General features: G+C 39.2%; 36 protein-coding genes and 1 tRNA gene (1 of these 37 only partly in view). 21 read left to right on the top strand and 16 right to left on the bottom strand.

Annotation, left to right across the window (positions count from 1 at the left end):
* Window positions 1-28 precede the first annotated feature (28 nt).
* The gene (locus tag ACPF7B_RS00865) at window positions 29-1,369 is read left to right on the top strand and encodes a c-type cytochrome (RefSeq protein WP_490505755.1); all 1,341 of its coding nucleotides are present in this window, start codon (window positions 29-31) and stop codon (window positions 1,367-1,369) included.
* A 78-nt stretch (window positions 1,370-1,447) separates the two neighbouring features.
* Entirely contained in the window at window positions 1,448-2,314 is an 867-nt protein-coding gene (locus ACPF7B_RS00870; protein ID WP_490506475.1) for a c-type cytochrome, read from the top strand.
* A 404-nt stretch (window positions 2,315-2,718) separates the two neighbouring features.
* Here the strand turns inward: ACPF7B_RS00870 and ACPF7B_RS00875 are convergent, their stop codons facing one another.
* Both ACPF7B_RS00875 and ACPF7B_RS00880 read right to left on the bottom strand, forming a co-directional pair.
* Complete coding sequence (locus tag ACPF7B_RS00875; protein WP_490505756.1) at window positions 2,719-4,434, bottom strand: Na+/H+ antiporter; 1,716 nt, start codon at window positions 4,432-4,434, stop codon at window positions 2,719-2,721.
* A 97-nt stretch (window positions 4,435-4,531) separates the two neighbouring features.
* Window positions 4,532-4,804: a rhodanese-like domain-containing protein gene (locus ACPF7B_RS00880; protein ID WP_490505757.1), complete on the bottom strand. Its 273-nt coding sequence runs from the start codon at window positions 4,802-4,804 to the stop codon at window positions 4,532-4,534.
* Window positions 4,805-4,997: 193 nt separating this feature from the next.
* On the opposite strand from ACPF7B_RS00880, the gene msrB reads away from it, so the two are divergent.
* The 7 genes from msrB (at window position 4,998) to ACPF7B_RS00915 (ending at window position 32,922) form a co-directional block, all read left to right on the top strand.
* Window positions 4,998-5,435: a peptide-methionine (R)-S-oxide reductase MsrB gene (gene msrB / locus ACPF7B_RS00885; protein WP_490505758.1), complete on the top strand. Its 438-nt coding sequence runs from the start codon at window positions 4,998-5,000 to the stop codon at window positions 5,433-5,435.
* Between the two features lie 251 nt (window positions 5,436-5,686).
* Window positions 5,687-6,001 (top strand): ArsR/SmtB family transcription factor, encoded by a 315-nt coding sequence (locus ACPF7B_RS00890; protein ID WP_490505759.1) that lies wholly within the window; start codon window positions 5,687-5,689, stop codon window positions 5,999-6,001.
* Window positions 5,998-6,423 (top strand): YeeE/YedE family protein, encoded by a 426-nt coding sequence (locus tag ACPF7B_RS00895; protein WP_490505760.1) that lies wholly within the window; start codon window positions 5,998-6,000, stop codon window positions 6,421-6,423. The genes ACPF7B_RS00890 and ACPF7B_RS00895 overlap by 4 nt, the downstream gene beginning before the upstream one ends.
* A gap of 4 nt (window positions 6,424-6,427) precedes the next feature.
* On the top strand, window positions 6,428-6,841 hold the full coding sequence (locus ACPF7B_RS00900; protein ID WP_490505761.1) for a DUF6691 family protein: 414 nt from the start codon (window positions 6,428-6,430) through the stop codon (window positions 6,839-6,841).
* 66 nt (window positions 6,842-6,907) lie between these two features.
* On the top strand, window positions 6,908-7,777 hold the full coding sequence (locus ACPF7B_RS00905) for a peptidylprolyl isomerase (protein ID WP_490505762.1): 870 nt from the start codon (window positions 6,908-6,910) through the stop codon (window positions 7,775-7,777).
* Window positions 7,778-8,154: 377 nt separating this feature from the next.
* Entirely contained in the window at window positions 8,155-29,247 is a 21,093-nt protein-coding gene (locus ACPF7B_RS00910; protein ID WP_490505763.1) for an invasin domain 3-containing protein, read from the top strand.
* Window positions 29,248-32,922 carry a TonB-dependent receptor gene (locus ACPF7B_RS00915; RefSeq protein ID WP_490505764.1) on the top strand — a complete coding sequence of 1,225 codons (3,675 nt, stop codon included), beginning with the start codon at window positions 29,248-29,250 and terminating at the stop codon, window positions 32,920-32,922.
* Window positions 32,923-33,278: 356 nt separating this feature from the next.
* Here the strand turns inward: ACPF7B_RS00915 and ACPF7B_RS00920 are convergent, their stop codons facing one another.
* Together ACPF7B_RS00920 and ACPF7B_RS00925 are read right to left on the bottom strand one after the other, a co-directional pair.
* A complete protein-coding gene (locus ACPF7B_RS00920; protein ID WP_490505765.1) occupies window positions 33,279-34,223 on the bottom strand; it encodes an AEC family transporter in 945 nt (314 codons plus the stop codon).
* A gap of 14 nt (window positions 34,224-34,237) precedes the next feature.
* Window positions 34,238-34,804 carry a hypothetical protein gene (locus tag ACPF7B_RS00925; protein WP_490505766.1) on the bottom strand — a complete coding sequence of 189 codons (567 nt, stop codon included), beginning with the start codon at window positions 34,802-34,804 and terminating at the stop codon, window positions 34,238-34,240.
* 218 nt (window positions 34,805-35,022) lie between these two features.
* Between ACPF7B_RS00925 and dcuC the strand changes: the two genes are divergently transcribed.
* Together dcuC and ACPF7B_RS00935 are read left to right on the top strand one after the other, a co-directional pair.
* The gene (gene dcuC, locus ACPF7B_RS00930; protein ID WP_490505767.1) at window positions 35,023-36,411 is read left to right on the top strand and encodes a C4-dicarboxylate transporter DcuC; all 1,389 of its coding nucleotides are present in this window, start codon (window positions 35,023-35,025) and stop codon (window positions 36,409-36,411) included.
* Between the two features lie 260 nt (window positions 36,412-36,671).
* Window positions 36,672-37,691, top strand: a complete 1,020-nt coding sequence (locus ACPF7B_RS00935) for an MBL fold metallo-hydrolase (RefSeq protein ID WP_490505768.1) — start codon at window positions 36,672-36,674, stop codon at window positions 37,689-37,691.
* Window positions 37,692-37,763: 72 nt separating this feature from the next.
* Here the strand turns inward: ACPF7B_RS00935 and ACPF7B_RS00940 are convergent, their stop codons facing one another.
* Complete coding sequence (locus ACPF7B_RS00940) at window positions 37,764-38,858, bottom strand: adenosine deaminase family protein (RefSeq protein WP_490505769.1); 1,095 nt, start codon at window positions 38,856-38,858, stop codon at window positions 37,764-37,766.
* 36 nt (window positions 38,859-38,894) lie between these two features.
* Window positions 38,895-39,215, bottom strand: coding sequence for a Dabb family protein (locus ACPF7B_RS00945; RefSeq protein WP_490505770.1), 321 nt, complete (start codon window positions 39,213-39,215; stop codon window positions 38,895-38,897).
* A gap of 274 nt (window positions 39,216-39,489) precedes the next feature.
* Between ACPF7B_RS00945 and ACPF7B_RS00950 the strand changes: the two genes are divergently transcribed.
* Both ACPF7B_RS00950 and ACPF7B_RS00955 read left to right on the top strand, forming a co-directional pair.
* Window positions 39,490-39,855, top strand: a complete 366-nt coding sequence (locus ACPF7B_RS00950; RefSeq protein ID WP_490505771.1) for a YgiW/YdeI family stress tolerance OB fold protein — start codon at window positions 39,490-39,492, stop codon at window positions 39,853-39,855.
* Window positions 39,856-40,095: 240 nt separating this feature from the next.
* A complete protein-coding gene (locus tag ACPF7B_RS00955) occupies window positions 40,096-40,551 on the top strand; it encodes a hypothetical protein (protein WP_490505772.1) in 456 nt (151 codons plus the stop codon).
* Between the two features lie 99 nt (window positions 40,552-40,650).
* On the opposite strand, the gene ACPF7B_RS00960 is transcribed toward ACPF7B_RS00955, so the two are convergent.
* From ACPF7B_RS00960 to cadB, 3 genes are all read right to left on the bottom strand, one after another.
* Window positions 40,651-42,102: a basic amino acid/polyamine antiporter gene (locus ACPF7B_RS00960; RefSeq protein WP_490505773.1), complete on the bottom strand. Its 1,452-nt coding sequence runs from the start codon at window positions 42,100-42,102 to the stop codon at window positions 40,651-40,653.
* 133 nt (window positions 42,103-42,235) lie between these two features.
* Window positions 42,236-44,371, bottom strand: a complete 2,136-nt coding sequence (gene cadA, locus ACPF7B_RS00965; RefSeq protein ID WP_490505774.1) for a lysine decarboxylase — start codon at window positions 44,369-44,371, stop codon at window positions 42,236-42,238.
* Between the two features lie 47 nt (window positions 44,372-44,418).
* Complete coding sequence (gene cadB / locus ACPF7B_RS00970; protein ID WP_490505775.1) at window positions 44,419-45,738, bottom strand: cadaverine/lysine antiporter; 1,320 nt, start codon at window positions 45,736-45,738, stop codon at window positions 44,419-44,421.
* A gap of 324 nt (window positions 45,739-46,062) precedes the next feature.
* On the opposite strand from cadB, the gene ACPF7B_RS00975 reads away from it, so the two are divergent.
* Together ACPF7B_RS00975 and ACPF7B_RS00980 are read left to right on the top strand one after the other, a co-directional pair.
* Window positions 46,063-46,929, top strand: coding sequence for a YicC/YloC family endoribonuclease (locus ACPF7B_RS00975; RefSeq protein WP_490505776.1), 867 nt, complete (start codon window positions 46,063-46,065; stop codon window positions 46,927-46,929).
* 106 nt (window positions 46,930-47,035) lie between these two features.
* Window positions 47,036-47,112: transfer RNA gene (locus ACPF7B_RS00980), tRNA-Arg, on the top strand.
* A 209-nt stretch (window positions 47,113-47,321) separates the two neighbouring features.
* On the opposite strand, the gene rimO is transcribed toward ACPF7B_RS00980, so the two are convergent.
* From rimO to ACPF7B_RS01015, 7 genes are all read right to left on the bottom strand, one after another.
* A complete protein-coding gene (gene rimO / locus ACPF7B_RS00985; RefSeq protein WP_490505777.1) occupies window positions 47,322-48,635 on the bottom strand; it encodes a 30S ribosomal protein S12 methylthiotransferase RimO in 1,314 nt (437 codons plus the stop codon).
* 120 nt (window positions 48,636-48,755) lie between these two features.
* Window positions 48,756-49,451: a DNA polymerase III subunit epsilon gene (dnaQ, locus tag ACPF7B_RS00990; protein ID WP_490505778.1), complete on the bottom strand. Its 696-nt coding sequence runs from the start codon at window positions 49,449-49,451 to the stop codon at window positions 48,756-48,758.
* A gap of 2 nt (window positions 49,452-49,453) precedes the next feature.
* Window positions 49,454-49,924: a ribonuclease HI gene (gene rnhA, locus ACPF7B_RS00995; RefSeq protein WP_490505779.1), complete on the bottom strand. Its 471-nt coding sequence runs from the start codon at window positions 49,922-49,924 to the stop codon at window positions 49,454-49,456.
* Window positions 49,924-50,718, bottom strand: a complete 795-nt coding sequence (gene thyA, locus ACPF7B_RS01000; RefSeq protein WP_490505780.1) for a thymidylate synthase — start codon at window positions 50,716-50,718, stop codon at window positions 49,924-49,926. Before thyA ends, rnhA begins: the two co-directional genes overlap by 1 nt.
* Complete coding sequence (gene lgt, locus ACPF7B_RS01005; RefSeq protein ID WP_490505781.1) at window positions 50,715-51,536, bottom strand: prolipoprotein diacylglyceryl transferase; 822 nt, start codon at window positions 51,534-51,536, stop codon at window positions 50,715-50,717. The genes thyA and lgt overlap by 4 nt, the downstream gene beginning before the upstream one ends.
* Before the next feature lie 71 nt (window positions 51,537-51,607).
* Window positions 51,608-52,291, bottom strand: coding sequence for a thiol:disulfide interchange protein DsbA/DsbL (locus ACPF7B_RS01010; RefSeq protein ID WP_490505782.1), 684 nt, complete (start codon window positions 52,289-52,291; stop codon window positions 51,608-51,610).
* 106 nt (window positions 52,292-52,397) lie between these two features.
* Window positions 52,398-53,039: a c-type cytochrome gene (locus tag ACPF7B_RS01015; RefSeq protein ID WP_490505783.1), complete on the bottom strand. Its 642-nt coding sequence runs from the start codon at window positions 53,037-53,039 to the stop codon at window positions 52,398-52,400.
* A gap of 315 nt (window positions 53,040-53,354) precedes the next feature.
* Here ACPF7B_RS01015 and thrS point away from each other — a divergent pair, with 315 nt between their 5' ends.
* From thrS to pheT, 6 genes are all read left to right on the top strand, one after another.
* A complete protein-coding gene (gene thrS, locus ACPF7B_RS01020; protein ID WP_490505784.1) occupies window positions 53,355-55,274 on the top strand; it encodes a threonine--tRNA ligase in 1,920 nt (639 codons plus the stop codon).
* An 85-nt stretch (window positions 55,275-55,359) separates the two neighbouring features.
* Window positions 55,360-55,896 carry a translation initiation factor IF-3 gene (infC, locus tag ACPF7B_RS01025; protein WP_490506476.1) on the top strand — a complete coding sequence of 179 codons (537 nt, stop codon included), beginning with the start codon at window positions 55,360-55,362 and terminating at the stop codon, window positions 55,894-55,896.
* A 43-nt stretch (window positions 55,897-55,939) separates the two neighbouring features.
* A complete protein-coding gene (rpmI, locus tag ACPF7B_RS01030) occupies window positions 55,940-56,137 on the top strand; it encodes a 50S ribosomal protein L35 (RefSeq protein WP_109189729.1) in 198 nt (65 codons plus the stop codon).
* A gap of 23 nt (window positions 56,138-56,160) precedes the next feature.
* Window positions 56,161-56,517, top strand: coding sequence for a 50S ribosomal protein L20 (gene rplT, locus ACPF7B_RS01035; protein ID WP_026879638.1), 357 nt, complete (start codon window positions 56,161-56,163; stop codon window positions 56,515-56,517).
* 114 nt (window positions 56,518-56,631) lie between these two features.
* Window positions 56,632-57,645, top strand: a complete 1,014-nt coding sequence (pheS, locus tag ACPF7B_RS01040; RefSeq protein ID WP_490505785.1) for a phenylalanine--tRNA ligase subunit alpha — start codon at window positions 56,632-56,634, stop codon at window positions 57,643-57,645.
* 22 nt (window positions 57,646-57,667) lie between these two features.
* Window positions 57,668-57,671, top strand: partial view of a phenylalanine--tRNA ligase subunit beta gene (gene pheT, locus ACPF7B_RS01045; RefSeq protein WP_490505786.1) — the 5' portion only. 2,381 nt of this gene lie beyond the right edge of the window; 4 of the gene's 2,385 nt are visible here — the first part of the coding sequence; its start codon is at window positions 57,668-57,670; its stop codon lies beyond the right edge, outside the window.

The raw sequence follows: 57,671 nt of genomic DNA on the forward strand, positions 1-57,671 counted from the left end.
AGTAAGCAATCTGATAAAAGGAAAGAGTATGAAGAAAATTATTAGCTGGCTAATTGCGATAGGTGTCATCGGTGTTATAGCGGCTTATGCAGGTGCTTCCTTAATTGTGAAGTCGCGCAAAGCACCCGAACCGGAAAATGTTGCAAAAGTAGAGTACGATAATTCGTTGATTGAACGAGGTCAATACATTGCCCGTTTATCTGATTGTGCAGCTTGTCACACGGTTCCAGGAGAAGCTGAGTATAGTGGTGGTCTTGCAATGCAAACGCCTTTTGGCGCAATCTACTCTACGAATATTACACCGGATGCCGAAACCGGTATCGGTAATTACTCTTTAACAGAGTTTATTAATGCTGTAAAACATGGTGTTCGTAAAGACGATGCACCGCTTTATCCTGCAATGCCATATACTTCGTACGTTATTATGCCGGATGAAGATATGGAAGCACTTTATGCGTATTTCATGACGAAAGTAGACCCTGTTAAGAAAATGAATGGTTCAACAACATTCCCCGCTATTATCAGTATGCGTTGGCCAGTAGCTTATTGGCAGATGCTTTTTTCGCCAATTCGTGAATTTGAGCCTAATCCTAATCTCAGTGATTTAGAAAATCATGGTGCTTATCTTGTCGAGGGACCAGGGCATTGTGGTGCATGTCATACACCTCGTGGACTTGCGTATGAAGAGAAAGCGCTCTCTGATAATTCTAACCTTTTCCTATCAGGCGCAATTATTGATGGTTGGCGGGCAAAGAGCTTACGTGGTGAAGCACAAGGATTAAAAATGTGGGATGCAAGCGAGATTACTGAATTCTTAAAAACAGGCCGCACCGATAAAGTGATTGCTTTTGGTGCAATGGCGGATGTTGTAGAGCATAGTTCTCAATATTGGAGTGATCAAGACTTAGAAGCAACAGCGGCGTATCTTAAGCAATTGACGCCCGCTCCTGGGAAAATATTAGAGCTTCCTAAGAAAGAGGATACTACGACTGATATCCTTCTTTCAGGTCAATATACAGATCCTGGTGCAATTTTATATGTAGAACATTGTTATGCTTGTCATAGAGCAGATGGTGATGGTGTTCCGAGAATATTCCCTGCCTTAAATCTTAATAGTGCGGTACTTGCTAATAATGCTCAATCGGTGATTCAGGTAACTCTTGAAGGTGGAAAAATGCCTGATACGCCGGCAGATCGTATGGCATTTACGATGCCGGCATTTAATCACTTAAGTGATGATGAAGTTGCAGTAATCGTAAACTTTATCCGCAATAGTTGGAATAATACAGCGCCAGAAGTATCGGCGAAAGATGTGGCAGAAATTCGCGAGTTTCTTCGTAATAAAGCCCCTAACATTACTTTAAACTAAAATCGGGAGAACATAATGATGAAAACAACAATGGATAAACGTTCACCTAACTTTAAAAAGAAATTATTGATTTCGGTAATGAGTGGTTTCGTGATGTTGGGCGCTTTAGCAGTTGCCTCAAATTTAACACAAGCAGATCCAGAGCGATTTGCAATGGTGGATGAAGATGGTCATGATTTGGGGTGGTATACTGTCCCATCTGATCTAGAGATTCTTAATGAGCCAAACTCAGAAGAGATTATGTATGGAAAGCTACTGCTTAATGAAACAAAGCGTATGCTCCCCGATAATGTCGGTGCAACAATGAATTGTAATAGCTGTCATATCGCAGAAGGTAAAGCAAATTTTGGCGCACCTTATTTAACAACATCACATCAATATCCGAAAGTAATGCCTCGATCAGGGAAAATGGTAGATTTAGTAGGTCGTATTAATGGTTGTTTCCAACGTTCCATGAATGGTAAGCCCTTAGCACCAAATTCAAAAGAGATGAAAGCAATGATTGCTTATATGGATTGGCTTAGTCAGTCTCAACCAAAAGGTGCTAAAGTGGCGGTGACTAATGCAGGCCCCATCGATGAAAGTCTTGTGCCTGATCCCGTAAATGGACAAATTGTGTATGAACGACATTGTGCAACTTGCCATGGGGATCAAGGAGAAGGGCTTAAAGATAAACGAGGAAATCTTATTTTCCCACCATTATGGGGACCAGAATCTTTTAATATTGGTGCAGGTATGGCAAGAACTTATAAGGCGGCAAGCTTTGTGAAATACAATATGCCAATGGCTGTGCAAAAAGAGGGCGCTTGGGGGCAAGGACACGTTCTGACAGATCAAGAAGCGGTGGATGTATCTGAATATTTTACTCATTTACCACGTCCTGACTTTGAAGGTAAAGTCAATGATTGGCCAAATGGTAAAAAACCAAAAGATGCTCGTTATTAACGGATTGTAGCTTAATTAATAAGTCATATTAATTAAGTTAATATTGTAAAAGATGCTAGAGAAATTTGGCATCTTTTTTATTATTATGAATAGGGAATATTCATCTATATCATTACAGGTGCTGTATGAGTAAATTTCTAGTATTAATAGCGTCATATTATGTGATGTTCAAGTATTATATTCAATGAGGCTTACAGCGTCTCAATTAATATAATGCACTAATACAAATATATCTTTAGCGATATTGAGGATATTGTCGAAGATAGTTTTTATGAAGAATTACATTTTGAATCTATAAACACAAATTATATCTCTCAATTGAGGATAACAAAAAACCGAGGTGTTTTTTCGGCACTTCGGTTTTTAATTTACAAAAGAGATAATTACTAAATCGATTATTTTGATTAATTATTAGGATGAATCGGTGATCGTCCTAATATTAACGCTTCTGCTAAATCAAGCTCATATAATATTTTTGAGTAGAGGTCAGCACTCAACTGTTTTTTCGAGTTGAGCTCATATAATTTACGACGTTCAGCTCGAACTGCAGCAAGGCGCATATGAACTTCAATAGCATCTGTCTCTTTAGTTCGTTGAATCATATGGTTGACTTGTTGAATTTCACTAATCACGTGGCTCATAATTTGGCTAATAAATTGTTGGCTCTCATCATCTTCTTCAATGCCTAGCGCTTTATCTCGTTTTAGTTTCTCTTTTTCTAGTGATTCGGCAGTATTTTTAACAGCATCAATAGCAGCCATGGCAATTTCTGTTCTAACATCATGTTCCTCTATATTTGGCTCTATAAGCTGTGTGTCAGGAATATCGCTTTTCTTTTTACGGAGTAGAAGTGGTAAGAGTAATGAGCCACAAATAAGCGAGAGGATAATGATTCCTGCCGCTAAAAAGATAACTTGATAACGGGCGGGGAAAGGAACATCAGGATTAGTAGAGATTAAAAGTGGGATAGAGAGAGCCGCAGCTAAGGTTACGGTTCCACGTACGCCCGAAAAAGTTAAAATAGCGATCTCTTTCCATGTCATTGTTGAAAATGACATGGGTTTTTTAAATGGTGTAAATGGACTAATATATTTTAAGAGTGCAAGCCATAAAAATCGTAAGAGCATCAGCGCAATATAAATAAGAACAATATCGCCTAAAAGGGTGGTAAATGTTGTTGAAGGATCCACCAATGCATCACTATATGTATCTTGAAAAATACTTGGTATTTGAAGTCCTAACATTAAAAATACGGCACCATTTAACAGATATTCTAAAAGTCCCCAAATACTATTTGCTTTAAGTCGTGTTTGTACTGGTGTGGTTTGCAGTAATTTTGAATAACCAAGTGTCATCCCTGCAGTTACTGCTGATAAAATTCCTGAAAATTCTAATAACTCAGCAATAGCATAAGCGCCAAAAGGCAGTAGCAAAAGCATAATCATTTGTGATCCACTTTCATCATCTTGCAATCGTGCAAGGAGGAGAATAAATTTCACATAGAGCCATGCAAAAACAACCCCGATGATGATTCCTCCAATAGCCATTTTAAGAAAAGTAACACTTAAAATAACGTAATCATGAGCAGTTGAAAGTGCAGTAATACCTAATGCAACAGCAATTGCGAATTTTAAAGAAACAAGCGCAGAAGCGTCGTTCATTAGTGCTTCACCTTCTAAAACTTGCATTAGCTTGTGGGATAATCGGCCTTTCCCAACAATACTTGAAAGTGCAACAGCATCGGTAGGGGATAAAATTGCAGCAAGTGCAAAGGAGACGGGTAAAGACATTTCCGGCATAAAAAAGTAGATCACATAACCCAACCCAATAACAGTGACAAAAACTAAGACTAAGGCAAGGCTGACAATTTCTCTTCCTGCATGAATAAATTCTTTGAGAGGCATTTTCCGGCCATCCTCAAAAAGCAGCGGTGGAATAAAGAGGAGCATAAAGAGTTCAGGATCAAATGTGACATGAAAGCCATTATGTGGCCATGAAACAATTGCTCCTAAAATAATTTGGATAAAAGGCAACGGCATATTAAAGGGAAGGATCTTCTGAACCGTACTTGAAAGTGCGATTAGCATAATGATCACGAATATCGTTATAAATATACTCATAATGGCTTTTTGACTTGGCTCTGAATGATAAAAATGGAAGATACGTTATAAATTGTAAAGGAATAATTATTTTCTGGATAGATAATTATTATTACAATTAATTATTAGCATCATTTTGTTCATAAGATAAATTATCTAAAAGACTTTCATATGCCCCAAGATTAGTGGTATTTGTAAATCCATTTTGTTCTAGAATATAAGCGGCAATTCCTGAACGAGCACCCGCAGCACAATAAAGACCAATCGGAGTATTTTTATCTTCTACATATTTATATATTTCAGGAATAATATTTTGATACTCGATTAATATTGCTTCTTTAAGATGCCCTCTGGCAAATTCTTCGGGAGTGCGAACATCAATAACTAACATGATTACCTCTAGATTTTTTGCTAATAATTATTTTGTGTGTAAATTTTAACACGATTCGGAAAGTATCCGTGTGTAAATGAGAAAAACTCCTGATATTAATACTTCTAAAAGTCTTTAAAAAAAGGTAAATTATGTTTGTAGAGTATACTTCAATTATTCAATATCAATAATAATGATTAGAGGAGTGTTTGTGATGAGTGCAAATAAAGAAGACTTGAAAAATCGATTAACTGAAATGCAGTATTATGTTACGCAAGAAAATGGTACAGAACCTCCTTTTCAGAATGAGTATGATCAAAATTTTGAAGAGGGAATCTATGTTGATATTGTTTCCGGTGAGCCACTTTTTTCTTCCAAAGACAAATTCGACGCAGGTTGTGGTTGGCCAGCTTTTGCTAAGCCTCTTAAAAATGATGAGATTACTGAGCATGAAGATTATTCTTATGGTTATAACCGGACTGAAGTCCGCAGCAGCACTGCTAATTCACATTTAGGACATGTTTTTGAAGATGGGCCAGTGGAATTAGGTGGATTACGTTATTGCATTAACTCAGCAGCTTTGCGTTTTATCCCCAAAAGTCAGTTAGAGGCTGAAGGATATGGAGAATTTTGCAGCTTATTTGAGAAATAGATATATCAACATTGACGAAATTTAGAGGAGGGGTCTTTTACAAAGATCTTAACGATAAATTTCTTTGAGGGGTTAGTCAGCCACTTTAGAGAGTTTATAGCTTTCTTTACGATATTCATTTTTAGCCTGCTAAAATAGTTATGAACAAGGATTGCTATATATTTATTTTTAAATATATTGTTTTTATATATAATGATCTGGTTTCGATATTAAGAAATGGAGATCTTACATTGATTAAATAGGGATAATAAATGTTGGATATTAAAGAAATGCGAGAAGGTGCTCAAGAAGCGACCTCTTTTTTAAAAAAACTAGCAAATGAAGATCGGTTATTACTTTTGTGCCATCTGACTCAAGGGGAATTCTCGGTTTCTCAGCTAGAGAAAATTACCGGTATTCAACAACCGACACTTTCACAGCAACTTGGTGTCCTACGAAATGATAATCTTGTCAAGACACGTCGCGATGGAAAGTGGATCTATTACTCAATCGAAGATCCAAAGGTTTTGACGCTTTTACAGTGTGTATATACATTATTTTGTCCTAAGGAGCCTTCCTCATCATGACATTTTTTTCACTTTCGGCCTTTATTGGAGGTTTATTAATTGGATTATCTGCTGTTATCTTTCTCCTGGGCTTAGGCCGAATTATGGGAGTTAGTGGTATTATCAGCAATTTATTGAGTCGTAAAGGCTTTGCTGATTGGCGATTATTCTTTATTGTTGGTCTATTACTGTCTCCTTGGCTCTATTACCTAGTGAATGGCTCATTACCAATTGTAGAAGTAACAAGTTCAGTACCTATTTTAGTTGCTGGAGGACTTCTCGTTGGTGTCGGTTCTGCGATGGGTTCAGGTTGTACAAGTGGTCATAGTATCTGCGGTATTGCGCGTTTAGCTCCGGGTTCATTGGTTATTACGATCCTTTTTATGCTTGCTGGTGGAATCTCTGTATTTGTTGTGCGCCATCTTTTTATGTTCGGAGGATAATAGTATGCGTTTACTTATCGCTTTTGGTTCAGGTCTTCTCTTTGGAATTGGGTTACTCTATTCTGGTATGGCAAATCCAGAGGTTGTACAGAGTTTTTTAGATCCATTTGGTGATTGGAATCCAGCGCTTTTATGGGTTATGGTTGGCGCGCTTTTAGTCTCTTTTATCGGTGTGTTGGTCGCGCGTAAAATCCATAAAACTTGGATTGGTACTAAGCTCGAGTTTCCTCGAAATAGCAAGATAAACCGAGATCTTATTATCGGGGGACTTGTTTTTGGTGCAGGGTGGGGATTAGTCGGAATTTGTCCAGCGCCCGCGGTGATTCTTCTTGGTCGTGGTTTGTGGGAAGGTGGTATCTTTGTGATCGCAATGATTATAGGGATGAAGTTAGTCGCGATTTCTAAGTCGTTTAAATAATTTATAATTTTTTATAAATTATGTGATATTATTGCACGCATATAAAAGTCATACTAGAAAGGCGATATGATGAGAGCAAGAATACTTAGTTTAATAACTTCTATAATCCTAGCGTGTGTATCAATTGTATATGCGCAAAGTGATGATTTGTTAAAATCGGAAGAATCTCCTTTTATATTTGGGGATCCAGCTATTATATATGATGGTAAATCAATTCCTAAAGATGAATTTATGCTATATGTGGCAAATGTTTATGGTTCACCTATACATGAGTTTCCTACCAAAAAAGATGCTCAAGAAATCGCTTTAAGTTATCTATTGCAGTTAGATTTTGCGCAGAAAGCGAAAAATGCAGGGATAGATAAAACTGATCAATATATTAATTACATGAAATTAAATGAAGTTTTTGCTTTGGTAAGATTTTATCTACAAGAGGAACAGTCAAAAGCAGAGATAACAGATGAAGAAATGCAAAAAGCATTTGAAGAAGCGATCAGTAAAATTAAAATTGATACTGATCTTTTAATATCTCAAATAGTTGTTGATACTTTAGAAGATGCTAATAAAGTAATTGATGAATTAAATAATAACAAACTCACATTTGAGGAAGCGGCGCGTAAATATTCTACTGATGCATTTACCGCAGCTAAGGGTGGTGAATTAGATGGTTGGTTTTCAGAAAGTAGCCTTCAAGAAGATATTTATAAAACAATAGCAGCGTTAGCTCCAGGACAATATACAAAAGCTCCTATTAAAGAGGGTGATCAATACCAAATTTTTAAATTGCGAGAGACTAGAAAAACAAGTTTGCCTGAGTTTTCAGATGAAAGTGTGCAAAATGCGCTCAGACAAGAGATCATGCAAGAGAGATTAGGGAAACTAATTGAAAGTGAGCAAGAAAAAATCAAATATGAAATTCTTGAGTTGCAAAAATAAGATCAATAGCGACAGCAGTAGTATTTGAATTTTTGATAAAAAGAAATAAAAAAAGGGATGAAGGTAAGCTTCATCCCTTTTTTTATTTCTTTTTAGTATGTGATTAATAAAAATAAACTTTTCAATCAGTTAAAGCTTATTCGCTGATATTTTTTAATTGTATTGTCCACAATGAGAATAATCTTTTTAAGAAAAAAATCAGTAGACAATCTTTTTTTTTATATTTAACGCTTGATTTTATTATTCTTTTACACAATTTAAAATTTATTTACCTTTTTTTTGGTATATTTCCGACATAGATCCGTATAGAAGTTGTATCTGGATGAAAGTTAACAAATCAAATTAAATAAAATCAACCAATTAAAGAGCTAATTAATATGTGTCTTAATGGAAATTCTCTTCAAAGTAAATATCTTAACTTAATTAAGTTATTTTTAGTAATCCTTGGAATGATGGTGGCCCCCTTGTTTGCGCAAGAGGTGAGTCGGCCATCAAGCTTTTTTGGGATGCAATGGTATAATGGCTACACTAAAGCTGAATTTAGCTGTGATACTCTGTATGGTTCCGAGGATGGCTGGGGTGCAGGTAGTGGGTCTAGAGGGCGTGTTGGTACGCTTGATCCTAATACGGCAGAATTCAGACCAATGTATAAGTTTGGTGGTGCGGTAAATCAGCATCCGAATATGACGAATCCTTGGGGGAATTCCTTTACTACGATTGCTCTAGGTAAACATCCTTTAACAAAAGAACTCACAATGTATCATTGGGATTGGGATACCGATGGTGCTAGAAATATATTTGTAATTCGCGAGAATACAGATTGGGGTTATGTGACTAATCCAAGACTTTTCGGTAATGCTCAAGGGGGAATTAATAGATATTCCGGTGGTGAAGTATTTCAGAAAACTGGGGAGATCTTCCTGAGTGGTGGTGAGGATTATACGCTGGTCAATGGTTGGCGAGTTCGTCGTATTATGCCTGGTACTTTTAATGATGATGGTACTATGAGTTATGGTCGTGTTATTGATAGTGGGTTTATTCAGGGCGATACATATGAAGACTTTCAATTAGTGTCAGGAAAAAATGTTGTTTCTGATATGGCTTTTGATGCTAACGGAAATTTTTATATATTGATTGGTGATGGTGAAGCACAGCGTCATCTTGTTCGAATTCGTCCAACAGAGGAAAATGGTACTTCAGCTGGTAGTAGTTGGCGATATAATGTTGTACGAAAAATAGATGGTATAGGTGACAATGGTGACCTATGGGGTATGGCATTTTTAAATGGTAGTCTTTATGTATCAAGTCCGAATACCCTTTTTGAAGTTAATACCTTAACGGGTAAGGCTCGTAGAGTAGGTGGACATTACACAAACTCTCCATCAGGTGGTAAAAACAGTCTGCTTGACTTGGCAAGCTGTCAAACAGCTCCCGTTGTTGAGGGAACTGTTTATTTGGATTCAGCAGGACAGGGTAATGTTGGTACAGATGCAGATGGTGTTGCTAATGTAAATGTTGAAATTTGGAAAGTAGTAGGGGGTACACCGGTTTATCAGTCAACATTCCAGACTAGTGCCGCAGGTGACTTTTCAGTTCTTCTTGATTCAACAGCATCAGATTACTATTTAAGATTTGTTGATTTAAAAGTAGATGGTAAGCCTGCAACGCAAACATGGGCGCAGGCTGGTTCGTTTGGACCATCATCAACAACCGCAAGTTGTTACAATCCAATGAATGGATCAATGGAGGCCTCGTCTACGACCGGGCTGTGTTTGAGTAGAGATTCTGATGCGCCAGCAGGTCAAGGTGACCCTTCGACTTGGGCTTCTTATCAAAAAATCTCTTCTCGTAGTGATGAATATGTTATGCAGGCAAGTATCGCTATTACACCGCAAGCGAACTATGCCGATGCTCCAGCTTCATATAATGATGGGTCTAACGGTCCACAGCATCTATCTGCTGGTGTTACAGGTGATGTAGCAAATGATCGTCTGAACTTAATTCGACTAGGTGATAAAGTTTCAATTCAAACATCTACACAACCTTCAGCAGAAGCAAATTCGATTACGACGCATGATGGTGTTGAGATTGCAAGAAGTGGTTCTACACAATTTAAATCCTTACAAGACACAGTATTAGTTCCAGGGCAAAAATATACAATTCGCGCTAAAGTTACCGGTCCAAGAGCGACATCGTCTTATGTTAATGCGTGGTTGGATTGGTCTACATCGGGTGCGAAGTCTGGTAATTTTAATAGCGCAGAGTCTCAAATTATTAAAGATGAACAACCAGCAAATGGTTATGTTACGTATGAATATACTGCTCCAACATCAGGAGCAGCAGTTGTAACGCCTACTTATGCTCGATTTAGAGCAAGTGGTATTGCAGGAATTAATGCTACAGAATCAACTTCTGGAGACAAAATTATCGTAGGTGAGGTTGAAGACTATCGACTTTTCTACGTTCCTGGTCAAATTTCTATCTCTGCTAAAGCTGTTGGTGGTACGGGGGAGTTTGCTTATAAATTTGATAATATTTCTGCGACATATCCATCGGTACAAAACTCTACGATCAATGTAGAAACAGAAGATGAACTTTATGCGGCGGATACATATCATGTGTTTTCTGCGCTTAATTCTCCGGTAACGATTACTCAAACGTCCCCTAATCCAGATTGGAAATTATTAGGCGTTAGCTGTGTACTTAATAATCAACCTATTAATGATGTTAAGTTCACAGAAGAAGGTGTCGTTACAATCCCTGCCTCTTATATTAAAACTGGGGCTGAAATTTCTTGTGAATTTGATAATGCATATTCAGCACGTCTTCAGTTAACAAAACAGATCACTGAACGTTTTGATGCAGCGGATCAATTCACTATTCAAGTTAAAGAAGGCGATACAGTTGCGCACTCAGCGACAACTACGGGGTCAGAGTCATCTGTTCAGACGGAAGTTGTTTCTTTAGAGAGTGGTAAAACATATACGCTTACGGAAATCATGGCGGGTGATGATCAAGTTCGCTTAAATCGTTACGACGCTTCAATTAGTTGTACGAATACATCTTCGTCTAGCCAAACGGTTCTTCCTTCAGGTGAAGGTAAGTCATTTACGGTAACTCCAGCTAATGGAGATAATATTAGTTGTATTATTACAAATACCACGGTTGTGCCTGCGCCGGATCAATCAACGATTACGGCAGAGCCAGCAAGTATTGAGGCAGATGGTACGACAACTTCAACAATTACTGTTCAGGTGGTTGATGCCAATGGCCGTCCAATTCTAGCAGGTGGCGATACAGTCGAGATCTTCTTTACAAATGAAGCAGAACATAATGGTTTCTTTGTTGAGGATGAAACAGCTTCAAAAGTGACTGCAACGGATAATGGTGATGGTACCTATTCTGTAGAAGTTGCATCAAAAATAGCATTTAATGAAGAGTCATTTAGCTACACTGTAAATGGTGAAGCGGGTGCAGGTAATGCATTAGTATCTTATACATCTGGTGCAGCAACTTCTGAAACAAGTTCAATCACAGTTGAACCTCCAAGTATTACGGCGGATGGTACAGATTTTGCAACAGTCACTGTAACGTTACTAGATGCTAATGGTAACCAATTGCCAAGTTCAGCGAAAGCCGATGGAACAAAATATGAAGTTTCAATTCACTTTGTTGACGATGAAAATAAAATTGGTTCAATTACAGAATTTAAAGATAATGAAGATGGTACATTCACTGCAAAAGTGACATCTACTGATATTGGTAATGAAGAAGTAACCTTTACGTTAGATACTGTAACCTCTTCTCATAAGCAGCCGATTACATATGTAGCTGGAAAGGCGTCTGCTACAAACTCAACAATTGAAGTGGACAAAGATTCAATTGTTGCCAATGGTTCAGACAAAGCGATATTAAAAGTCACACTTTATGATGCTGAGAATAACATCATTGTAGATGGTATTAATCCAGAAACGAGTGAAGCTTATGTTGTAGAAATTCACTTTGTGGCGGCAGATGGTACTATTGGTACGCTTACAGCAACTCAAAAAAATGCAGATGGTACATTTACTGCAGAAGTAACCTCGGTAAAAGCGGGGGTTGATGAGTTTGACTTTAAACTTGATGGTGAACAGCATACAGGTCCTGTATCGGTTGCTTATACACCAGGCACTGCCAATAAAGATGCATCAACAATTGCTATTGAACCAAAATCAATCACAGCGGATGGTAATGACACAGCAACGATTACTGTGACGTTGTTCGATGAAAATAATAATCAGTTAACAAGCGGTTCTGATCTCAATGGTACGCCATATGAAGTTGAGATTTTCTCAACATCAGCTGCTGGAGAAAAAGTTGGTCAATTAGCTGATTCAGTCGTTAATAATAATGACGGTACATTTACAATTACCTTGACATCAACTGTTAAAGGTCAGGAAGTATTTGGATTTAGCCTCAATGGTGAAAACTCAAGTAAAACTGATAACGTAACCTATACACCAGGCGCTGTTGATCTTGCTCAATCAACGATTAAAGCCGAGCCTACTACGGTTGTTGCAGATGGGGTTGATCACTCAATTATTACTGTTCAATTAAAAGATGCGCAAGGTAATAACCTGAACTCTAATATTGGAACAGTTGCAATTACAGGTTTAGTATTGCCAGTTCAAGCCGGTGAGAAAGTGGCTGCGACTTATATTGAAGAAGGTCGTTATGAGCTTAGAGTAACATCCGTAAGAGCGGGCTTGAATGACAATATCAACTTTGAAGTCACGGTTGATGGTTCAGCGCAAGCAGGCCAAGGTGAAAAAGCGAGTATCGACTTTACACCAGGTCCAGTGGATCTTAATCAATCAACCATCACTGCAGATCCAACAGCGATCGTAGCGAATGATGAAGAAGTTTCAACGATTACTGTGCAGTTAAAAGATTCACAAGGTAACAACCTTCGTGAAAGTAAAGGTACCGTGACATTGATCTTCAATGATGGTGCAGGTACTCAAGGAACTGTCACAAATGTTGTCGATAACCAAGATGGTACTTACACGGCAACGATTAAGTCTAAAGTGGCGAATGTCACGGATAAAGTGAATTTTGCACTTGATGGGACAACTGCGTCTTCGACTCCTGCACATATACAATATAATCCAGGTGCTGTGGATCTTGATACAACAACAATCACCGCCAATCCATTAACAATTGAAGCAAATGGTTCTGAAGAGTCAGTAGTGACAATTCAGTTGAAAGATGCGTTTAATAATGACATCAAGACACCACTTAGCGATGGCGTAGTGACATTAACGTCCGCAACGCCTATTGGTACTATTGCTAATAATGGTCAAATGACCTATGCCGGCGATGGTAAATATACAGTTGTTGTAACATCAGAAAGTACTGGTGTAGAAGAGTTTGGTTATAACATTAGTACCGTAGGTGATGGTACGAAAAAAGTATCAATTACTTATCGTACAGGTGGCATCAGCTTAACTGAATCAACATTGGATGTTACACCGACTGAAATTGTAGCTAATGATACAGATGAAGCGGTTGTATCGGTTCAGTTATTAGATGCAAATAAAAATAAACCAGAAGAGATGCCGGGTGTTGTTTACCTCACAGGATTAGAGAAAGGTAAAACGGCAGATGGCTCACTCAAAATGACACATGTGGGTCAAGGTTTATATCAAATCACTGTTAAATCAACGGTAATAGGTGTAGATAATCTTGGTTATGAGTTCGGTGAAATTGAAGATAGCCGTGCTGCAGGTAGTGCGAAGAAAGATCTTACCTATTTAGCAGGTGAGGTGGATCTCACTAAATCGACAATTGTCATCAATCCAGCATCAATTACAGCGAATGGTAACGCTCGTGCAAATGTAACCGTCCAACTTCGTGATGCGTATGAAAACAACATCACAGCGAACAAAGGAACGGTCACATTAGTGGGTCTTGAGATTGGTGATCTGTTAAATGCAGAAAATAATGCCTTAGTATTCCAAGGGGGTACTTATACAGGGATTATTACTTCAATCACAGCAGGTACTGAAAATGTTGGCTTTACAATGGAAGGTATGAGTGAAACGAGCCCAACAGCGCCGATTACTTATACTCCAGGAAATGTAAGCAACTCAATGTCAGAAATCTCAGCAGATCCATTATCGATCGTTGCAGATGATGAAGCGTTTACAACTATTACAATTCAGTTGAAAGATGGTCAAGGTAATAATCTTGATAGTGAGATTGCAGGTGAAATTGCGTTAACAGGTGTAACGTTAGGACATATCGCTGAAGCATTGCATTATGTTGATAAAGGTATTTACCAAGCGACTGTTAAATCACAGAAAGCAGGTACTGATAATATCGGTTTCACGATTGCAGGTAATGCAGGACAAAATGGTAAAACGGTAGCGGTTGAGTATACTGCCGGTGACGCTGATTTAACAAAATCAACATTAATCGCAAATCCTGTACAAATTACTGCAAATGGTACGACAACTTCAACCTTGACTGTACAGTTGTACGACAAGTTTGATAACAAGATCACAGAAGTACGTGATAATGTTGTTGTGATCTCAATTAAAGGTACATCAGCAGCACAAGCAACATTAACAGAGACCGTAAAAGGTACAAATGGTACTTATACTGCTCGAGTAAGCTCACAAAAAGCAGGGGTTGATAACTTTGACTTCTCATTAGATGGAGCTCAAGCAGATGTTGCAGATGTGACGGTAACCTATGTAGCAGGTGCGGCAGTAGCAGCAAACTCTATTATTACAGCGAATCCAGAAAGCATTTTAGCGGATGGTTCAGTTAAATCTACGTTAACTGTTCAGTTGCGTGATGGTAATAATAACGATCTTAAAGTAAGTGCCGGTGATATTGTACGTATAATGAGCGAAACCTCGCCAGCGCTAGGTTTATTATCGACGGATGTAGTTGACAATCAAGATGGTACGTATACTGCAACGGTTACATCGAAAAAAGCAGGTACAGAAACATTTGGATTTACAGTGTCAAATGCAACGTCGCCTTCAAAAGCAAATGTAACCTACTTACCAGGTACTGCATCAGCAACGACATCGGAAATTTCAATTCAACCAAACATTATTACGGCAGACGGTAATACTGAAGCGAAAGTGACAGTGACTTTGCGTGATATTAATGGTAATAAATTGATTTCTGATGATGCGGGTGCGGCGCCTGTGGTTCTTACGGGTGTAAATATTGCAACTCAAGGAAATATTACGCTTACTTATGATGGTGGTGAAACGGGTACTTATTCAGGTGTCTTGACATCTACAAGTGAAGGGAAAGATACGGTTGGCTTTACACTAAATGGAGTGGAAGCAACAGGACCTAAAGCAAAAGCTGACTTAACGTATCGTTCAGGTGGTTTTGATTTGAGTACGTCAACGATAGAGTTGAGTAAATCAGAAATCATCGCAAATAATACGGATTCTTCAACTGTGACTATTACTATTCTTGATAAGAATGGTAATGCAGTGGCAGAAGATTTAACAATTGCGTTGGTGGGTCTTGATACTGGGTCATTAGTTGGTTCGTTAGAGAAAAATGGTAACGTTTACACGGGGACTATTACTTCAACGAAAACAGGAACTGACACAATCGGTTACACCATTGAAGGTTCGAAAGCAACGGATGAGAAATCATTGAAATATGTTGCTGGCAATTATGACTTCTCTAACTCGTCAATTAGTGTGAATCCAACATCAATCACTGCAAATGATAGAGAGGAATCAGTAGTTACTGTTCAGTTACGTGATGAATTTAATAATAATCTTGATCGTGAATTGACAGAAAAAGTCTCTTTGGTTCCATCAACATTAGAATTTGGTAAATCTGCAGAAGTGAATGGAACTTTAGATTTTACCTATGTGGGTGATGGTCGTTATGAGTTGAAAGTTAAATCAACGACGACGGGTACTGATAACTTGAATTATCAAGTAGGTACAGATGCAAATACAGGTTCTGCTGCGGCATTAACCTATACGGCAGGTCCGATCAGTCTAGAGAAAACTACGATTGTAGCTAATCCTGAATCTATCACTGCAAACGGGGAAATGAGTAGTACGATTACTGTTCAGTTTAAAGATGCATTTGGTAATAACATTGCAAGAAATATTGGCAATGTGACACTGACAGGTCTATCTGCGCCAGATGCACATCTTGTTGGTTCAATGAGATATGTTGCAGGTACAGGTTCATATACTGGTCAAGTTGTATCAACACTTGCAGGTACAGATCATATTGGTTATGTCATTGAAGGTGTTGGTAATGGTGAGCAAACTGCAGAATTAACTTATACTGCCGGTACAGTTGATATTGATAACTCAACGATTAGTGCGTCACCTAACAGTATCAATGCTGATGGTGTTCAAACCTCGACGATTACTGTTCAGCTTCGTGACTCAAAAGGCAACGTGGTTCCAACACAGAGCGGTGTTGTTGTATTGACTGGACTAGATCGTGGTGAAGCTTCAGATGGTACTGATAAGCCATTAACCTTAAGCTATGTTGATAACGGTCGTTATCAGGTGGTGGTTAAATCTACGGCAGCAGGTACCGATACATTAAGCTTTACATTAGATGGTGTGCAATCTAAATCACAGGCATCATTGACGTATAAGCCAGGTAAATATGATTTATCTAAATCAGAGATTAGTGTGAGCCCAGCTTCAATTGAGGCGAACGGTCGTGCGACATCAATCGTTACGGTTCAGTTGAAAGATAAATTCGGCAATAACACTGAAGATGGTGCGGCTGTTAATGTAGTATTGACTGGTTTGGCAATTGGTAATATTGACAATACACGATTGTCATTTGAAGGAAATGGTCGTTACATTGGTGTTATCAAGTCGACAGTGGCAGGTAGTGAAGAATTGAGCTTTACGGTCGATAATGACGCTCCATCTGCTGACAATGCGAAAGGTAAAGCGACAATTACTTATACTGCGGGTTCAGCTGATTCATCAATTTCTACGATCTCAGCGAGTCCACGTCGTATCCTTGCAGATGGAACAACGACTTCAACAATCACTGTTCAATTGAAAGATTCGCAAGGGAATAATCTTAAAGATAATTTAGATCCTACGAGTAAGCAGCCATACATAGTTGACTTGCAATATGTTGATCCACAAGTAGGGGTGATGAACCCAGTGTCAGGTGAAATGACACATATTGGTGGAGGTGCATTTACTTTAACGGTAAGTTCAGAAGATACAGGTACGGATAAGTTTACCTTTGCATTAAATGGCGTTACTCCGGAGAATAAATTTGCTTCTGTAACCTATTTTGCGGGTGTGCCAGATGCGACAACTTCAACGATTGAAGCATATCCTACAGAGATTGCTGCGGATGGTAGTACAACGTCGACATTAACAGTGACACTTCGGGATGCACAAGGCAATATTGTTGACCCAAGTACATATCAAGAAGCTGTCAAATCTACGGTTGTAATCGCTCCACAAGAAGTTACTGAAGGTGTTGAAGTGAGTGCTGTTACTCCTGTGGGAGATGGTACATACACAGCAACGGTTAAATCGACTGTTGCAAAAACAGATACCTTTGAGTTTACATTCGACGGAACGAAAGGCGCTAATACTGCGACGGTAACATATAAAACCGGTGCAGTTGACTCTACAAAATCAACAATTGTCATTGAACCAAACAGCATTCTTGCGAATGGTGTTGAAGAAGCAGTGGTAACGATTACGTTACGAGATGTGAATGGTAATGTTATTACTGAAAATGTGGGTCAAGTGAACTTGACAGGTCTTGTGATCGGTAAAGCTGCACAAGCGACTAATCTTGTTAAGCAGGAAGATGGCACTTATACAACAACAATCACATCAATTCTTCCAGGTGATGATGAGGTCGGTTTTGAGGTTGTTGGTGATACGGGTACAACAGTTGGTCCTAAAGCGACAATTAACTATAACTTAACAGATGCGAAATTTGATGATGGTAAATCTACGATTGTAGCTAATCCTGATTCAATCACAGCGGATGGTAAGGATAAGTCAATAGTTACTGTTACGCTTGTGCATGAAGGTACTGATACACCGTTATCAGGTCTTGGTGTCGATGAATTAACGCTTGTCAGCAAGAAAGATGGTGTTGATTTATTGGGTGATATTACGCCAATTGGTGAAACAGGCGAAGGTACTGGAGTCTATACATTCGAAGTAACATCTACAGTATTGGGTGATGATCTATTTGGTTTTGAACTTAATGGAGTAACTTCAACGAAGTCTGCGGGTGTTAAGTACACCACAGGTGGCGATAAGTTTGATCCAAAGCAATCAACGATAGCGATTGATAAGACAGAAATCGTCGCTGATGGTGAGGAATTTGCAACGATTACTGTAACGCTTAAGTATGAGTCAGGTGCTCCGGTTATCGGTGCGACATCTCTTAGTTTGATTCCGTTTAATGACGGAGAGGCTTTAATTGGTCAAATCGATAATGAAAATAAAGCGATAGATAATGGTGATGGTACTTACACATTTACTGTTAGATCTGAGAGTGTTATTGGTAAAGATACGTTTGGTTATAGAACTTCAGGTACTAGAGGTGAGAATAGTGTTGATTTAACATACACCACAGGTGGCGATGCGTTTGATCCTTCGCAATCAAATATTGCGATTGATAAAACAGAGATCGTGGCAGATGGTCAAGAGATCGCAACAATCACGGTGACCTTGAACTACGCAAGCGGTAAGCCATTAATTGGTGCAACAACACTTGAGTTAGTGAACAAAGCAGCTGAAGGTCAAGCGTTTATCGGTACTGTTTCAGCGGTGACAGATAATAATGATGGTACATATACTTATACTGTGTCGTCAGATAGTAAGATTGGTACAGATACATTTGGCTATAAAACTGCGGGTGCAGAAGGTCAAGATACAGTTGACTTAACGTATACCACAGGTGGTGATGTGTTTGATCCTTCGCAGTCTCAAATTGAAATTAATAAGGAATCGATTGTTGCTGATGGTCAAGATTTTGCGACAATCACGGTGACCTTGAACTACGCAAGCGGTAAGCCATTAATTGGTGCAACAACACTTGAGTTAGTGAACAAAGCAGCTGAAGGTCAAGCGTTTATCGGTACTGTTTCAGCGGTGACAGATAATAATGATGGTACATATACTTATACTGTGTCGTCAGATAGTAAGATTGGTACAGATACATTTGGCTATAAAACTGCGGGTGCAGAAGGTCAAGATACAGTTGACTTAACGTATACCACAGGTGGTGATGTGTTTGATCCTTCGCAATCAAATATTGCGATTGATAAAACAGAGATCGTGGCAGATGGTCAAGAGATGGCAACAATCACGGTGACATTGAAGTATTCTTCGGGTGAACCGCTAATTGGTGCAACAACACTTGAGTTAGTGAATGAAAGTGCTGTCAATACATCGTTTATAGGTAAAGTATCAAGTGTTACTGAAGATGCTGAAGGTAAAGGTGAATACACATTCACTGTAATTTCAGAAAGTAAAATTGGTACAGATACGTTTGGCTATAAAACTGCGGGCGCAAAAGGTCAAGATACAGTTGACTTAACATACACCACAGGTGGTGATGCGTTTGATCCTTCGCAATCAAATATTGCGATTGATAAAACAGAGATCGTTGCAGATGGTCAAGAGATCGCAACAATCACGGTGACCTTGAACTACGCAAGCGGTAAACCATTAATTGGTGCAACAACACTTGAATTAGTGAACAAAGCGGCTGAAGGTCAAGCGTTTATCGGTACTGTTTCAGCAGTGACAGATAATAATGATGGTACATATACTTATACTGTGTCGTCAGACAGTAAGATTGGTAAAGATACATTTGGCTATAAAACTGCGGGTGCAGAAGGTCAAGATACAGTTGACTTAACGTACACCACAGGTGGCGATGCGTTTGATCCTTCGCAATCAAATATTGCGATTGATAAAACAGAGATCGTTGCAGATGGTCAAGAGATCGCAACAATCACGGTGACCTTGAACTACGCAAGCGGTAAACCATTAATCGGTGCAACAACACTTGAATTAGTGAATAAAGCGGCTGAAGGTCAAGCGTTTATCGGTACTGTTTCAGCAGTGACAGATAATAATGATGGTACATATACTTATACTGTGTCGTCAGACAGTAAGATTGGTAAAGATACATTTGGCTATAAAACTGCGGGTGCAGAAGGTCAAGATACAGTTGACTTAACGTACACCACAGGTGGCGATGCGTTTGATCCTTCGCAATCAAATATTGCGATTGATAAAACAGAGATCGTTGCAGATGGTCAAGAGATCGCAACAATCACGGTGACCTTGAACTACGCAAGCGGTAAACCATTAATCGGTGCAACAACACTTGAATTAGTGAACAAAGCGGCTGAAGGTCAAGCGTTTATCGGTACTGTTTCAGCAGTGACAGATAATAATGATGGTACATATACTTATACTGTGTCGTCAGACAGTAAGATTGGTAAAGATACATTTGGCTATAAAACTGCGGGTGCAGAAGGTCAAGATACAGTTGACTTAACGTACACCACAGGTGGCGATGTGTTTGATCCTTCGCAATCAAATATTGCGATTGATAAAACAGAGATCGTTGCAGATGGTCAAGAGATCGCAACAATCACGGTGACCTTGAACTACGCAAGCGGTAAACCATTAATCGGTGCAACAACACTTGAATTAGTGAATAAAGCGGCTGAAGGTCAAGCGTTTATCGGTACTGTTTCAGCAGTGACAGATAATAATGATGGTACATATACTTATACTGTGTCGTCAGACAGTAAGATTGGTAAAGATACATTTGGCTATAAAACTGCGGGTGCAGAAGGTCAAGATACAGTTGACTTAACGTACACCACAGGTGGCGATGTGTTTGATCCTTCGCAATCAAATATTGCGATTGATAAAACAGAGATCGTTGCAGATGGTCAAGAGATCGCAACAATCACGGTGACCTTGAACTACGCAAGCGGTAAACCATTAATCGGTGCAACAACACTTGAATTAGTGAATAAAGCGGCTGAAGGTCAAGCGTTTATCGGTACTGTTTCAGCAGTGACAGATAATAATGATGGTACATATACTTATACTGTGTCGTCAGACAGTAAGATTGGTAAAGATACATTTGGCTATAAAACTGCGGGTGCAGAAGGTCAAGATACAGTTGACTTAACGTACACCACAGGTGGCGATGTGTTTGATCCTTCGCAATCAAATATTGCGATTGATAAAACAGAGATCGTTGCAGATGGTCAAGAGATCGCAACAATCACGGTGACCTTGAACTATGCAAACGGTAAACCATTAATCGGTGCAACAACACTTGAATTAGTGAATAAAGCGGCTGAAGGTCAAGCGTTTATCGGTACTGTTTCAGCAGTGACAGATAATAATGATGGTACATATACTTATACTGTGTCGTCAGACAGTAAGATTGGTAAAGATATATTTGGCTATAAAACTGCGGGTGCAGAAGGTCAAGATACAGTTGACTTAACGTACACCACAGGTGGCGATGTGTTTGATCCTTCGCAATCAAATATTGCGATTGATAAAACAGAGATCGTTGCAGATGGTCAAGAGATCGCAACAATCACGGTGACCTTGAACTACGCAAGCGGTAAGCCATTAATTGGTGCAACAACACTTGAATTAGTGAACAAAGCGGCTGAAGGTCAAGCGTTTATCGGTACTGTTTCAGCAGTGACAGATAATAATGATGGTACATATACTTATACTGTGTCGTCAGACAGTAAGATTGGTAAAGATACATTTGGCTATAAAACTGCGGGTGCAGAAGGTCAAGATACAGTTGACTTAACGTACACCACAGGTGGCGATGTGTTTGATCCTTCGCAATCAAATATTGCGATTGATAAAACAGAGATCGTTGCAGATGGTCAAGAGATCGCAACAATCACGGTGACCTTGAACTACGCAAGCGGTAAACCATTAATCGGTGCAACAACACTTGAATTAGTGAATAAAGCGGCTGAAGGTCAAGCGTTTATCGGTACTGTTTCAGCAGTGACAGATAATAATGATGGTACATATACTTATACTGTGTCGTCAGACAGTAAGATTGGTAAAGATACATTTGGCTATAAAACTGCGGGTGCAGAAGGTCAAGATACAGTTGACTTAACGTACACCACAGGTGGCGATGTGTTTGATCCTTCGCAATCAAATATTGCGATTGATAAAACAGAGATCGTTGCAGATGGTCAAGAGATCGCAACAATCACGGTGACCTTGAACTACGCAAGCGGTAAACCATTAATCGGTGCAACAACACTTGAATTAGTGAATAAAGCGGCTGAAGGTCAAGCGTTTATCGGTACTGTTTCAGCAGTGACAGATAATAATGATGGTACATATACTTATACTGTGTCGTCAGACAGTAAGATTGGTAAAGATACATTTGGCTATAAAACTGCGGGTGCAGAAGGTCAAGATACAGTTGACTTAACGTACACCACAGGTGGCGATGTGTTTGATCCTTCGCAATCAAATATTGCGATTGATAAAACAGAGATCGTTGCAGATGGTCAAGAGATCGCAACAATCACGGTGACCTTGAACTACGCAAGCGGTAAACCATTAATCGGTGCAACAACACTTGAATTAGTGAATAAAGCGGCTGAAGGTCAAGCGTTTATCGGTACTGTTTCAGCAGTGACAGATAATAATGATGGTACATATACTTATACTGTGTCGTCAGACAGTAAGATTGGTAAAGATACATTTGGCTATAAAACTGCGGGTGCAGAAGGTCAAGATACAGTTGACTTAACGTACACCACAGGTGGCGATGTGTTTGATCCTTCGCAATCAAATATTGCGATTGATAAAACAGAGATCGTTGCAGATGGTCAAGAGATCGCAACAATCACGGTGACCTTGAACTACGCAAGCGGTAAACCATTAATCGGTGCAACAACACTTGAATTAGTGAATAAAGCGGCTGAAGGTCAAGCGTTTATCGGTACTGTTTCAGCAGTGACAGATAATAATGATGGTACATATACTTATACTGTGTCGTCAGACAGTAAGATTGGTAAAGATACATTTGGCTATAAAACTGCGGGTGCAGAAGGTCAAGATACAGTTGACTTAACGTACACCACAGGTGGCGATGTGTTTGATCCTTCGCAATCAAATATTGCGATTGATAAAACAGAGATCGTTGCAGATGGTCAAGAGATCGCAACAATCACGGTGACCTTGAACTACGCAAGCGGTAAACCATTAATCGGTGCAACAACACTTGAATTAGTGAATAAAGCGGCTGAAGGTCAAGCGTTTATCGGTACTGTTTCAGCAGTGACAGATAATAATGATGGTACATATACTTATACTGTGTCGTCAGACAGTAAGATTGGTAAAGATACATTTGGCTATAAAACTGCGGGTGCAGAAGGTCAAGATACAGTTGACTTAACGTACACCACAGGTGGCGATGTGTTTGATCCTTCGCAATCAAATATTGCGATTGATAAAACAGAGATCGTTGCAGATGGTCAAGAGAGCGCAACAATCACGGTGACCTTGAACTACGCAAGCGGTAAACCATTAATCGGTGCAACAACACTTGAGTTGGTGAATAAAGCGGCTGAAGGTCAAGCGTTTATCGGTACTGTTTCAGCAGTGACAGATAATAATGATGGTACATATACTTATGTTGTAATTTCTCCGAAGCTAGTTGGTAAAGATCACTTTGGTTATAAAACAGCTGGTGCAGTAGGTACAGACAGTGTTGAGTTAGATTATGTTGCCGGTGGAATAGATCTTGGTAACTCTGATATCTCAATTGAGCCAAATCCACCAGTAGCAGGTAAAGATGCTGTGGTAACAGTGGTGCCAAAAGATGAGAATGGAAACGTTGTAAATCCAGGTCCAGGTACTGAAATTACAGTGACAATGCCAGATGGTAAGGAATCTACAATTACAGATAATGGAGATGGTACTTATACACTTCCAGATGGATCAACTCACAACAAGACACCAGAAGGCGGTTATGAAGTTCCAGTAACAGCGCCAACGGAAGCAGGAAAAGGTGATGTTGTTGTAACAGGTAAAGACCCAGACGGTGGTGATTTAGGAACCGGTACATTACCAATTGAAACAATCCCAGGTGGTGTAGATCTTGGTAACTCTGATATCTCAATTGAGCCAAATCCACCAGTAGCAGGTAAAGACTCTGTGGTAACAGTGGTGCCAAAAGATGAGAACGGAAACGTTGTAAATCCAGGCCCAGGTACTGAAATTACAGTGACAATGCCAGATGGTAAGGAATCTACAATTACAGATAATGGAGATGGTACTTATACACTTCCAGATGGATCAACTCACAACAAGACACCAGAAGGCGGTTATGAAGTTCCAGTAACAGCGCCAACGGAAGCAGGAAAAGGTGATGTTGTTGTAACAGGTAAAGACCCAGACGGTGGTGATTTAGGAACCGGTACATTACCAATTGAAACAGTCCCAGGTGGTGTAGATCTTGGTAACTCTGATATCTCAATTGAGCCAAATCCACCAGTAGCAGGTAAAGACTCTGTGGTAACAGTGGTGCCAAAAGATGAGAACGGAAACGTTGTAAATCCAGGCCCAGGTACTGAAATTACAGTGACAATGCCAGATGGTAAGGAATCTACAATTACAGATAATGGAGATGGTACTTATACGCTTCCAGATGGATCAACTCACAACAAGACACCAGAAGGCGGTTATGAAGTTCCAGTAACAGCGCCAACGGAAGCAGGAAAAGGTGATGTTGTTGTAACAGGTAAAGACCCAGACGGTGGTGATTTAGGAACCGGTACATTACCAATTGAAACAGTCCCAGGTGGTGTAGATCTTGGTAACTCTGATATCTCAATTGAGCCAAATCCACCAGTAGCAGGTAAAGACTCTGTGGTAACAGTGGTGCCAAAAGATGAGAACGGAAACGTTGTAAATCCAGGCCCAGGTACTGAAATTACAGTGACAATGCCAGATGGTAAGGAATCTACAATTACAGATAATGGAGATGGTACTTATACACTTCCAGATGGATCAACTCACAACAAGACACCAGAAGGCGGTTATGAAGTTCCAGTAACAGCGCCAACGGAAGCAGGAAAAGGTGATGTTGTTGTAACAGGTAAAGACCCAGACGGTGGTGATTTAGGAACCGGTACATTACCAATTGAAACAGTCCCAGGTGGTGTAGATCTTGGTAACTCTGATATCTCAATTGAGCCAAATCCACCAGTAGCAGGTAAAGACTCTGTGGTAACAGTGGTGCCAAAAGATGAGAACGGAAACGTTGTAAATCCAGGCCCAGGTACTGAAATTACAGTGACAATGCCAGATGGTAAGGAATCTACAATTACAGATAATGGAGATGGTACTTATACGCTTCCAGATGGATCAACTCACAACAAGACACCAGAAGGCGGTTATGAAGTTCCAGTAACAGCGCCAACGGATGCAGGAAAAGGTGATGTTGTTGTAACAGGTAAAGACCCAGACGGTGGTGATTTAGGAACCGGTACATTACCAATTGAAACAGTCCCAGGTGGTGTAGATCTTGGTAACTCTGATATCTCAATTGAGCCAAATCCACCAGTAGCAGGTAAAGACTCTGTGGTAACAGTGGTGCCAAAAGATGAGAACGGAAACGTTGTAAATCCAGGCCCAGGTACTGAAATTACAGTGACAATGCCAGATGGTAAGGAATCTACAATTACAGATAATGGAGATGGTACTTATACGCTTCCAGATGGATCAACTCACAACAAGACACCAGAAGGCGGTTATGAAGTTCCAGTAACAGCGCCAACGGATGCAGGAAAAGGTGATGTTGTTGTAACAGGTAAAGACCCAGACGGTGGTGATTTAGGAACCGGTACATTACCAATTGAAACAGTCCCAGGTGGTGTAGATCTTGGTAACTCTGATATCTCAATTGAGCCAAATCCACCAGTAGCAGGTAAAGACTCTGTGGTAACAGTGGTGCCAAAAGATGAGAACGGAAACGTTGTAAATCCAGGCCCAGGTACTGAAATTACAGTGACAATGCCAGATGGTAAGGAATCTACAATTACAGATAATGGAGATGGTACTTATACGCTTCCAGATGGATCAACTCACAACAAGACACCAGAAGGCGGTTATGAAGTTCCAGTAACAGCGCCAACGGATGCAGGAAAAGGTGATGTTGTTGTAACAGGTAAAGACCCAGACGGTGGTGATTTAGGAACCGGTACATTACCAATTGAAACAGTCCCAGGTGGTGTAGATCTTGGTAACTCTGATATCTCAATTGAGCCAAATCCACCAGTAGCAGGTAAAGACTCTGTGGTAACAGTGGTGCCAAAAGATGAGAACGGAAACGTTGTAAATCCAGGCCCAGGTACTGAAATTACAGTGACAATGCCAGATGGTAAGGAATCTACAATTACAGATAATGGAGATGGTACTTATACGCTTCCAGATGGATCAACTCACAACAAGACACCAGAAGGCGGTTATGAAGTTCCAGTAACAGCGCCAACGGATGCAGGAAAAGGTGATGTTGTTGTAACAGGTAAAGACCCAGACGGTGGTGATTTAGGAACCGGTACATTACCAATTGAAACAGTCCCAGGTGGTGTAGATCTTGGTAACTCTGATATCTCAATTGAGCCAAATCCACCAGTAGCAGGTAAAGACTCTGTGGTAACAGTGGTGCCAAAAGATGAGAACGGAAACGTTGTAAATCCAGGCCCAGGTACTGAAATTACAGTGACAATGCCAGATGGTAAGGAATCTACAATTACAGATAATGGAGATGGTACTTATACGCTTCCAGATGGATCAACTCACAACAAGACACCAGAAGGCGGTTATGAAGTTCCAGTAACAGCGCCAACGGATGCAGGAAAAGGTGATGTTGTTGTAACAGGTAAAGACCCAGACGGTGGTGATTTAGGAACCGGTACATTACCAATTGAAACAGTCCCAGGTGGTGTAGATCTTGGTAACTCTGATATCTCAATTGAGCCAAATCCACCAGTAGCAGGTAAAGACTCTGTGGTAACAGTGGTGCCAAAAGATGAGAACGGAAACGTTGTAAATCCAGGCCCAGGTACTGAAATTACAGTGACAATGCCAGATGGTAAGGAATCTACAATTACAGATAATGGAGATGGTACTTATACGCTTCCAGATGGATCAACTCACAACAAGACACCAGAAGGCGGTTATGAAGTTCCAGTAACAGCGCCAACGGAAGCAGGAAAAGGTGATGTTGTTGTAACAGGTAAAGACCCAGACGGTGGTGATTTAGGAACCGGTACATTACCAATTGAAACAGTCCCAGGTGGTGTAGATCTTGGTAACTCTGATATCTCAATTGAGCCTGAGAAACCTAAAGCAGGTAAAGATGCTGTGGTAACAGTGGTGCCAAAAGATGAGAACGGAAACGTTGTAAATCCAGGCTCAGGTGCTGAAATTACAGTGACAATGCCAGGTGATGGTAGTCAGGTAACAGTTACAGATAATGGAGATGGCACTTATACGCTTCCAGATGGATCAACTCACAACAAGACACCAGAAGGGGGTTATGAGTTCCCTGTGAAGGCACCAACGGAAGCTGGAAAAGGTGATGTTACAGTTGCTGGTAAAGGTCCAAATGATGAGGACTTAGGAACGGGTACATTACCAATTGAAACAGTTCCAGGTGGGCTAGATTTAGGTAATTCCGAAGTTGTTGTGAATCCTAAAGATCCAGAAGCAGGTGGTGATATTACTGTTACTGTCAAACCGAAGGATGAAAATGGTAATCGTGTTGATCCTGAAGACGGTACTGAAATTGTTGTTACCGTCCCTGGTGGTGAAGGTGATGTTGTAATTACTGATAATGGCGATGGTTCGTACACTGTTACTTATCCAGATGGTACCGTTGAAGGACCTAAAGATAAGGATCCCGATGGTGGATATGAAGTAGTTGTTACTGCACCTAAGACCCCTGGAAATAGTGAAGTAGTCATTACAGGTAAAGATCCTGATGGCAATCCAACAGGCGGTAGTAATACAACTCCAATCGTTGTTAAGCCAGGAGCAGTAGATGATGAACATTCAACTATTACTGTGGATAAACCAGAAATATCGGCAGATGGGGTTGAGTTTGTAACGATTACTGTTGAGTTGAAAGATAAGTTTGGAAATCTCGTAAGTGGTGACAATCTTGTAGAACTTTTACAGACGGGTGATGCAGTGGGTACTGTTGAACCAGGAATGAGTATTACAAGTTCAACGGACGGTAAATATACATTCACAGTAAGATCTACAACACCAGGTACAGATGACTTTAACTTTGCATTCAACGGAACAAATAGTACTAAACCGAATGTGACTGTTACATATGTTGAGGTTGCTGATGTTAGATTATTGATTTCTCTGACCTCATCAGAATCAACAGTAAAAGTAGGAGATGTAGTAATGATTAAGGCTACGGTTAAAAATATTGGTAGCAGCGAAGCAAAAGGCTTCAATGTAATTAATAGCCTGCCTGTTGGATTTACATATGTCGCCGAGTCGGCTGCGGTTGATAGTGGTGATGCTATTTCGATAGCTGGTAATTCTCCGATTGATTTAGGAAACCTAAATCTTGGTGTAGGTAGTCAGTTAACAGTTAATTTTGTTATCCGTGCTGGAGCAGGTATTAAGCCGGGAACAAATACACTATACAGTGAAGCATTCCAGTCTCGAGCAGTAGCAGCGCAGATGAATACACGTGCAATAGCTGAAAGAGTAGTGAATACGGTTCAAACGTCAGTTTCTAACAAAGCATCGTTAGTATTAACGGTTGATGATAGTGATCCACTGTTTGATGACAGCTTAATCATCGGTACTGTGTACCATGACCGTAATGGTAATGGAATGCAGGATCCAGGTGAGCCAGGTATTCCAGGCGTACGAATTGCAAGTGCAGAAGGTTTAATTATTACAACTGATCAATTTGGACGTTATCACTTAGTAGATATTAAAGGTGGTAAATGGGAACGTGGACGTAATTTCATCCTTAAAGTAGATAATTCATCTCTACCAGAAGGTGTGACTTACGTAACACCGAATCCATTAGTCAGAAGAATTACTCCAGGGTTACCAACACGATTTGACTTCGCGTTGCAATTACCAGAAGAGTCGGTTCTTGAAGTAAGTGAGGCATTATTTATGAATGATAAAGCCTGGATTAAACCAGAATATGAGCGGTATATCCCGCAGATGCTTGAGGTTATTGAAGAAAATGATATTCGAGAAGTAACCATTACATCTAAGGGCGAGCTAGGAGCGTTATCTGAAAAACGAGAAGCGTATTTACAGAAACTATTAAATGATGGACTAACCGATGAGAATCACATTATTGTTGGTAGCGAGTCTCAAGAAGTGGAGGGCAAATAAATGAAAACACGTATGAAACTTCTTGACTTAAGACTCCTAATGATCCTAACGGGCTTTGCAACTCCAGTAGTTGCAATGTCCCAAGGGACTGAAACAACAGGAACCAGTAACTATGCCTTAGGGTGTGAAGGATCTGTTGTTTGTACAGCAGATGGCGGTGAGATGCTTTTCAATGTGAAACGTCAACCGACAAAAGCAATTGGAAATAAGATTATTTCACTGCCGAATAATGGGATGATCTGGTTAACTGAAACACCGAACATGGGAAGCGCCGAGCTTTCCGTGTCGGCTCCAAGTTATGTTCCATTTTATGATGGACGCATCACTAAACCTGTAGAGTTTCATGTTCGTTCTAACTACTCATCATTTGTTTCTAAATATGAAATTCTTATTTATAGAGGTAATGATGTTGACTTAGTAACGCCTATTGCAACTATTCCGGTAGACGTGAAAGCAATTACGTCTGTGAATTGGAATGGTGAGTTACCTTCTAATTATAGAGCTCGCTATAATGATTCACTTCGTTATATTGTCCGTGCATATGATGATCAAGGTCACTTCGATGAAACCTACTCTAAAGAAATTCGATTAGTTACTCCAGAAGAGGATGAGCGTGGAAATGTAGAAATTCGTGATACGATTGCTCGACTTGAAGGACAGGTTCTAACGCAAGAGGAAGCACTAACTGAATCTTTAATTGATGAAGTTGTGGGATCTAATGATCTTTATCGTCAAAACATTCCTTTTGTTGGTGCTCGAGTGAGAATTCAAGGAAGTAATGTTCCTGATGGCGGTGTTTATATTAATGGGGAATCATATCCTATCGATAGAGATCGTAAGTTTGAAGCTGATTTCTTAGTACCTCTTGGCGAACAGCGGTTCAATGTTGAAGTTGCTAATACAATGGGTCGTAAAATCACTCGCACATTAGAAACAGATATCACAGGGAACTCTTTTTTCTTAGTAGGTATTGCTGATGTTACCGTTTATCAGAAAAAAGTAAGTGGTCCTGGACAAGATCTTGTGAAAGTTGATGCCGATGGAAATACTCAAACCTCAGATATTCTTTCAGATGGTCGTTTAGCTTTTTATTTGAAAAGTCGTCTAAATGGACGTTATACCATTACAGCTCATGCGGATACTAAAGAGAAAGAATTAAAGCATCTTTTTAGTGGATTTGGTAAAGCTTATCCTGAAGATGTTTTCAGAGCGTTGGATCCTGATCTTTACTATCCTACATATGGTGATGACTCATCTGTTTATCGCGATGTTGATACAATGGGGCGTTTTTATGCACGAGTGGATTGGGATAAAAACCAAGCTTTATGGGGTAATTATAATACTGGGTTAACAGGAACTGAATTCGCTACCTATTCACGATCTCTTTATGGTGGTGCGGTTGATCTAAAAACAAATGCAAATACTATTTATGGCGATACCAAAGGTAGCTTACGTTTGTTCGGCTCTCAAGCACAATCTATGCCTGGCCATAGTGAGTTTTTAGGGACGGGTGGTAGTCTTTATTATCTCCGTCATGCACGTGTTTTACCAGGGTCTGATAAGGTTCAGGTAAAGGTAGTTGACCCAACAACAGGCTTAACTCAGGCATTAATTAATTTACAGCGAGGGGTAGACTATGAGTTTGATGCGACTCAAGGTCGTATTATTCTATCTCGCCCATTGTTACAAATTGTAAGTCAATATAATCCGAGCATTATTTCTGAAGGACCGCTGAGAGGATATGAGCAGTACTTAATAGCTGACTATGAATATATTCCCACGGGATTTGATCCAAAAGATATTACACGTGGTGGACGTGGTCAGTATTGGTTGAATGACCATTTTGCAGTCGGTTTAACCTATGTTGATGAGCGTCAAGGTGGACAAAGTAACTACGAAATTCAAGGGTTCGATACAATCTTGAAAGCGGGCAATGGTACTTACTTGCGTGGAGAATATACTCATACTAGAAATCAAGGTGTTCCAACGTATCTTTCAAATGACGGTGGTTTGAGTTTTAACCAGATAGGTCAATTATCTACAACAGGTCCACAACAGGGAGAGGCATATGCTGTTGAGGGTCGTGTCAACTTCCGTGAACAAGGTATTACAGAGCGTGACATCCAGGCAGGTGCCTGGTATAAAAAGACTAACCCAGGTTATTCTAACGGTTATAGCAGTAATATTTCAGGCGTAGAAGATTATGGTTTGGAGGTTTCTGCTGAGTTAACTGAAAACTTGTTAGCCTATGTTCGTCATAGTGTTGCTACAACTAATAATAGAACAATTAACGGCACTAAAAACACCTTAACTCAAACTCAAGTCTCTCTTGAGCAACGTTTTGAAAATAATTCAACATTAACTGGTGAATTGAAGCAAGTGACAACCGAGATTGGTGATAATAAAGCCATCGGTAAATTAGCGGCTGTTCGTTATAGTTGGTTTGCAACACCTAATCTCGAGCTTTATGGTATCGGTCAATTAACTATTGATGATGATAATAAGAAATATGCCAAAAATAATATGGTGACAGCTGGTATGCGTTACTTCTATGGTGATAATTCTTCTGTAAGCTTAGAAGCAGCAACAGGTACAAGAGGTCATAGTGTACAAGCAGGTGTTGAGCACAAACTAAGTACAGATCATACTGTTTATGCAAACTATACCTTTGCAAATTCAAAGTCAGATTATGATTCCGTATTTGATAATAATCAAAATGGTTTAACAGTTGGACAGCGCTGGAGATTAACCGATCGATTAAATATTTTTAATGAAGTTCAAAGCCTTCGCGGAAATGGTGAGCGTGGTATTGCCAATACAGTTGGTGCTGACTATAACTTCAATGATGGTTGGAGTACAAATGTAACATTCCAACAAGCTCGCTTGAAGCGTCAAGCGAATGTTGAAGATAATAAAACAACGCGTAACGCTGTAAGTGCATCGATCAGTAAAACGAATGAGATTATTGAATTTAGTTCTAAGCTTGAATATCGTCGTGATAAAGATGCAGATAATACTCGTCGTAAGCAATGGTTAACGACTAACCGTATTTCTTATAAATTTGATGATAGCTTGCGTTTACAAGGAAAATTCAATTATTCGAAATCGTACGATACCTTAGATGGTAGTAAAGATACGAAGTTTATTGATAGTGCTATTGGGTTTGCATATCGTCCTTGGGATAATAATCGTTGGGCAGTTTTTGGGCGATATAATTATTTCTTGAACGATGCTAATGTTGCTCAAACACCGGGTGGAGCTGGTTATGATGTCAACTATTATGGTATGGACTATGACCAAAAATCTCATATCTTCTCACTCGAAGGGATTTATAAACTCAATGCTGAGTGGGAGTTTGGTGGTAAAGTGGCCTATCGTAGTAGTGAAACTCGCTATCATTATTTAAATAACACATGGTTCGATAGTTCTGCCTTATTTGCAGCTGCTCAAGTTCGTTATGATCTTGTGAAGAAATGGCATGTACTTGGTGAGTATCGTATGCTCAAAGTTAAAGACGGTGGGACGAAAAGTGGTTTCTTAATCGGGGTTGATAAAGATATCACTGACAATTTCCGTATTGGATTTGGTTATAACTTCACCGACTTTAGTGATGATTTAACGCAACAAGATTACAAGTTTAAAGGTTTTTACCTTAATTTTGTCGGTTATTATTAATAATACCGTTTTTGTTGATGATAATAGAAGCTCTCGGTTTTTGAACTGAGAGCTTTTTTGTTGAATTCAGTTGTGTGCTATTACAAAAGTGACACATTGATTAATGCTCAATTTATATGAGATATTCTTAAAAGCACCAATGCTTCTTACCTCACTTTAATCGGTGAACAAGCATAATTAATAATACTGATTCTTTCACCAGAGGCAGATGGTAGACGTTTGCTTATTTCATTTCGTGCGTATCTTTAAATTCTTAAAGTTTAAAATAAATATCGAGATATAGTTCTCTATTTCAAAAGCATTAATATTGTACGGGTCTATGTTGTTGAGTATGCATACTTTATACAAGATAGTTATCAGAGTAGTACTACAATTAAGGGTGTTGTAATCGCTGATAGAATTGTTGTAAGAATAATGCCTGAGGCAGTTGCATCCTCTATTACTCTAAACTTTAGTGCCATGAGATAGACATTCATGCCTGTTGCAATTGAACCTAATATCACAATAGCTTTGGTTTCAAAAGCTGGCAAATCCATCATAATCGCCATAACCCAAATCAAAAAAGGATGTAGCACGAGTTTAAATAAAGTGATATTAAAACTGACCTTCAAATTCGTACCAAATTGATATTTCGCAAGCCCCATGCCTAAAACAAGTAACGAGAGTGGTGCAACCATATTTGAGAACATAGTGATGGTTGTATCAATAAAATGAGGAATAGGAAGATTTGTAAAACTAACCATCATTCCTAATATTATTCCTATTACAATGGGGTTACGGAATACTCCTTTGAGTGTTGATAAGATTCCTTGAATTGAGAAAGAACCATGTTCTGACCATTCAATGGCAAATGAGACAAGACTCCAAAGAAGAAGGGCATTAAAGCTAATAATAAGTGCTGAGACTGCTATTGCAGATTTACCCATAAATAACATAATGATCGGAATGCCGATCATGACATTATTGGAAAATATCCCTCCAACTCCAAATACAGCACCTTCTTGAGGCGTTAATTTCAGAAACCAATGGGCATATAACTTTGCGATAAAAAAGAGGATAAATGACCCTCCAAAGTAAGCAATAATTAGGCGAGGATCCATTTTTGGTTGATCGTGGAACTTGCTCATTACACCAAATAACATAATAGGAATTGCAAGATTAAATAAGAACCGCGTGAGCCCTTCAGTAAAACTTACCGGCCAGTGAAAGCGGCGGACTAATATGTATCCCATTGCGATTAAGATAAAAAAGGGCAGCAATTGGTAAAGTTGCTGCATAAAGTTATGTAAGAATGGGATCATATTATACTCATTAATTAATAAGTGCCGCGTTGATCAATATTGATAGTGATCGTTCCGGATGCTGGAACAATAATTTCTTTAGCAAAAGCGCCCCCATCAATGAGGTTATATCCGTCTACCTCAGATATAATACTTGTGCCGATATAGTATTTACCTTTAGGTACGTTCGTAAATTTAAACTCACCGACATAATTACAGGTTGTCACCTTTGTATATTCCTTAAATCGAGGATCTTCTGGTGTAAATTTTATACGGCGTAATGTAGCATCACTAGCAAATCCTTCCTGTGAACCACCAAATAGATAAGTATACATTTCAGCTGAATAAGGAGTAACAGGTACTAAATAGACATTATTGCCGGCACAGCTAATATATTCTCCATAGGGGTTGCTAATGTGTGCGTTACCGATAATATTGGCTTTACCATTTTGGAGAATATACTGCGCTTTTTCAGGGTCAAAATTAACAGTGAGGGGAACAACCTCCGTTGTTGACTGTTTAAATTGAGCGATATCTTCTTTAAGTGTGCTACAACTTGTAAGCGTAATAGCACTAATTATGGCAATTGTTAATGACTTCAAGGGAAAACTCCTTATCATATTAAGAGGGAACGTTATTTCATTAGAACAAAAAGATATTTTTAGTCAATAGTGGAGAAGCAAGCATCTTTACTATCGTTAATATAACTGATAGATCTGTAAATTTATTTTAACTTTAGAGTGTTTTTCTTACAAAAGAATTACAGATCATCGTACAATACAATTTCATATTATTCCTGTCTTATGAGCTACTTCAAATTATGTTAGAAATTATTATCAGCATTCTCTTCTTGATTGCGGTGGGCTATTTTGTTGCTAAAAATTATGATGCCAAAATTGTTCTCTTCCTTGCCGCTTTTCTTCTTCTCTTTATCTCCGTCTTTTTAGGGCATACGATTGAGACAACAACGCCGACAGGATCTATCTGGCTCGATCCTTTTGCAAAAGCGACTGATCTCTTTAAGATGCAGATGGGCATTGTAGGGCTCACCATTATGATGCTTTTCGGTTTTGCTGCCTATATGAATCATATCGGCGCTAATGATGCGATGGTTGCCGTCTTATCAAAACCGATTCAAAAAATTCGTTCCGTCTATATTTTAGTGCCGGTGGTTTTTCTGTTAGGGAATGCACTGCAAATGGTGCTTCCAAGTGCCGCCGGACTTGCCATTTTATTGATGGCAACACTCTATCCGGCGTTAAGAACCGCTGGGATGTCTCCTTTAACTGCCGGCGCCGTAATTGCCACAACAGCAACAATTACGCCGACACCGCTCGGTTCTGATAATGTGGTTGTCGCGCAACATCTTGGAATCTCTTCTCTTGACTATGTTCTAAAGTATCATGCAAAAGTCTCTATTCCGGCACTTCTGATTATGGCGGTAGCCCATCTCTTCTGGCAGCGTCACCTCGATCGCCGCGCCGGAACCGTGCATGTACCTTATCAACCAGAGCATAGTGAAGCGGAAAAATTGGCGAAATTAAAACCGGCACCTTTATGGTATGCCATTTTCCCCATTGTGCCGATTTTGCTCCTTCTTCTCTTCAATCTTGCCTTTATCAACCCTGAAACGGGAAAGCCACTCTTAAAGATGGGGCTTCCAGAAATTACACTGATCTCTATCTTAATTCCTTTACTCATTGAATTGATCCGTAAAAGAAGCTTTCAAAAATCGATCAAAGATTTTAACCTTTTCTTTGAAGGGATGGGGCAAGGTTTCTTTCAAGTCGTTTCGCTGATTATCGCCGCAGGACTCTTTGTGGAGAGTTTAAAAGCGATCGGTATTATTACAACTTTAACCAATAGCCTTAATGATGTTGAAGGTGCTGGCCCGATTTTGATGTTCTTCTTCTCAGGAATGGCCGCATTAATCGGCTTCTTAAGTGGTAGTGGTATTGCCGTATTTCACTCCTTTATCAAGATTATTCCAGAGATTACCACACAGATGGATGTCAATACCGTTATGGTTGCATTACCGATGCAATTGACCGCAAATCTTATTCGCTCAGCATCACCTGTTGCCGCAGTGATTATTATTGTCGCCTCAGTCTTAAAGGTAAATCCGCTTGTTATTGTAAAACGGACCTCCGTACCGGTCTTTGTGGGAATCTTTACCTGCTTGGCACTCTCTTACTACTTCTATGGATAGAAGGTGTAGAATCATGCCTTTTATCTCCTTTATATCATTTATGCTTGTTATGATAAAATAGAGAATGTTCATTATATGATCGGCAGCTTCAGAGCATCTAGAGAGATCTTTAGATGCTCTTTTTGATTCGACCATTGCTCAATAAAAAAACGATCAAGCCTGATAGAATCGAACCTGAAAATCCTAGCCTGACGCAATATATAGAATCTTGCTGAGTTATAAATCGCTTCATTCAAAATGCTTCATCGTGGGAGGTGGAGATGTCAAAAAAACCGCTCTTTAAAAAGCGTATCAATCCTTATTACAATCCTGAGAAAGCTCATCATCGCCCCTATGGCTTTGAAAATATTCCACCAACCAAGGTTGATTGGAGAGATCTTCTACGATGGATGCAAGAACGCCGGCAAAAAAAATTACCTAAAGCTCCCTCTACGGGATATGAGAATTTTATTAAAAAGAATATGGTTCCGCTCCACTTTCCCGAAAAAGAGACATCGGCATTGATCTGGTTAGGCCACTCTTCGATCTATATCTCAACACCTGAAGTATCGATTGTAACCGATCCAATCTTCTCTCACCGTGCTTCGCCGCTCTCTTTCCTTGGTCCTCTTCGAAAAACGCCGGCAATCTCCGTCATTGAATCGATGCCACGATTAGATCTTATTCTGATCTCCCATAATCACTATGATCACCTCGATGAAAGAACGATTCTAGAACTCTATCAGAAATTCCCTGAAATTCTTGTGATCGTTCCCTTAGGGCTAAAACCATGGTTTTTAAAGCGGGGAATTGAACGAGTCGTTGAGCTCGATTGGTGGGATAGTGAGAAGCTCTCTACTTCGCAATCTCCTTTAGAGATCACTGCGGTTCCGGCGCAACATTGGAGTAAGCGAGGATTTTTAGATCGTAATGCCTCTTTATGGTGTGGTTATATTATTCAATTAGGGGGAAAGACGCTCTATTTTGCCGGTGATACAGGTTTTACCCCTCTTCTCCAAGAGATCGGGGAACGCTTCTCTATCGATATTGGCTTCATACCGATCGGGGCTTATGAGCCACGTTGGTTTATGGCGCCGCAACATATTAGTCCCAAGGAAGCGGTCGAAATTCATCAAATGTTAAACATTCAACAATCGATCGGCATCCATTGGGGCGTCTTTGAGTTAACAGATGAAGCGCTCGATGAGCCACCTCGTTATCTGAAACAATCACTTCAAGAAGCAAATTGTCAGGAGTCTGAATTTATTACATTGGCAATCAATGAATCTCGTCCATTTTAGGACTTTAGGACTTTAGGACTTTAGGACTTTAGGACTTTAGAGATTCTTCTCTCTGAAATTTACCTCTCTTTCCTATTTCAATTGGTAAGGAGTGTGAAATTCAGGATCAAATGTTGGCTCTTCAGTGAGCGCTGAGCGTAACTGATCAAACTCCGCAAGCCACTCTTGACGCCACTTCTCTTTCACCGATTCGGGTTGCCATGCGGCATTGATACCATTTTCAATACATTGGCGCACGCCATCGAGATCAAAACCGAAATTTTCAATCATCACCTGGTAACATTTCTGTCCATCAGTATTGTGCATATGCCAATCATCCGTTGCCGGGATAATCACCATACCTGCTTTCGCCATCTGCCGAATAGGGTGCTTCATCTGCCACTCTTCTAGATTAGGCCACTTTTTTAAGAAAAAAGTATTACTCGGCACAACGGTAAAGGGAATACGCTCATCAACACAGCGCTGCATCAGTTCGGGATTCTCAACAACCGTATAGCCATGATCGATACGCTCAAGCCCAATCAGATCGAGCCCCGTCTCCACATTTCGCCAATGAAGCCCAAACTCTGAGCAGTGTCCCGTTAAGCGAAAGTTATTCTCTTTTGCAAGACGATATGCTTTCCAGAACTTCTCAATCGGGGCATTGTCTTCTCGATAATCGATACCGATCCCTAAGACCCGAGGATGAGGATAGGCGATCATCCATTCAACCATCTCCACCGCCTCTTCAGGACTCTTCTCACGATTAATGGAGGGAATTAGATAGGCACTGATATTCCACTTTGCTTCTGCTTCCTCAAAAACTGCCGCTAAAGTATCCGTTACAACTTGATAAGGAAGCTCAGTATCATTGGGATTCCAGAAGAATTCAACATAACGAATGCCACTATTTTTAGCATCCTCTAAGATCTCATAAGCAACGCGTGCATAATCTTCCGGCTCGCGCAGTAGCGGATAGAGAAAATTGAGCGCCGCTATTCCTCCTTTCATTACCTCATTTTCATGCGCATAAGCGCGATAATAGGATTTTGCTTCTTTCTCCGTCAACGGAACACCATATTTATGGGCAAGATCGAGCATCGTTTCTAAACGAACACCACCTAATAGATGGTAGTGCAACTCTGCTTTAGGGATTTCTTTTAAAAATTGAGAGAGCGTTAAAGACATAAGATATTGTTCCGTAATAGATTAAAATAGAGACTCTTATAGTAGAGTCGTGTCATAATCAAAAGCTAGAAAAGAATCGGATCCTTCTGGATCGAGCATTGTACGTAATTCATTGCCAAGAGTAACATGAGCGGGATGAATAAGATAAGCGTCACGCTCTTCAGCACTACTAAATTCCATATGAAATGCATAATCAAAGCCTTTATATCGTTCTTGTGCGCCATTGTATCGACCGTAATTATACGATTTCATGGTAGGAAGAATCGTTTGTAAAGCGCCTATTTTTTGAAAAATAGCTTCTATATCGCTTTTAGTCACAGTTTTTTTAAACCGAATAAGAACAATATGTTTAATCATTGATAAAACCTTTTAATAAAATGATGTTTATAGACATGAATTCTAAGGGTAATCAAAAAATATTGCGTAAGGAAGTATTTTTTAGGAAATATAGAATCCTTTAAAATAAAGGGGAAGTATGATGATTTTTTTTAGAAAAGAATGCGATAAAAAATAAATATTATTTTTTACTTAAAAATTTCAGTAACTTAAGATTTTCTTAAGATTTAAATGTTTAAATATGATCATGGAAAGAGAGAAATCCATTTAATCAAACATTTGTATTGGAGGTTTTATGAAACGTAAGGGTATTTTACTTGTAGCATTAACATTGACTGCATCTGTTGCTTCGGCACAGTTTTCAGGGCCAACTGCACAGGGTGTAACAACTAATCCAAGCGGTATCACAAGCGTCAAAGAGGCTCAAGATTTACATGATGATACAAAGGTCACAATGGAAGGTAATATTATTCAATCAATGGGGCATGAGAAGTATCTATTTAGAGATGCTACTGGTGAAATTACGATTGAAATTGATGATGATGATTGGTACGGCTTAAAAGTAACTCCTGAAGATACTGTGATTATTAAAGGTGAAGTAGATCGTCATACCTTTAAGCCGACAGATATTGATGTTGACTATATTATTTTAAAAAAGTAGGTCAGGATTATTGAACAATTAGTCAATTGATAGATGCATGAAACCGTGATAGATCTTAGTGAGAGTATCACTCGGTATCTTGTGGAAAGATCCTTTAGTGAGCCCTAAAGGATCTTTTTTATCGTATCGACAAAGAAAAGATTAACTTTTTAGAACTAAAATGTGTTATTTTTGTTAATTAACTATAAATATAGTATATTAAACAGATAATTAACAAATTCCACTAAGAGTTATAAATTTATGAAAAAACTATTAAGTATTTTATGTATTCCTCTTTTAATAGCAGGTTGTGCGTCAACGCAACGAATTACTCCAATGCCCGAGAAAAACTATGAAGAAGCATCGTTACTCGAAGCGGGTCTTATTGGTTGTTATAGTAAAGGTTATCTTACTGATGATACTGTACAAAGTGCATTAGCAGATCTAGCTGCTCAAGTTAACTCATGGAGCGTAGATCGTGCGAAGTTAGGAATTTCACAAATTTCAGCTCGTCAATTTATGGAGTCTCGTATTACTCCAGAAAATTGTCAATCATTTATTCAATATGCACCACGAGTCATTGCAAGCATTGGTAGTTATCAAGTTGTGAATGCTAATGGTTCTGTACCTACGGCCACAGTATCTTCGATGACAGGGGAAGTTATTACTCTTAATTGTCATGTTTCAGAGTCGGGGCAAGTTGTTAATTGTCAATAAGAATTGATTATTAAAATAGTAGAAAGGTCATCCGTTGATGACCTTTTTTTGTTGTAATTTTACTGTATTTATCAATACTATTTTTTTAGCTCAATAGTTTTAATAAAGATAAAACCAAAGTGCAATGAGATCTAGAAGAATTAATATACCTAAATAGACCCATTCCTTTGGTGAAAAAATAATATCTACGCCATCATCTTTTTTGCGAACCCATATGTATAAAGGAATCCCGGCAGTAAGGAATAATGGCGCTAAAATGGCATATTTTATACCGCTAGCATAGATCATAAAAATACAGAAAATAGCGCCTATGACTCCTGTGATAATCGCCAGTCCTCGACCTTTTTGGTCATATTGGGTATATTCACCAGTAATGCCTATTTTTATTAAGTAGGCAGCTGAAGCAAAATATGCTGGCAATACAGTCACAGCAGAAATCGACAACATTGTAATCCACGCATTATTCGCAAAATAGACAAAAATGAGCGTCAATTGCATGATTAAGCTACTGATCCAAAGAGCAACAGACGCAGCCCCCTTATTATTGAGAGTGGTAAATATCTTTGGAAAGGTTTCATTTTTAGCGGCTATCATCGGAATCTCTGCACAGATCATTGTCCATGCAAGCCAACTGGATAAGATTGAAACTAAAACACCTATATTAATAAAAATTTCTGCCCAATCACCCGACACCTGTTGCAGTACACCAGCAGTAGAAGGTGTAGGAATAGCACTTAATTCATGTTGATTCATGACTCCAAACGGAATTACAGAGATAATAACGCAAATTCCTAAAGAGATTAGAAAACCAATAAAGGTCGCTCGACTGACATCTTTTTTATTTTTTGCGCGTCCAGAGAGCGCCACAGCACTTTCAACACCGATAAAACACCATAATGCTACATCGAGTGGTGCAATCACTTGCTTATAAACGGGGCCTAAGTCATTTTTCATCTCTGAAGCATTATGTCCCCAAAAATCATGAAAAAGCTGTGTACTATTGAGAAAGTAGAGCACGATAATAATAAAGACACATAGAGGAACAAGTTTTGCGATAGTACCGATAAAATTTAAGAAGCCTGCCACTTTGGTGCCTGAGAGGACTAAGAAATTAAATCCCCAAATAAGGATTGATGCACCAATGATTGAAGCGACGTTATTACCACCTTTAAAATCGCCGGGGATAAAATAATTGAGCACATCCATAATCATAATGGCAAATGCAACGTTACTGAACATCGTCATTAACCAATAACCCCAAGCAACGAGAAAGGCGATAAATTTTCCAAACCCTTCCTGAGCATACATATAAATACCTGATTGCAGATCAGGACGAATATTGGCAAGTACCATAAATGTTCGAGCAATAAAAAACATCCCAAAGCCTGCAACCGCCCACGCAATAATGACTGGGCCGACAGCTGAATTAGCGGCCATATTTTGAGGTAAACCATCCACGCCACTACCGATCATTGAACTGACAACAATGGCTATTAATGCCATTAAACCAAGTTTTTCGGCATTTTTATCACCGGTATTTGATTTTTTCATAATGACCTTTTTAATGATTGAATTTTTATAAGCAAATAGTTACGAAAATACGTCTTATCATAAAAATATAATAAGACGTACCTTTTTTGTGCTGAATTTAACTGCAATTGGTTAAATTGCAGTTAATATATGGTTAGTCTTGAAGTACGCGAACAACATACTCGCCATCATCATTCTGATAAACTCCATGAATATCCGTTTCAAAACCAGGATAATGTGAACCAATATCACAAAGCATTTCGAGGAATTCGAGAATGGGTAATGTTTCTTTTGTGACTTTTTCACCTGGCATAATTAATGGAACGCCGGGTGGATAAGGGAGAATCATATTGGCACTGACTTTATCGAGCATATCAGAAAGTTTGCACTCAATGGCTCTACCACGAAGTTCAGTTTGATAAGCTTTATGCGGTGTCATTTCCATTTCTGGAAGGCTATCAAATGCGTTATACATTAACTCCGGTAAACGATGTTGAACCATTAATTTATGAATTCCTTGAGCAAGTTCTTGCAATCGAATATTTGCATAGAACTCAGGATCAACAGCATATAAGCTCGGCATTGCATCTTTGACTTTAAGATTATTATCATAGGCGTGTTTAAATTTCATCAACGCACGAAGAAGTGTCATCGCCTTGATCTCGTCAATTCCCATGCTAAAGAGGAAGAGAAGGGAGTAAGGGCCTGTTTTTTCAACGATAATCCCATGCTCATCTAAAAATTGAGCAACGATTGATGCAGGAATTCCTTTCTCATCAAGGTTTCCGTGTGCATCCATTCCCGGCGTTGTAATCGTCACTTTAATAGGATCTAAGAAGAGGAAATTTTCATCGACTTCGTTAAAGCCGTGCCATTTGTCTTCGGCATTTAATGACCAACATTCAATTGTATCGATGTTTTCAGGTTGCCAAACATTGAAGAACCAGTCATCAGCTTCACGATTTAAACGAGCCACTTCTTTACGGAAATCAATGGCGCGTTCGATCGCTTGTTGCATAAGATTACGGCCAGCTTTACCACGCATCATTGCCGCAGAGATTTCACAAGATGCCACAACACTGTAAAGCGGTGATGTTGTGGTATGCATCATATAGCCTTCATTAAAGGTGCGCTCATTAATTTCTCCTTTTACGTGTACCATTGATGCTTGAGAGAATGCTGCTAAGAGTTTATGCGTAGATTGCGTTTCATAGATTACTTTGCCTTCAACACGATCACCACCCATTCCAGATTTTCCATCATAAATAGGATGAAAGTTTGTATAAGGAACCCATGCCGAATCAAAATGGATAGAGTTTACTGGGAGATTTTTCTTAATATAGTTTGTATCGTAGAAAAGCCCATCATATGTGGAGTTGGTGATAATCGCATGAACCGGCACAGAGCCATTTTTACGCTCTTTAACGATCTGCTCAATATGCGTTTTTTCAAATTCTTTTTTTGGAATGCCCCCTAAAATACCATAAGCATTGCGCGTTGGTTTGAGATAAACCGGCGTGACATTAGTCATCATCATTAAATGCGTAATAGACTTATGGCAGTTACGGTCAACAACGATGGTGCTTCCTTCAGGGCATGCATACATCCCGACAACTTTATTTGCTGTCGATGTTCCGTTAGTGATAATAAAGCTTCGATCAGCACCAAAAGTTTCAGCAATGTACTCTTCGGCATCTTTATGAGGACCCGAGTGATCAAGTAGGGAGCCTAATTCACCAATTGAGATAGAGATATCTGATTTAAAGGTATTTTCCCCATAAAAATCATAGAAAAGTGATCCAACAGGGCTTTGCTCAAAAGCAGTTCCACCCATATGACCTGGTGTGCAGAATGTATATTTTTCTTCACTCACATACTTAAATAACGCTTTGGTGAATGGAGGCAAGATTTGGCTTATATACTCATCAATACGAAGATGGATGCGTTCAGCTGTATCTGGAACATTATTCAATACATAATCATAGAAATGGATATTACTATCGAGATCTGCAACTTTCAGATCCAATGCAGTTTTATCATTTATAAATGCAAAAAGTGGCAATTTATCATTGATATCAGCGAGTTTTTGACAAAGTGATAGGTCATTATTATCCCAATCAAAGATTACCCCATTAATACGTGGATTTTTTTGTAAGAGATTCGTTAAGTCATCAGCGCTATCGGAGATCAGTAGCTCATATCCGAAATGTGCTAAATTATCTTCAAGATCAGCAAATACTGTGCATTTGAAATCTTCACGAACATCATTCAACATTGCGATTTTATACATATAAAACTCCTTATACTCAAATTGAGAAACGGATAGATTGAACTGAGTTATTGCTGTACAGCAGACTCAGTGGGATTTTTATGACCCAGTTTTTTGGCATAAAACATTAAGATAATTAAGCTGACGATAAAGGTTCCAGAAAGCTGCATCGAAGTAGAGCCTAAGAGTGCGATAAAGCAGAAGACAGATCCGAAAATTGCAGCGGTAAGACTTAAGATTCGTTTAGCACTCATACCTTCTACACGAATAAGATTTAAACAGGAGTAGAAGTAAGGAAGCATTGTTAAAAGTACAGCGATATTGATAAGATCTTTAAATATGGTGGATGCGCGTCCTGATTCTGCATTTGCGAGCGTTACTAAAATTAGCAAAACTGACATCTGAATTGCAGCAAAAATAAGTCCTTTGCGTGGAATACCATTTTTATCCATCTCACCATAAGCTTTCGGGAAGTTACCATCATGTGCTGCTCGGGCACCGGCTTGTCCAACGAGCATCATCCAAGAACCTAAAGAAGTTAAACAGGCGATAACAGTAAAGATAGAAACAATCGGGCTCGCCCATTCTCCAACCATTGTCGAAGCTGTTTTAGAGAAAGGAGCCCCCGATGCTGCCATCTCTGCTGCAGGATACATTCCAGAGATAACTTGTGTTGCCGCAATATAGACAATACCCGCTAAAAAGGCACCAATCATCGTCGCGGCGGGGATTGTTTTCTTAGGATCTTTAACTAAACCTGAATTTACTGATGCTGACTCAATGCCCACGAATGCCCACAAGCAGAGCAATGTACTACTTACGACCGCTTTATAGTCGGTATCATGAGAGACATTCCAATTATTAACGTAGGTTGTTTTATCAAACCAAAACCATCCAAATATGGCTGTACCAATAACAGGAATAAGAATAAGAATGAGCCCAAAAGTTGTTAATCGGCTAATCCATTTTCCACCTAAAAGATTAATGAATGTAAAGAGCCATATAAGCCCAAGAGAGAGTATTCCTGCCGGAACCGCATGGTTCAAAATGGGATAAAAAACAGAGAGATATGATACCGCAGTTGTGGTAATTGCAAGGTTTCCAATCCAGTTTGCATGATAATAGAGTGCGCCAGTTTGAAATCCTAATGCCGGGCTGACTTCATTTGCATAAGCAATTGGACCTCCTTCTTCGGGATCCTTGGTGGCAAGTTTAGCAAATACATACGCTAGCGAGAGAGCCCCAACGAGCGCTACAAGCCATCCTGTAATAGCGATGGATCCAATACTTGCAAGGTTTGCAGGAAGGAGTGCTATCCCACTTCCCATCATATTTCCTGCGACAATTCCGATACAGGCAATTAAGCCAATTTTTTTAGTATTATCCATAAAATCACCCAGAACTATATAATCAGATTAATAAAAATTATTCGTTAATCGAACAATCCCTCAAATCGATTATATACTCATTAAAAATAAATTTTACTTATATTTACATATATTTATAAATAAAATGATTTATCTCTAATGAATAAATATTTTAAATTTTGTGGCTGAATAATTAGCAAAATTGCTTGTTAATGCCAGAAAACAACTTATCAACGAACGAAAATAGTTATTTCCTTGTATAATACGACTAAGAGTTTTTATGTGGGGAACTGCATGAATAATGGCAATATCAATATTCAGTATGGACAGAGAAAGAGGAAAAATATGTTGCGTTCAATGACGGGATTTGCCCGAGAAGTTACTGCTACTGAGATTGGTCAATTAAGTTTAGAGATTCGCAGTGTGAATCATCGTTATCTTGATGCAACCTTTAAAATGCCTGATCTTTTACGAGCATTGGAGCCTGAATTACGCGAAAAACTACAAATATCCGTTTCACGTGGAAAAATAGAAGTTGGTATTCGAATTGATTTTGATGAAGCAGAGTCATCTCATTTGCGCTTTAATGAAGAAACAGCAAAAGAACTGATAGAGATTCATCGAAAAGCGAATGCTTTACTAGGAAAAGATGATGCGCTTCGAGCTACGGATTTAATGAAATTTCCTGGCGTTATGAAGAGTGCATCTTTAGATGCAGATTCGATTAAATTACCACTTTTTAATCTTTTTAATGCTGCTTTAAAAGTATTTGTAGAGAATCGTGATCGAGAAGGTGCGCGTCTTCAGACAATGATTGAAGAGCGGTTAACACAAATGGTAGAGCTCGTTGAAGCAGCGAAAGTACAGCGTCCAATAGCTATTGAAAAAATTGAAGCACGACTGCGTGCTCGCTTGGAAGGATTAGATATTGAACATGATCCTCAACGTTTCGAGCAGGAACTTATCTATGTCACTCAAAAACTAGATATCGATGAAGAGATCGATCGTTTAACTGCTCATATTGCCGAAATGCGCGATGTGTTTAAGCGTAAAGAGCCGGTAGGCCGTCGCTTAGATTTTCTTACGCAAGAGTTAAACCGTGAAGCAAACACGCTAAGTTCAAAATCTCAAGACGTGGTTTTAACGCAAATTGGTGTTGATTTAAAAGTGCTCATTGAACAGATTCGTGAACAAATTCAAAATATTGAATAATCGCTAAAATTAATAATAGATTATTTATTGTAGGAAAGATATGCAGTTACCTACGTGGCTTTTTCTTTCATACAAAAATATTGATGGTATAATGAGGCACTTTCAAGCGCCTATAGCTCAGTTGGATAGAGTGTTGGTTTCCGAAACCAAAGGTCAGAGGTTCAATTCCTCTTAGGCGCGCCAAATACAAAATAGCCCTGTATAGCAAAAGCTCTTAAAGCATAGTTATACAGGGCTTTTTAGTGCCTTTTCATCGCCTTGATAATAGATATGAATAGCGGAGAATAGTAGTAAGTAGTAAAAAATGGTAGTAACTTTAGTAGTAAGACTACTAAATTATAGAGATTTTACTACTAAAGAAATTAATATATTCTCTATCGAATTCAAATTCGTTAAAGCGCAACACCATATAAATCGTAAGTATCCGCGTCATCAATTTCTACTTGGATAATAGAGCCAATCATTTCTGGTGTCGCATTATCCACATAGACTAAACCATCGATTTCTGGCGCATCAGCTTTTGTACGGCCAATAGCAATCCCTTCCTCAAAATCAAAATCATCGATTAAAACATCTAGAGTTTTACCAATTTTTGCTTGTAGCTTCTCGGCTGAAATCTCTGCTTGCAGCGTCATAAAACGATTGAGTCGTTCCTCCTGAATGTCTAATGGAATGGCCTTAGCAATTTCATTAGCAGCCGCTCCCTCAACGGGAGAGTAGATAAATGCGCCAACGCGATCAAGACGTGCTTCTTGAATAAAGTCGAGAAGTTCTTGGAATTCTTCTTCTGTTTCACCGGGGAAGCCTACAATAAATGTTGAACGAATTGTTATTTCTGGACAGATTTCACGCCATTTTTGAATTCGTTTAAGCATATTTTCACTATTTGCCGGACGCTTCATCGCTTTCAAAATTCGCGGTGAAGCATGCTGCATAGGGACATCAAGATAAGGAAGAATTTTTCCTTCAGCCATCAATGGTACTAAGTGATCTACATGTGGATAAGGATAGATATAGTGTAGACGAACCCAAACGTCTAATTTAGCTAATTCTTCACAAAGATTTTGAATATGGCTTCGTACGGGCTTTCCATCCCAAAATCCTGTTTGGTATTTAATGTCAACACCGTAAGCACTTGTATCTTGAGCAACCACTAATAGTTCTTTTACACCGGCGCCGACCAGTTTTTTCGCTTGAGAAAGAACATCTCCTACGGGATATGACTGGTGTTTTCCACGCATTGAAGGAATAATACAAAATGTGCAACTATGATTACAGCCTTCTGAAATTTTAAGGTATGCAAAATGGCGCGGTGTGAGCTTAATACCACCTTGTGGCACTAAGTCCATAAATGGATCATGCGGTTTGGGAAGATGTGTATGTACGGCTGACATCACTTCTTGGAAAGCATGCGGTCCGGTAACACTTAATACATTGGGATAATGAGAGAGAATTTTATCCGCATCTGCTCCTAAACAACCTGTGACGATAACTTTGCCATTTTCATCAAGAGCTTCTCCAATGGCATCTAAACTCTCTTGAACTGCTGAGTCTATAAACCCACAAGTATTGACGACAACAAGATCCGCCTCATCATATTGCGGTACAATTTCATAACCTTCTGTGCGAAGTTGGGTTAAAATATATTCAGAATCTACCAGTGCTTTTGGGCAACCAAGCGAGACAAAACCGATTTTAGATGTCATTCAAATACCTTTGTAAAGCGTTAAATCTCAACTTTTAATTTATTAAGTTTTAACGAAAATTCGTGATCAATAAGTTCGTTATTTTAGCGTAAAAGTATGCTATTAGATGTATAAAATGTTTTAAGAACGTTTTAAAACCTCTTTTAAAAACTGCTCATGAGCGGCTATTTCAGTCTCATTGGCGTAACAAACTCGATGTTTTGTTTGATGACTTATTACGGATTTTTTCGAAATAACTTCATTATGAGTATCTTTGGAACGCTGTTTTTGAGGTGCTTGAAATGCATCAAATAATGACTCCTGTCCACCTGTCATATTGAGGTAGACTTGGGCTAATAATTCGGAGTCAAGCAGAGCTCCATGGAGTTCACGACCAGAGTTATCGACTCCTAAACGCCGGCAAAGTGCATCAAGCGTGTTACGCTGAGAAGGATACATTTCTCGCGCCATTTTTAAAGTATCGATCACTGAAGAGCGTTCTGTAACAGCGGGTAATCCCATTCGTGTGAGTTCGAAGTTTAAGAATGGAATATCAAAGCCCGCGTTGTGAATGATTAGCTCAGCACCATCAACATAATCAAGAAAACTCTGCCCAATTTCAGCAAATAATGGTTGATCTTTGAGGAAGTCATCTCCTAGGCCATGTACATTGAATGCTTCAATTGGCATAGAGCGTTCGGGGTTAATATAAACGTGATAATCATTATCGGTAATTTCACGATCTATTATTTCAATACAACCAATCTCAACAATACGATCCCCTTTGTTGAAATCAAAACCGGTTGTTTCGGTATCTAAAACAATTTGTCTGCTCATATCTATCTGTTACTCACAATATTATTTTTAATAGCGTTCGTCGCCAGTTGGTCCACAATTTCATTCTCTTCATGGCCGGCATGACCTTTTACCCAACACCAATCAATGGAAAGGTGGCGTTCACGCTCGGCAAGTAATAGTCGCCAAAGATCTTGGTTTAAAACGGGTTTGTTATTTGCTGTCTTCCAATCTCGACGAATCCAGCCATCAATCCATTGTGTAACGCCTTGTTGCACATAGCGTGAATCCGTAGTTAATATCACATCGCAAGGACGAGTTAAGGTTTGGAGTGCTTTAATCGCTGCTGTTAATTCCATGCGATTATTTGTCGTTTCTGCTTCAAAGCCTGAAAGTTCTTTGCGTTTCCCATTATAGATGAGTAAGACACCCCAACCACCGGGACCAGGATTACCACTACAAGCACCATCAGTATATGCATATACCACATTTTCTAAAACGTTTCGTTTTGTCATTAAACTGCTACAACCGCCTTTATCGCCGGATGAGATTCATAATTTTCGATTTCAAAATCTTCAAATTTAAAATCGAAAATAGATCGAGGATTATTATGAATCACTAATTTAGGTAAGGGAAGAGGCTTACGAGTTAGTTGCAGATCTGCTTGTTCAAGATGATTTGCATAAAGGTGGCAATCTCCACCTGTCCAGATAAAGTCCTTGACTCTGAGATCGCAAACATGCGCGATCATATGTGTTAAGAGTGCATAGCTCGCAATGTTAAAGGGAACGCCTAAAAAGATATCTGCCGAGCGTTGATATAACTGACACGAAATCTCACCATTGCAGATATAGAATTGGAATAGTAGATGGCAAGGTGGTAATGCCATTTTATCAAGCTCACCCACATTCCATGCACTAACAATTAGGCGTCGAGAATCAGGTGTTTTTTTGATATTTTTAATGAGCTCTGAAATTTGATCAACAACGGTTCCATCACTCTTTGGCCATGAACGCCATTGAGCTCCATATACTGGTCCAAGGTTGCCATTTTCATCAGCCCATTCATTCCATATACGAACGCCATTGTCTTGGAGATAAGCAATATTGGTATCGCCTTTTAGAAACCAGAGCAGTTCGTAAATAATCGAGCGAATATGCAGTTTTTTAGTCGTGACTAACGGGAAGCCCTCTTGCAAGTTAAAGCGCATTTGATGGCCGAAAATTGAATAAGTACCTGTGCCGGTACGATCTTCTTTAAAGTTCCCTTCGGTACGAACTTTTTTCATTAAATTGAGATATTCTTTCATTGTGCTTTCCTACGATATGCAAAAAGAAGGATCACTAGACCAATAATGATCATTGGAATACATAATATCATCCCTTGGGTTAACCAACCGCTGGCAATATAACCAAGATGTGCATCAGGTTCGCGGAAAAATTCTACAAAGAAACGGAATGTGCCATATCCAAAGAGGAATAAGCCGGAAGTTGCTGCACGAGGTCTAGGTTTTATTGTATAGATCCATAGGATGCAAAAAAGTAATAAACCTTCTGTCAATGCTTCATAAAGCTGTGATGGATGACGATAGATATAATCAATTGTTGTTGGCGCATTTTGAAATACAAACCCCCATGTTTGATCGGTAAATTTCCCCCAAAGCTCTCCATTAATAAAGTTCCCTAAGCGGCCGAAGAAAAGGCCAAGTGGGATTAGTGGTGCAATAAAATCGGTAAATTCCCAGAATGTTTTATTATAGCGTTTAGCAACGAAGTAACTTGCAACAAGTACTCCGATCAAACCACCGTGGAAGCTCATACCGGCCCATTCAATGCTTGAGCCTGTCCAGCCGATAATCGCCGCAGGATTTTGAATAAAATTTCCAAAATCGTAAAAGAGCGTATAACCAATGCGCCCGCCGAGTACAGCTCCTAAGAAGAGGTAGAATGCCATATCAGCAACCTGGGTAGGTGTCCATCCAGAATTTGGTTTTTTAGCACGATAAGAGCCAAGAAGAACAGCAAGTCCGAGCGCAATAAGATACATTAACGCATACCAACGAAGTGCAACAGGCCCAATGGAGAAGATCACAGGATCAATTTGTGGTGCAAAATATAGTGATGACATAAAGCCCTCAAAAAAGATATAAAAAAGGGCTAGAAATAGCCCTTTGGATAATCGTAAAAGGAGTAGTAATTTTACTGCTCTTGTGTAGTTTGTCCACCACTTTGTTGAGCACGCTCTTCTCTGACTAAGACCACAACATCATCGATATTTCTAATCAATTTTTCATAAGGGTTACCAGGTCCTGGTAATTTTGATGCAGAGTCAGCACTTAGTAGGTAGCGGCCATCAACGACAATTGCAGGTGTGAATGGAACGCGGTATTGATTTGCAATAAGATTTTCTGCACGGTTATACGCACTTGTTGCTGCAAATCCATTCCATGCTTTTAAGAATTTGTCTCGATCAATGCCTTGTTTTGCCATAAAATCAGCAATTTGCTCTTCATTGATAAAACGCTGACGGTCTTTATGGATTGCATCAAAAAATGCTTGGTGCCCTTTATCTAAAGCATTCATTGCCTCTAAAGTGTAGAAGGCTTTAGCATATAATGACCAAATTGCTTGTCCAGGTGCTGCTAAAGAAATCACCTCAACATCTGCAACATCTTTTTGAGATTCTTTCCAAGATGCAAAATATGGTTCAAATCGATTACAAGCGGGGCACGCGTAAGAGAAAATTTCAATAACTTCGATTTTGTTAGGGTCGTAGATCGGATCAACGTGCGGCTTTATCTCTTGATAGAGAGCTTGTGAGTTTGCTACGGTAAAGACTGTCAATATAGTGAGTGCAGCAGTTGATAATAATTTTTTAAACATAAAAGATCTCCTTATTTTTAGTGAATCCCATAAGTGCTATTTTATACGTTTTAAAAGAAAAAAGTGAGCCAATGCTCACTTTTAACTCTTTGAATAGTATACCAAATTATGGTTGTAACCCTTGGATGTATGACGATACAGCCTTAATTTCTTCTTCAGTCATACGTTGTGCAATATCACGCATAATTCTAGCAGGATCATTTTTACGTTCTTCAGTTTTAAAACGGTTTAATTGCTTTTCTGTGTAGTATGCATGTTGACCAGCTAGTGCAGGATAGTTCGCAGCCGCATTTCCTTGGCCAGTTGGGCTATGGCAAGCAGAGCATGCTGGGATATTTCGTTTGATATCACCTCCGCGATAGATCTGTTCTCCACGAATAGCGAGTTTTTCATCAGCAGTACCATAGCTTGGTTTCTGTTTTGAAAGGTAGAGTGCTACATCAGCAATATCTTGATCTGATAATTTATTTGCTTCTACGCTCATATCTTTGTCAAAACGAAGACCATTTTCTGGATCGTTATATGAACGTTTCATCTCGTAGAGTTGAGTACGAAGATATTTTTCATGTTGTCCTGCTTGTTTAGGATAGAGATCATTTGTACTTACTCCATCTTTACCATGACAAGATACACATGTTTCTGCAATCTTTTTACCAGACTCGTAGTTTGGTGTAATTTCAGTAGCGTTAACATTGGTTAACAACAAAGTAACACCCATTCCAATTAGAGCTTTATAGTTAAAACGCACAGCAGTCTACTCTCCTAAATTTTAATTTTGTACTATCGAATTTGTTGATGTGTCAGCAAGTTTGAAATACCTTATCTTCCTGATTTTATCCCCACAATCAACTCAACGCATCCTAAATATACTTTAAATATTGCACTATTCTATTCTATTTTAAAAAAAATATGTAGTAGAAGAATGAAAAGAAGTTTGCCTATGTCAACATTTACTAAGGTATTTTCATTTCTCACAGCGAATATTTTATGATATTGGCAGAAAAGATAGTCTATAATAAGCCGTTTAAGAGTTATTTTGTCGTTTTTAAGGAGTTAAAAGTCAATGCCCGTTATTACTTTGCCAGATGGCAGTAAAAGAGAGTATGAAGGTGCGGTTACAGGATTTGATATTGTAAATAGTATCGGACCTGGTTTAGCAAAAGCTGCGGTTGCAATTGTTGTCGATGGTGAAGAGAAAGATTTAAGCCATACGATTACACAAGATGTAGACTTTAAAGTTTTGACCGTTAAAGATGATGCGGGCCTTGATGTTGCAAGACACACTTTGGCGGCACAAGTATTGGCTAGAGCGGTAAAAGACCTCTATCCTGATGCAAAATTAGCAATTGGACCAACGATTGAAAATGGTTTTTATTACGACGTTGATTTTGTGGAACCGATCGATCCTGAGAAACTTCCTCAAATTGAAGCTCGCATGAAAGAAATTTTGAAGGAAGATCTTGAGGTCACCCGTGAGATGTGGCCACGCCAAAAAGCGATCGATTATTTCCTTGCAAAAGGAGAAATTTATAAAGCTGATATTATTGAAAGAGCACCGGAAGATCAGCAAGAGATTTCACTCTATCGTCAAGGTAACAATGGTGAAGATATCTTTATGGATCTTTGTCGTGGACCACATACACCAACGACGAACCGTGGTAAATTAGCTTTTACATTAACCAATGTTGCGGGTGCATATTGGCGCGGGGATTCTAATAACAAGATGCTTACTCGCATTTATGCTGTTGCTTTCCCCTCAGAGAAATTACTGAAAGAGCATTTAGAGCGTGTTGAAGAAGCTGAAAAGCGTGATCATCGACGTATTGGTAGGGCTCAAAATTTATTTCATCTGCAAGAAGAAGCGCCTGGAATGGTTTTTTGGCATCCAAAAGGTTGGACGATTTGGCAGGCAGTCGAACAATATATGCGTCGACGTCAAAAAGAAGAAGGCTATCAAGAGATTCGTACACCATTAGTAATGGATCGTACGCTTTGGGAGCGTTCAGGACATTGGGATAACTATAAAGAAAATATGTTTACGACATCATCAGAAAATCGTGATTATGCGATTAAACCGATGAATTGCCCATGTCATATTGAAGTATTTAATAATGGTTTACATTCATACCGCGATCTTCCGATGCGATTAGCTGAATTTGGCTCGTGTCACCGTAATGAGCCTTCAGGCGCGCTTCATGGCTTAATGCGTGTTCGTGGTTTTGTGCAAGATGACGCACATATCTTCTGTCGCGAAGATCAGGTAGTAGGGGAGGTTGAACGCTTCCACCGTTTTGCAATGAGTGTTTATGATCACTTTGGATTCATGGATGTGAGTGTGAAGCTATCGTTACGACCAGAACAACGAGCTGGAGAAGATCGTGTTTGGGATTTAGCAGAATCAGGACTTCGTTCTGCTTTAAGTAGTGCGGGTATTGAATGGGAAGAATTACCAGGTGAAGGAGCTTTCTATGGTCCAAAAGTGGAATATCATATTAAAGATGCAATCGGTCGTTCGTGGCAGGTCGGGACTATTCAATTGGACTTTGTTCTCCCAGAACGCTTAGATGCTGAATTTGTTGATGAAGATAATACTCGTAAGCGACCAGTAATGCTTCATCGTGCAATTTTAGGATCGTTTGAGCGCTTTATTGGAATTTTGATTGAGCACCATGCGGGCTCATTTCCTCTGTGGTTAGCTCCAGAACAAGTTTCAATCTTAACAATTACAGATCAACAAAATGAGTATGCTTGTGAGATCGAAAGAAAACTCAAAGCGCAAAATTTTCGTGTGAAGTTAGATCTCCGTAATGAAAAAATCGGATATAAAGTTCGTGAGGCGACTATTTCACGTATTCCCTACATTATTGTTTTAGGTCATCGAGAGATGGAAGAAGGAAAAGTAGCGGTACGAACTCGTGAAGGGAAAGACCTTGGTACGATGAAAATTGACGAATTTATCGAACTTCTTCAAAAAGAGTTGTAAAATAACGTATTGACAACTCAGTAATTAAAAATTTATATTTAAATTTAATATTTATGAATATAACGATTCACTAACTATAGGAGACATTACTATTAGTAATCAATATGAACACCGAATCAACGATAAAATTTCGGTGAAAGAAGTACGCCTTATTACAGCTGATGGAGAACAAAAAGGAATTGTTCCCCTTGATGAAGCGTTAGATTTAGCATACAATGACGGGCTTGATCTTGTTGAAGTATCTCCAACAGCTAGACCACCGGTTTGTCGTATTATGAATTACGGAAAATTCCGTTATGAACAACGCAAAAAGGCTGATGAGGCTAAAAAGAAACAGAAACAAATTCAAGTGAAAGAGATCAAATTCCGTCCTTCGACGGATGAGGGTGATTATCAGGTAAAACTACGCAACCTGATACGTTTCCTGAAAGATGGTGATAAGGGCAAAGTTACACTTCGTTTTAGAGGTCGTGAAATGGCTCACCAAGATCTCGGTATGGATCTACTTCTTCGTGTCGAGCAAGACTTGAAAGAGTATGGTGTCGTTGAACAGCGTCCAAAAATGGAAGGCCGTCAAATGACTATGGTACTCGCTCCTGTCAAAACTCAAGCTAAAGAGTAAGTAGACAATTTTATTAATATTATAGAAATGCGAGTGGATTAAAATGCCAAAATTAAAAACACATAGTGGTGCTAAAAAGCGTTTTCGTAAAAGCGCAAGTGGTAGCTTCAAACGTCAATGTGCGTTTCGTAGCCATATTCTTACTAAAAAAACAACTAAGCGTAAAAGACATCTTCGTGGGGAAGCTGTGATCTCTAAAGCAGATCATAAGCAAATCGCACAATTGTTACCACACGCATAAGTTATTATTAGGAGAATAGAAAAATGGCAAGAGTTAAACGCGGAACAACAACAAAAGCGCGTCACAAAAAGATCTTAAAAAAGGCGAAAGGTTATTACGGTGCGCGTTCGCGTTCTATCCGTACAGCAACCCAAGCAGTTTATAAAGCAGGTCAATATGCATATCGTGACCGTCGTCAACGCAAAAGAGACTTCCGTTCTCTTTGGATTGTTCGTATTAATGCTGCAGCGCGTGAGTTTGGTCTTTCTTATAGCCGTTTCATTAACGGTTTGAAAAAAGCAGAAATCCAAATTGACCGTAAAGTGCTAGCAGATATGGCTGTTCATGATATTAATGCATTTGGAGCATTAGCAGAACGTGCTAAATCAGCATTAGCATAAATCTCTCTTAATATACTTATACAAGTAATAAGAGCATAAGAATTAAAAAGGAAAAGCGGCAATCGATGCTCTTTTCCTTTTTTTATTGATAACAGATATGTAGGTAGATGAATTATGAGTCTAGAGACAATTCTTCAAGCTGCGTTAGAGGCCGTTTCTAAAGCAGATACTTTGCAAGCCATTGATGAAGTGCGTGTAACGTATTTCGGAAAAAAAGGGCAAATTAGTGGTTTAATGGCCGAACTCGGGAAGCTCGATCCAGATGCGCGTAAAGCACGAGGTGCAGAGATTAACGAGGTACGAAATCAAGTAATGTCAGCATTAGAGCAGAAAAAATCGTCTCTTGAAGCAGCTGAATTGAATCGTCAATTAATGACAGAAACCGTCGATATTACTCAACCAGGAAGAGAAACTGAAATTGGTGCCTTGCATCCCATTACACGTACAATGATGCGTATTCATCAGTTCTTTTCATCTGTTGGATTTGAGATTGTTGAAGGGCCAGAAATTGAGAGTGATTTCTATAACTTTGAAGCACTTAATATTCCAGAACACCATCCTGCAAGAGCAATGTTCGATACATTTTATTTTGATGAACATATGCTTCTTAGAACCCATACTTCCAATACTCAAATTCATGTCATGCAAGAGCAGCAGCCACCTATTCAAATGATTGGTTATGGTCGTGTATATCGTAGCGACTCAGATGTGACACATAGTCCAATGTTCCATCAAGTAGAAGGTTTAGTTGTGAATAAAAATGTCACCTTTGCAGATCTTAAAGGCATTTTGACAGAGTTTATGCAAAAGTTCTTTGAAAAAGATCTTAAGTTGCGATTCCGCCCCTCATTTTTCCCATTTACTGAGCCATCAGCAGAGGTGGATATTGAATGTGTTATTTGTAATGGTGATGGTTGTCGCGTCTGTAAAAACACAGGGTGGTTAGAAGTGTTAGGTTGTGGAATGGTGCATCCTAATGTTTTAAAATCCGTCAATATTGATCCAGAAAAATTTCAAGGCTATGCATTTGGTATGGGGGTTGAGCGTTTGGCAATGCTCCGGTATAGCGTGAATGATCTACGTTTATATTATGAAAATGATATGAATTTCTTGACACAATTTAGATAAACGACGGTTAGGTAAAGATATTATGA

Source organism: Ignatzschineria sp. 22MB058224, assembly GCF_058188435.1.

Coding starts and splice junctions, on each gene's coding strand:
- dnaQ (WP_490505778.1), bottom strand. CDS start 49,451: ATGAGCAGACAAATTGTTTTAGATACCGAAACAACCGGTTTTGATTTC.
- msrB (WP_490505758.1), top strand. CDS start 4,998: ATGAGTGCAAATAAAGAAGACTTGAAAAATCGATTAACTGAAATGCAG.
- ACPF7B_RS00905 (WP_490505762.1), top strand. CDS start 6,908: ATGATGAGAGCAAGAATACTTAGTTTAATAACTTCTATAATCCTAGCG.
- ACPF7B_RS00890 (WP_490505759.1), top strand. CDS start 5,687: ATGTTGGATATTAAAGAAATGCGAGAAGGTGCTCAAGAAGCGACCTCT.
- ACPF7B_RS00880 (WP_490505757.1), bottom strand. CDS start 4,804: ATGTTAGTTATTGATGTTCGCACTCCCGAAGAATTTGCCAGAGGGCAT.
- ACPF7B_RS00950 (WP_490505771.1), top strand. CDS start 39,490: ATGAAACGTAAGGGTATTTTACTTGTAGCATTAACATTGACTGCATCT.
- lgt (WP_490505781.1), bottom strand. CDS start 51,536: ATGTCATCACTATATTTTGCACCACAAATTGATCCTGTGATCTTCTCC.
- ACPF7B_RS00945 (WP_490505770.1), bottom strand. CDS start 39,215: ATGATTAAACATATTGTTCTTATTCGGTTTAAAAAAACTGTGACTAAA.
- ACPF7B_RS00940 (WP_490505769.1), bottom strand. CDS start 38,858: ATGTCTTTAACGCTCTCTCAATTTTTAAAAGAAATCCCTAAAGCAGAG.
- ACPF7B_RS00870 (WP_490506475.1), top strand. CDS start 1,448: ATGAGTGGTTTCGTGATGTTGGGCGCTTTAGCAGTTGCCTCAAATTTA.
- cadA (WP_490505774.1), bottom strand. CDS start 44,371: ATGTATAAAATCGCAATGTTGAATGATGTTCGTGAAGATTTCAAATGC.
- thyA (WP_490505780.1), bottom strand. CDS start 50,718: ATGAAAGAATATCTCAATTTAATGAAAAAAGTTCGTACCGAAGGGAAC.
- ACPF7B_RS00935 (WP_490505768.1), top strand. CDS start 36,672: ATGTCAAAAAAACCGCTCTTTAAAAAGCGTATCAATCCTTATTACAAT.
- ACPF7B_RS00900 (WP_490505761.1), top strand. CDS start 6,428: ATGCGTTTACTTATCGCTTTTGGTTCAGGTCTTCTCTTTGGAATTGGG.
- ACPF7B_RS00975 (WP_490505776.1), top strand. CDS start 46,063: ATGTTGCGTTCAATGACGGGATTTGCCCGAGAAGTTACTGCTACTGAG.
- rnhA (WP_490505779.1), bottom strand. CDS start 49,924: ATGACAAAACGAAACGTTTTAGAAAATGTGGTATATGCATATACTGAT.
- ACPF7B_RS01010 (WP_490505782.1), bottom strand. CDS start 52,291: ATGTTTAAAAAATTATTATCAACTGCTGCACTCACTATATTGACAGTC.
- ACPF7B_RS00920 (WP_490505765.1), bottom strand. CDS start 34,223: ATGATCCCATTCTTACATAACTTTATGCAGCAACTTTACCAATTGCTG.
- thrS (WP_490505784.1), top strand. CDS start 53,355: ATGCCCGTTATTACTTTGCCAGATGGCAGTAAAAGAGAGTATGAAGGT.
- rpmI (WP_109189729.1), top strand. CDS start 55,940: ATGCCAAAATTAAAAACACATAGTGGTGCTAAAAAGCGTTTTCGTAAA.
- pheS (WP_490505785.1), top strand. CDS start 56,632: ATGAGTCTAGAGACAATTCTTCAAGCTGCGTTAGAGGCCGTTTCTAAA.
- ACPF7B_RS00910 (WP_490505763.1), top strand. CDS start 8,155: ATGTGTCTTAATGGAAATTCTCTTCAAAGTAAATATCTTAACTTAATT.
- cadB (WP_490505775.1), bottom strand. CDS start 45,738: ATGGATAATACTAAAAAAATTGGCTTAATTGCCTGTATCGGAATTGTC.
- ACPF7B_RS00865 (WP_490505755.1), top strand. CDS start 29: ATGAAGAAAATTATTAGCTGGCTAATTGCGATAGGTGTCATCGGTGTT.
- dcuC (WP_490505767.1), top strand. CDS start 35,023: ATGTTAGAAATTATTATCAGCATTCTCTTCTTGATTGCGGTGGGCTAT.
- rimO (WP_490505777.1), bottom strand. CDS start 48,635: ATGACATCTAAAATCGGTTTTGTCTCGCTTGGTTGCCCAAAAGCACTG.
- rplT (WP_026879638.1), top strand. CDS start 56,161: ATGGCAAGAGTTAAACGCGGAACAACAACAAAAGCGCGTCACAAAAAG.
- ACPF7B_RS00960 (WP_490505773.1), bottom strand. CDS start 42,102: ATGAAAAAATCAAATACCGGTGATAAAAATGCCGAAAAACTTGGTTTA.
- ACPF7B_RS00875 (WP_490505756.1), bottom strand. CDS start 4,434: ATGAGTATATTTATAACGATATTCGTGATCATTATGCTAATCGCACTT.
- ACPF7B_RS00955 (WP_490505772.1), top strand. CDS start 40,096: ATGAAAAAACTATTAAGTATTTTATGTATTCCTCTTTTAATAGCAGGT.
- ACPF7B_RS00915 (WP_490505764.1), top strand. CDS start 29,248: ATGAAAACACGTATGAAACTTCTTGACTTAAGACTCCTAATGATCCTA.
- ACPF7B_RS00895 (WP_490505760.1), top strand. CDS start 5,998: ATGACATTTTTTTCACTTTCGGCCTTTATTGGAGGTTTATTAATTGGA.